Raw genomic sequence first — 55,011 nt, 5'->3', positions numbered from 1 at the left:
CGGCGCCTCCAGCATGCGCACCTGGGGCAACTCAGCCACCAAGCGGTCGCGCAGCAGGCGGTACTTCTGCATGGGAAATCGGTGGCCCTCGGGCAAGGGCAAGACAAAGTGATCTGCGTAAAAAGCCTGCATTGGCAAATTGTCGCGGATCAAGGTTTTCCACGCGCACGCAAGAATTTTGTTGCAGTGCAGCAAAAAACGCTTGCCAAGCGCCAAGCGCCGTCGCATACTTCAACCCATGCTGCACTGCAACATGACTTGATCGGTTCAGAGCAGAGACCTTGTCAGTTCACCTTTTTATTTTTAGGAGTTCCTCATGTCGCTGACCCCCGAACAAGTCCTGGCCGCCCACAAAGCCAACGTTGAAACCCTGTTTGGTCTGACCACCAAGGCTTTCGAAGGCCTGGAAAAGCTGGTTGAACTGAACGTGACCGCTTCGCGCGCCGCCCTGCAAGAAGCTGCCAGCCACACCCAAGCCGTGCTGAGCGTCAAGGACGCCCAAGAGCTGCTGGCCCTGCAAGCTGGCCTGTTCCAGCCCCTGGCCGAAAAGACTGCCGCTTACAGCCGTCACCTGTATGACATCGCTTCGGGCACCGGCGCTGAATTCGGCAAGGCCGTGGAAGGCAAGACCGCTGAAGTGCAAAAGACCGTGGCCACCCTGGTGGACAGCGCTGCCAAGAACGCACCCGCCGGTTCTGAAACCGCCGTCGCCGCCATCAAGAGCGCCGTGACCGCTGCCAACAACGCATTCGAATCGGTGCAAAAGGCTGTCAAGCAAGCCACCGATGTGGCCGAAGCCAACTTCAACGCCGTGGCTGCCAGCGCTGTGAACGCGGCCAAGACCACCACCAGCGCCGCCAAGAAGCGCTGAGCCTTTTTCAACACCCGGCAGCCTTGCGCGCCGGGTGGGTGGACCCGCCTCTAGAGGCTTGAATCACCCCGCAGTTGTCTCCTGGATCCTTTCGACGCCTCTGGCTCAGGGATCCTTTCAAGCCCAGTCTCTGACTGGGCTTTTTTTTGGCGACTTCAGTCCAGCGAGATGCGTTGGTCCTTGATGATCTTGTGCCAGCGCACCGTCTCGGTGCGGATCAAATCGGCGTACTGCTGAGGGGTGCTGGCCACGGGCTCGATGCCAAAGTCGATCAGCTTTTGCTTCACAGCCGGCTGGTTGATGGCCGCAGCGACCTGCTTTTGCAAAGCGGCCACCACCTCCGCCGGCGTGCCGGCGGGGGCAACGATGCCCACCTGGGCCGAGGCCTCAACGTTCTTGTAGCCCAGCTCGGCAAAGGTCGGCACTTCAGGCAGCTGGGGCAGGCGCTTGGCGCTGGCCACGGCCAAAGGCCGCACCTTGCCAGCCTTGATGAAAGCGCCACCGGCAGCCAAGTCCACCATCATGACGGGGATCTGACCACCGGCCAGATCGGTCAGCGCTGGAGCAGCACCACGGTAAGGGATGTGCGTCATGAAGATGCCCGCATCGACCTTGAGCAACTCCATCGCCAGGTGGTGCGGACTACCGGCGCCGGCCGATGCAAAGTTGATGCTGCCGGGTTTGGCCTTGGCCTGGGCAATCAGGTCCTTGGCGTCCTTGATGTCCGACGCGGGGCTGGCCACCAGAATCATGGGGAACTTGCCCATCAAAGTGACCGGCAGCAGGTCTTTGCTGGGGCTGTACGACAGTTTGGAATAGAGCGCCGAATTGAACACCATGGTGCCGTTGTCGGCCGACAAGATGGTGTAGCCGTCAGCGGCCGAGCGGGCGAGCTCTGTGGCGGCGATGGCGGTGTTGCCCCCGGGCTTGTTGTCCACCAACACCGGCTGGCTGATCTGGGCCGACAATGGCTGGCCGACGGTGCGGGCCAGAAAATCCGAGCCCCCACCTGCCGGATAAGGCACCAGCCAGCGGATGGGCTTGGCTGGGTAGCTTTGTGCATGGGCGGGCAAGCCCCCCAGGCATAAGACAGGCAGTGCCAGAGCCGCCAGCAGCCCACGTCGTGTTTTCAGCATGTTCTCACCTTCGCTCCAATTCGGTATATTGGCGTGATGTTAATACGCTATGCGTAAAAACAAGGATTCACGTTTTCCCTTAGAAACAGCCCCACCAACCACCGCCCATGAGTGAACCCACTTCTTCCACACGCCCCGCCGACCGCCGCCAACGGGTTCAGTCCGCCGAAATGGGGCTGAGCATCCTGAAGGCGCTGGCCCGCCTGGGGGGCGCGGCCAGCCTGACCGCCACCGCGGCCGAGGTGGATGAAAGCCCGGCCAAGGTCCACCGCTACCTGGCCAGCCTGTGCCAGCAAGGCTTTGTCGACCAGTCACCGGCCAACCAGCACTACTACCTGGCCCAGGAGGCCATCTCCATCGGCTTGGCCGCGCTGCGCCAGTGCGACCCGATCCGCTTGGGCGAGGCCTCTTTGGTGCGCTTGCGCGAATCGCTGGAGGTGACCGCCTTTTTGGCCGTGATGGGCAACAAAGGGCCCACGGTGCTGCGCATCGAAGAACCCACCTTGCCAGTGACGGTGAACATGCGTGCCGGCTCGGTGATGCCCACGCTGTGGTCGGCCGCGGGCCGGGTGTTCCTGGGCTTTTCCGATGATCGCCAGGTGCTGGCGCTGGCCGAGCAGGAGTTCGCCCAAGCCACAGCGGACCGGCGCGCCCAACTGAGCGGCCCGCGCCCCATTGAACAGCTGCGCCAGCAAGTGCGCGCCAGCGGCCATGCCGTGGTGCAAGACGCCATGCTGCGCGGCATCAGCGCCTTGGCCGCGCCGATTTTTGATGCGACGGGCAAGGTCTGCGCGACCCTGGCCACGCTGGGCGCCACCGGTGGCTTCGACCTGCACCCGGACGGCGCAATCTGCCCAGCCCTGCTGCACGAAGCCCGGGTCATCAGCCGCGCGATGGGCTACCCAGGCGCCAACACTAGGGAATAGTACGTATTTGAGATTTCTTTTTGCGTAATACATTTACGCAAAAGGAGATCGCCATGCCCCAGAAAAGCGCCGTCACCGCGACAGGCCGCTGCCCGGTCGACCACACGGCCCTGAGCCCCGCCTTGAGCCCCACCGGCTGCCCGGTGAGCGCTCGGGCGGCGGCCTTCGACCCCTTCCAGCCCGACTACCAGCAGAACCCGGCGGCAAGCCTGCGCTGGGCGCGTGACGAGGAACCGGTGTTTTACAGCCCCGAGCTGGGCTACTGGGTGGTCACGCGCTATGAAGATGTGAAGGCCGTGTTCCGCGACAACCTGTTGTTCTCGCCCTGCATTGCCCTGGAGAAAATCACGCCGGCGTCGGACGAGGTGCTGGCCATCCTGAAGCGCTACGGCTTCGCCATGAACCGCACCATGGTCAACGAAGACGAGCCCGATCACATGGCGCGGCGCCGCCTGCTGATGGACGCCTTCCTGCCCGAGCGCCTGATGAGCTATGAGCCAGCCATCCGCCAACTCGCGCGCCAGTACATGGACCGCTTCATCGACCAGGGCCGGGCTGACCTGGTGGCGGAGATGTTCTACGAAATTCCGCTCACCATCGCGCTGCATTTTCTGGGTGTGCCCGACGAAGGCGCCGAGCAGCTGCGCCAGTTTGCCGTGGCCCACACCCTGAACACCTGGGGCCGGCCCACCCCCGAGGAACAGCTCACCATCGCCCACAACGTGGGACGCTTCTGGCAAACGGCCCAGTCCATTCTGGACGGCATGCTGGCCCAGCCCGATGGCGAAGGCTGGATGTACGAGAGCATTCGCCAACACCGGCTGCACCCCGAGGTGGTGACCCTGTCTTACCTGCGCTCCATGATGATGGCCATCCTGGCGGCGGCGCACGAAACCACGTCCAACGCGACCGCCAATGCCTTCATGACCTTGCTGACCCAGCGCGACAGCTGGGAAGCCCTGTGTGCCCAACCCGCGCTGATCCCCAATGCGGTCGAGGAATGCCTGCGGGTGGCCGGCTCCATCATTGCCTGGCGCCGCCAGGCCACCCGCGCCACGCAGGTGGGCGGCGTCACCATCCCGCAAGGCGGCAAGCTGCTGTTGGTCCAAGCCTCGGCCAATTTCGACCCCAGCCACTTTGAGGACCCAGACCGGGTGGACCTGTACCGCGAGAACGCGGTCGAGCACCTGACCTTTGGCTATGGCGCCCACCAGTGCATGGGCAAAAACATTGGCCGCATGCAGATGCGGGTGTTTCTGGAAGAGTTTGTGCGCCGCCTGCCCCACCTGCGCCTGGTGCAGCCACAAAGCTTTGATTTCTTGTCCAACACCTCCTTCCGCGGCCCCTCGGCGCTGTGGGTCGAGTGGGACCCCACCCTCAACCCCGAGCGCCAAGTCCCGGTGCAGTTGGTCACGCTGGCCGAGTTCCAGGTCGGCCCGCCCCCGAAGGATGGACTGACCCGGACTGTGTGTGTGTGCGACAAGCAGACCGAGGGCGAGAACCTGTTCCGCTTTGTACTGGCTCCGGTGGGGAACAGCCGCTTACCGGCCTGGACCGCTGGCGCCCATGTGGACCTGATCGCGGGCGGCTTTCGCCGCAAGTACTCGCTGTGTGGCTCGCCCACCTCAAGCGGCTGCTACGAGGTGGTGGTGCAGCGTGAGAGCGAGGGCCGGGGCGGCTCGCGCCATTTTTGCGACACCCTGCAGGTGGGCGATACCCTGCAAATGGCCGGCCCCAAGAACCTGTTTCGCCTCGATGAAAGCGCGCGCCACCACATCCTGATCGCGGCGGGCATTGGCATCACGCCCATCCTGGCCATGGCCGATCGGCTGCGCGCCCTGGGCCACCGCTACGAACTGCATTACGCCGGCCGCTCGCGCCAGCACATGGCTTTGCTGGCCCGCGCCGAAGGTGCGCACGGCCCGCACTTGCGCCTGCACCTGAAGGACCAGGGACAGCGCATGGACCTGCCCGTTCTGCTGGCCAGCGTCGGCGCGGACTGCCGGGTCTATGCCTGCGGTCCCGACCGGCTGATTGCCGAGCTGGAGTCCCTGGCCGAGGCCTGGCCCGAAGGCACACTGCGCTTTGAGCACTTCAGTGCCGAACACGCCGCACTGGACCCCGAGAAGGAACACGCCTTCGTCGTCGAACTCCAAGACTCTGGCCTGCGCGTCGAAGTACCACGCCACCAGACCCTCCTGCAGGCCTTGCAGGCCGCAGGCGTCGACATCCCCTGTGATTGCGGTGAGGGCCTTTGCGGCACCTGCGAAGTCAGCGTGCTCAGCGGCGACATCGACCACCGCGACAAGGTGCTGACCAAGGGGGAGCGCCAATCCAACCAACGCATGATGGCCTGCTGCTCGCGGGCCTTGGGCGAGCGCATCGTGCTCGCCCTTTGACACCTTCACCATTGCCCCATGAACCAAGGAGCCTGAGATGCTGATCGAGAAAATCCACCACGTGGCCTACCGCTGCAAGGACGCGAAGCAAACCGTCGAGTGGTACACCAAGTACCTGGAAATGGACTTCCAGCTCGCCTTTGCCGAGAACCAAGTGCCCTCCACCAAGGCACCCGACCCCTACATGCACATCTTCCTGGACGCCGGTGGCGGCAATGTGCTGGCCTTCTTTGAACTGCCACAGCAAGCCCCCATGGGTCGCGATGAGAACACCCCTGACTGGGTGCAACACATCGCCTTCCAGGTCGACTCCGTCGCCACGTTGGAGCGCGTCAAGGCCCGCTTGCAGGCCGACGGCATCGAGGTGGTGGGCGTGACCGACCATACCTTGTTCAAGTCGATTTACTTCTTCGACCCCAACGGCCACCGCCTGGAACTGGCTGCCGACACCAGCACGCCCGAGCTGCTGGGCAAGGCTGCGGCGGTCAAATGGGACATGCTGGAAGAGTGGAGCCGCACCAAGCGCGCGCCCCAGCATGCGGCCTGGATGCACGCCACGGAGTTCCAAGCATGAGCACCCTTTTGAACGAAACCCACCACCCCGCACTGCGCAGCTGGCTGGCCTCAGCCCAAACGCCCGGCGGCGACTTCCCGATCCAGAACCTGCCCTTTGCCGTATTCCGTCGCCAAGGCAGCGACGAAGCCTTCCGCGGCGGTGTGGCCCTGGGCGACCAAATCGTCGACCTGGCCGCCCTGGCCCGCACCGGCCTGGTCACGGGTGAAGCGGCCGCCGCCCTGCAGGCTGGCGCGCAAGACCGGCTCAATGCCTTGATGGCCCTGGGCCCCACGGCCTGGAGCGCGCTGCGCCTGGCCTTGTCGCGCCTGCTGCGCGAAGGCGCTGCCGGTGCCGACACGGTGGCCACCTGCCTGGTGCCGCAAGCCCAAGCGGAGTTCACCGTGCCGGCGCGCATCGGTGACTACACCGACTTCTACACCTCGGTGCACCACGCCACCAACATCGGCAAGCAGTTCCGCCCGGACAACCCTTTGCTGCCCAATTACAAGTGGGTGCCCATCGGTTACCATGGCCGGGCCTCCAGCATTGGCGTGTCGGGTCAGCGCTTTCACCGCCCCGTGGGCCAGACCCTGCCGCCCGGGGCCACCGAGCCCGTGTTCGGCCCCTGCCGCCGGCTGGACATCGAACTGGAGCTGGGCGTGTTCCTGGGCCAGGGCAATGAACTGGGCGAGCCCATCGCCATGGATGACGCTGAGCAACACGTGTTCGGCCTCTGCCTGCTCAACGACTGGTCAGCGCGTGACATCCAGGCCTGGGAGTACCAACCCCTGGGCCCCTTCTTGTCCAAGAACTTCGCCACCACCATTTCGCCCTGGATCGTGACGCTGGATGCCCTGGCCCCCTACCGCACCGGCTTCGAGCGCCCCGCCGGCGACCCGCAGCCCCTGGCCTATTTGGACTCGGCCGCGAACCGCCAGGAAGGCGCTTTCGACATCCAGCTGGACGTCGGCCTGCAAACCCCAGCCATGCGCAGTGCAGGCCTGGCGCCAGCCAGCATTTGCCGCACCAGCTACCGACACGCCTACTGGACGCTGGCGCAGATGGTCACGCACCACACGGTCAATGGCTGCAACCTGCAGCCCGGCGACCTGCTGGGCAGCGGCACGCTGTCGGGCCCCACACTGGACCAGGCCGGCGCCCTGATCGAGCTGACCCAAGGCGGCAAGCAGCCCGTCACCCTGCCCCAGGGCGAGCAACGCGTCTACCTCGAAGACGGCGACAGCGTGGTGTTGCGCGGCTGGTGCGAAAAAGCCGGCGCAGCACGCATTGGTTTTGGCGCCTGCGAGGGCAGCATCCTGCCAGCCCGCACGCTCTGACCTTGCTCGCCCCTGGCACCTTTGGCGGGGGCGCAACAGGTCGCGTTCAGCGCGCAGCCAGCGCGGCTTTCAAGGTGGGCAAGGCCTGCAGCATGGCGACCCGCCCCGCTTCGATGGAGCGGCGGCGGGCGCCAAAGTCGGCGCTCTTGACACCAGGCAGCGCGGGCTTGACCACCAACTCGGCCTCTTTCAGCTCCCAGGCATTGATGCTCTTGGACATGATGGCAAAGGTCTGGAGCAGGATTTGCAGCGAGTCATTGGCGAGGTTGCCCTCGGGCGGGCTGGAGATGTCCACGGCCAACACGTAGGTGGCCCCCATCTGGCGCGCAAAGCGCACGGGCACGGGCGACACCAGGCCACCGTCCACGTAGTCGCGGCCCGCGATGTTCACAGGCTGAAACACCGAGGGCACAGCGCTTGAGGCCCGCACTGCGGTGCCCGTGTTCCCGCGTTGGAAGAGCACGCCCTGCCCGTTTTGCAGGTCAGTGGCGACCACCCCCAGGGGCAGGCGCATGTCCTCAATCAAGCGGTTGCCCACCAGGCCGTTCACATAGCGGCCCAAGGCCTCTCCCTTGAGCATGCCCCGGCTGAACAGGGGCAGGGTCCAGTCGGTGATGGCCGCCTCTTCCATGGTCTCAGCCACCTGCTGCAACTGAGCCCCGGTCTTGCCGCTGGCATACAGCGCAGCCACCACGCTGCCCGCCGAGGTGCCCACCACGAAGTCCGGCTTGATGCCCGCCTCTTCCAACACCTGGATCACACCGATGTGGGCAAAGCCGCGCGCCGCACCGCCGCCCAGGGCCAGACCGATTTTCAGCGGGGGGCGTGGCGGTGGGCTGGGCACCACCACCGGGGGCGTGGTGACCGATGCCGTGCTGGAAGAAGCGCTTGCGCCCGACGTGGCGGTCGCCCCTCCCGAACCCGGCAGCAACGGGGGCGGTGCGCTGCAGGCTTGCAGCATCAGGGCCAGGCAGAGCCCGCCCAACAGGCGCGAGCACGATGGGGCACGGGTACCCCGCAGGAATGGAAAACGCATGGACATGAAAAAGAAAAGAGAAGGCAGCCCGCTCAGGCCGCCGGGAGCCGGGCAAAGGTGACCACATGGTCCATCTCAGGCCGGATGCCCACCCACTCACCCACCGCGTGGTCATGGTGGCTGGGCACATGGGCCAGCACGGTTTCGCCCGTGCTCAGGCTCAAGGTGTAGAGGAATTCAGAGCCCCGGAAGGCCTTGCGCAGGATGCGCGCCTTCACGGTCGAAGCGTCGTCGTGCACGATGTCATCGGCCCGGAACAACACATCGCACAGGCCACCAGGGTAGGCCGTGGGCAGGGGACATTCGCTCAGGTCCTGCAAATCGCCCAAGGGGGTGTGCACCCGCAGGGCCTCCCCTTGGCCGCTCAGGCTGGCGGGCAAGAGCACGCCGTGGCCAATAAAGTCGGCGACAAACCGGGTGGAGGGTCGGTGGTAGAGCGAATAGGCGTCGTCCCATTGGTGCAGCGCCCCGTCTTGCATGACGCCAATCACGTCGCCAATGGCAAAGGCCTCGAGTTGGTCGTGGGTGACCATCAGCGCCGTGGCGCCGGCCTGCTTCAGAATGCCCCGCACCTCATGGGCCAGGCGCTCGCGCAGTTCGACATCGAGGTTGGAAAAGGGTTCATCGAGCAGCAGCAGATCAGGCTGAGGCGCCAGGGCCCGGGCCAGGGCCACACGCTGCTGCTGGCCGCCCGACAGTTCATGCGGAAAGCGCCCCTGTGCGTCCTCCAGGCCGACCAGGCCGAGCACCTCGCGCACCCGGGCTGAGCGGGCCTCGCGCGACAGTGGCGCCAAACCAAAGCCCACGTTGTCGGCAATGCTCAGGTGCGGGAACAAGGCGTAGTCCTGAAACACCATGCCCATGCGACGCTGCTCTGGCGGCACCACCCGGCCCGCCTGGCTGACCACGCGCGAAGACAGGCGAATGGCGCCGGCGGCCACCGGCTCCAGCCCGGCCACGGCCCGCAAAAGCGAGGTCTTGCCGCAGCCCGAGGGCCCCAACAGCACACCAATGTCCCCCGCGCGCAGGCCCAGCGACACCTGAGCCACCGCCGCGCGCGCGCGACCTGGGTAACGGACCTCCAGCTGGGACAGCTCTAAAAACATAGCCGCCGATTGTAGGGACCCCAGGCCGGTGCCGCAGGCAAGGCCCCTGACCGCGCAGGCCCACGAGCGGCTCCTACAATGCACCCTCCTCACGCCCTCCCCCTCATGCTGCGCACCTGGCCCCGCTCCATCTTGCTGCTCCTGATCGCTGGCCTGCTCTGCTTGCCGGTGTTGTCGGTGCTCTTGTTTGCCCTGCAAGGCAGTGCGCAAAGTACCCAGATCCTGCTGGAAATGGCCAGCACCGTGCTGCCCGACTACGCCTGGACCTCGCTGGCCCTGTGCCTGCTGGTGGGCCTGGGGGTCACCGCGGTGGGCCTGGGCACGGCCACGGCCGTGAGCTTGTTCGAGTTTCGAGGCCGGCGCTTTTTTGAATGGGCCCTGCTGCTGCCCCTGGCCATGCCGGCCTACGTGGTGGCCTATGCCTACACCGACTTCCTGCAGTTCAGCGGGCCTTTGCAAAGTGCGCTGCGCCAGCACCTGGGCTTGCAAGGGCGGGTGCTGCCTGAAGTGCGCAGCCTGGGCGGGGCCGCCGTGGTGTTCACGCTGGCGCTCTACCCCTATGTTTACCTGCTGACGCGCGCCGCCCTGAGCGAACGTGCCAGCCAGTTGATGGAGGCCGCCCGCCTGCTGGGCGCTCCGCTGTCGCGCCGCATCCGCGTCATAGCGCTGCCCATGGCCCGCCCCGCCATCGCCGCCGGCGTGGCCCTGGCCTTGATGGAGACCTTGGCCGACTATGGGGTGTCGAGCTACTTCGGCATCCAGACCTTCACCGCCGGCATCTACAAGGCCTGGCTGGCCATGGACGACCGGGTGGCCGCTGGCCAGTTGGCGGGTTGCCTGCTCTTGGTGGTGCTCAGCCTGCTGGCCCTGGAGCGCCACGCCCGGCGCCGCCTGCGCTTCAGCCAGGCCAAGCCAGACCGGGGCGATGTGAGCAGCGCCCGTCCCGCCCCGTTGGCCGGCCCGGGCTTGACCCTGGCCTGGCTGGTCTGCGGGCTGCCCGTGCTGCTGGGCTTTGTGCTGCCGGTGCTGTTCATGCTGCGCCCGCTGCTGGCCGAACCGAGCGAACTGCCCTGGACGCGCTTCATTGACTGGTCGCTCAACAGCCTGAAACTGGGCGCCATCAGCGCGCTGTTGGCCGTGGCCTTGGCGCTGACACTGGCCTTCTTGCAACGCCAGCGCCCGGACCGCCTGTCGCGTCTGGTCTGTGGCCTGGTGGGATTGGGATACGCCGTTCCAGGCGCCGTGGTGGTGGTCGGTTTGTTGCTGCCTTTTGGCTGGCTGCAACAGCACTGGCCAGCCTCGCAAGCCGGGTACTGGCTCAGCGCCACGGTGCTGGGACTGGTGCTGGCCTACCTGGTGCGCTTCTCTTCCGTGGCGCTGCAAACCGTGCAAAGTGGCTATGCGCGCATCCCGCCCAGCCTGGATGAGTCGGCCCGACTGCTCGGCGTGCGCGGGTGGGGCCTGCTGCGCCGTGTGCATGCCCCGCTGCTGCGGCGCTCCAGCGCAGCCGCCCTGCTGCTGGTGTTTGTCGACGTGATGAAAGAGCTGCCCACCACCTTGGTACTGCGGCCCTTCAATTCAGACACCCTGGCCGTGGTGGCTTACCAATTGGCCCGGGATGAACGCCTGGGCGAAGCGGCTCTGCCCAGCCTGGCCCTGGTGCTGGTGGGTTTGGGGCCGGTGCTGCTGCTCAGCCGCACCTTGCGCCGGCAAGGGGATTGAGCCGCACGGTCACCCTGGCGGATCGATCCACCGCAGTGTCCGCCCTGTGTCCATCTCCGTCGGCATACCCCTCAATTCAAGAATGATTCGCATTCATTGATATACTGAATTTTTACATTGAGACGCCTGGCGCTGCCAAAGGAATGCTGTGAAAACCGTGCTGAAGACCATTGCCCTGTCCTGTGCCATGCTGCTGAATGCGGCCCCGTCTTGGGCCCAAGAGCAAGTCCTGAACCTCTATTCGGCTCGCCATTACCCCAGCGACGAAGCGCTCTACAGCAACTTCACCAAGGCCACGGGCATCCGCATCCAGCGCGTAGATTCGGACGACGCGGGCATCCTGGCCCGCCTCAAGACCGAGGGTCAAGCCTCGCCCGCGGACGTGATCCTGCTGGTGGATGCGGCTCGGCTGTGGCGGGCCGAAGTGGACGGTCTGTTCCAGCCCATTCAGTCCAAGGTGCTCACTACGGCCATTGCGCCCCAGCTGCGCGCCAAGCCTGACGACAAAGGCGCCACGGCATGGTTCGGCCTGTCCACCCGGGCCCGCATCGTGGTGTATGACAAGCAGCGTGTGAAAGCCAGCGAGGTGGACACCTACGAAAAGCTGGCCGACCCGGTCAACAAGGGCCGCATTTGCATCCGCTCGGGCTCCCACCCCTACAACCTGAGCCTGTTTGGCGCCATGGTGGAACACCTGGGCCCGGTCAAGACCGAGGCCTGGATCAAAGGCCTGAACGACAACCTGGCGCGCAGCCCCAAGGGCGGCGACACCGACCAGATCAAGGGCGTGGCTTCGGGTGAATGCGCGGTGGCGGTGACCAACTCCTACTACCTGGCGCGCCTGATGCGCTCCACCAACGCCGACGACCGCGCGCTGGTCGACAAGCTGGGGATCATGTTCCCGAACCAGGCCGGCGAAGGCACGCACGTCAACGTGGCCGGTGGCGCGGTGGCTCGTTACGCCAAAAACCAAGCCAACGCCGTGCGCTTCCTGGAATACCTGGTGAGCCCCGAAGCGCAAAACCACTTCGCCAACGGCAACAACGAATGGCCGGTAGCCAAAGGGGTGCAGTTCGACAACCCCGCGCTCAAAGCCATGACCGGTGGCAGCTTCAAAAGCGAGCTGATTCCCGTGAGCGCCGTGGGCATGAACCAGATCAAGGTGCAGCAGATGCTGGACCGGGTCGGCTTTCGCTAAGACGTCCTACCGGCTGCTCTGCACAGGCCTCCCGCTTCTAGGCGCGAGGCCTTTTTCACGCTTGTGCCACCCCGATTTCGGATGCCATAATTGACGTTTACGTAAACGTCATACACAGGAGACACCATGCAAATCAAAGACCGCGTTTTCATCGTCACGGGCGGCGCTTCGGGCCTGGGAGAAGGCACGGCCCGCATGCTGGCAGCCAACGGCGCTACCGTCGTGATTGCCGACATGCAATCCGAAAAGGGCGAAGCCGTGGCCCGTGAACTCGGCGGCGCCTTTGTGAAGTGCGACGTCAGCCAAGAGGCGGATGGCCAAGCCGTGGTGGCCAAAGCCGTGTCGCTGGGCAAATTGGTGGGTTTGGTGAATTGCGCCGGCATCGCCCCAGCCGAGAAAACCGTGGGCAAGAACGGCCCGCACGCCCTGGCCGTCTACAGCAAGACCATCATGGTCAACCTGGTGGGCACCTTCAACATGATCCGCCTGGCTGCCGACGCCATGTGCAAGAACGAACCAGAGAGCACCGGCGAGCGCGGCGTGCTGATTTCCACGGCCTCGGTGGCTGCCTATGACGGACAAATCGGCCAGGCGGCTTACAGCGCCTCCAAGGGCGGCGTGGTCGGCATGACCCTGCCCATCGCCCGCGATTTGGCCCGCAACGGCATCCGCAACATGACGATCGCCCCCGGCATCTTTGGCACGCCCATGCTGTTCGGCATGCCCCAAGAGGTGCAAGACGCCCTGGCCGCCAGCGTGCCTTTCCCCTCGCGCCTGGGCACGCCCAACGACTACGCCCGCCTGGCCCAGCACATCATCGAAAACGACATGCTCAATGGTGAGGTGATTCGCCTGGATGGCGCCATTCGCTTGGCACCGCGCTGAGCGGCACGGCCCATGCCGGCGTCAAGGCCGGCACATCGCTGAACCAAGCCAGGCGCAGTCCTGGCTTTTTTTCGCCCCCATGCTGCGCCACATCGGCTCTGCGTCAAAAGCGACAGACAAAGAAAAACGGCCCACAGAAAACTCTGTGAGCCGTTTTAATTGGCGGAGTGGACGGGACTCGAACCCGCGACCCCCGGCGTGACAGGCCGGTATTCTAACCAACTGAACTACCACTCCTGGTAGATAGCTGTTGTGCTCTGCAATCAGAGCCAAGTGCTACAAACTTGGCGACCCTACGGGGATTCGAACCCCGGTACTCACCGTGAAAGGGTGATGTCCTAGGCCTCTAGACGATAGGGTCAAACCTTGGACTAACCGAAACTGACAAAAATTGGTGGAGGTAAACGGGATCGAACCGATGACCTCTTGCATGCCATGCAAGCGCTCTCCCAGCTGAGCTATACCCCCAATTTTTTGGCTCTCACCAAAAAACGCTTTACATGCCGATGACACACAAAGACTTCAAACTGGCGGAGTGGACGGGACTCGAACCCGCGACCCCCGGCGTGACAGGCCGGTATTCTAACCAACTGAACTACCACTCCTGGCAGGCAGCTTTTGCGCTCTGTTGCCAGAGCCAAGTGCTACAAACTTGGCGACCCTACGGGGATTCGAACCCCGGTACTCACCGTGAAAGGGTGATGTCCTAGGCCTCTAGACGATAGGGTCAAAACCTTGGACGACTCAACAAAGTGGTGGAGGTAAACGGGATCGAACCGATGACCTCTTGCATGCCATGCAAGCGCTCTCCCAGCTGAGCTATACCCCCACTTGAAATCTCGCGATTTCTGGCTAACTTCTTAAATTTCTCTAAGTCGTTAACTGCTGAGACTTGAATTATAGGCAGATTTTCAGCGGTTTTGCAAACGAATCGAAATTTTTTCTCTTCCGACCAATTCAAGCACCGCATCCACCGACGGCGTGTGGGCTGTGCCCACCGTCAGCACCCGCACCGGCATGGCCAGTTGAGGCATCTTCAGGCCGTATTGTGCCAGCACTTCCTTGAAGGCTGCGGCAATCGAGGCCTTGTCCCAAGCGCAGTCCTGCAGCTTGGCGACCAGGGTGTCCAGCGCCGGGTAGATGGCTTCGGTCACATGCTTGGCACGCTCGTCTTCCACCGGTGTCACGCTGTCTGCATAGAACACCTGAGCCCAATCCGCCAGCACCACCAGGGTGTCGCAGCGGTCCTTGAACAGGCCACAGATGCGCGGCAGGCGGCCATCATCCAAGCCCGTCAAGCCACGCGCTTGCAGCAAAGGCTGCACCAAGTCACTCAGCGCCTGGTCATCCATGGCCTTGAGGTGCTGGGCATTGACCCAACGCAGCTTGGCTTCGTCGAACTGGGCAGCGCTGCGGCCCAGGTGGTCCAGGTTGAACCACGACAGGAACTGCTCACGGCTGAAGATCTCGTCATCGCCATGCGACCAACCCAGGCGCGCCAGGTAGTTCACCATGGCTTCGGGCAGATAGCCCTCGTCACGGTACTGGGTCACGGGCTTGGCGCCGTTGCGCTTGCTCATCTTCTCGCCCTGCTCATTGAGCACGGTGGGCAGGTGGGCATAGACCGGGGGCTCTTGGCCCAGGGCCTGGAAGATGTTGATCTGGCGCGGCGTGTTGTTGACGTGGTCATCACCACGGACCACATGGGTGATGGCCATGTCGATGTCATCCACCACCACGCAGAAGTTGTAGGTGGGTGTGCCGTCCGGACGCGCAATCACGAGGTCGTCGAGTTCGTCGTTGCTGATCTCGATGCGGCCCTTGACCTTGTCATCCCAGACCACCGAACCGCCCTGCGGGTTCTTGAAGCGCAGCACCGGCTGCACGCCTTCGGGCACGGGCGGCAGGGTCTTGCCAGGGGCGGGGCGCCAGGTGCCGTCGTAGCGCGGCTTTTCCTTGGCGGCCATCTGCTTTTCACGCAGAGCGTCCAGCTCTGCCATGCTCATGTAGCAAGGGTAGACGTGGCCAGCCGCCTGCAGCTGGACCAGCACTTCCTTGTAGCGGTCCATGCGCTGCATTTGGTAGAACGGACCTTCGTCGTGGTCCAGGCCCAGCCACTTCATGCCTTCGATGATCACATCCACCGCAGCCTGCGAAGAGCGCTCCACATCGGTGTCCTCGATGCGCAGCACAAACACGCCTTGGTTGGCGCGCGCAAAAGCCCAGGGGTAAAGGGCCGAGCGGATGTTGCCCAGGTGGATGAAGCCGGTGGGCGAAGGTGCGAAGCGGGTGCGCACAGCGGTGGAAGCGGAGGTCATGACAGGTCAGGGCTTAAAGGCCACTGGCCACCGAGGTGGCCAGAGCACAGGGAACACAAAAAAGACAATGCCGGCAGCAGCGGCCAGGGCTTGCGCCCCGGGCCTCAGGCCACCTGGGCGTTCGGCAAGGCCAGGCGGGAGGTGTCGGTGTCGCCGCCCTCTTCCTGTCCCACGCGGTTCTCATTGAGGCGTGCGATGTCGTCAGAGGTGATGTCGCCAGTCACGTAGACACCGTCAAAGCACGAGGCATCGAAACCCGTGATGCTGCTGTTGAGCGAGCCAATGGCCGCCTTCATGGCATCCACATCCTGGTAAATCAGCGCGTCACAACCAATGATCTGGCGCACTTCTTCCACCGTGCGGCCGTGGGCCACCAGCTCAGTGCTGGTCGGCATGTCGATGCCATACACATTGGGGTAACGCACCGGCGGCGCAGCGCTGGCCATGTAGACCTTGTTGGCGCCGGCGTCACGGGCCATTTGCACGATTTCGCGGCTGGTCGTGCCACGCACGATGGAGTCGTCCACCAGCAGCACGTTGCGGCCCTTGAATTCGCTGGCGATCACGTTGAGCTTTTGGCGCACAGACTTCTTGCGCACGCCCTGGCCCGGCATGATGAAGGTGCGGCCCACGTAACGGTTCTTCACGAAACCTTCGCGGTACGGCAGGCCCAGCAGGTGCGCCAGCTGAGTGGCACTGGGGCGGCTGGATTCAGGAATTGGGATGACCACATCGATCTGGCTCGGCGGCACGGTCGACACCACGCGCTTGGCCAGGGTCTCGCCCAGGTTCAAACGGGCTTGGTAGACCGAGATGTTGTCCAGCACCGAGTCCGGACGGGCCAGGTACACAAACTCAAAAATACAGGGGTTGAGCTTGGGGTTCTCGGCGCACTGCTGCGAATGGACCTCGCCCTTGAGGTCGATGAACACGGCCTCGCCAGGGTTGATGTTGCGCTCGAAGACATGGCCGGTGCCTTCCAGGGCCACCGATTCGCTGCCCACCATCACCGTGCCATCGGCACTGCGGCCCATGGCCAGAGGACGGATGCCGTGCGGGTCGCGGAAGGCGAGCAGGCCGTGGCCCGCAATCAGGGCGATCACGGCGTAGGAGCCCTTGACGCGCTTGTGCACCGCGCGAACCGCGGCAAACACCTCTTCGGACTGCAGCGGCAGGCCGCGCGTGGCACGCTCAAGTTCATGCGCGAACACGTTGAGCAGCACTTCCGAGTCGCTGTCGGTGTTGGTGTGGCGGTGGTCGGTGGAGAACAGCTCCGAGCGCAGCGCCTTGGCGTTGGTCAGATTGCCGTTGTGCACCAGCACGATGCCGAAGGGCGCGTTCACGTAAAAGGGCTGCGCCTCTTCCTCGCTGTAGGCGTTGCCTGCGGTCGGGTAACGCACCTGACCCAGACCCACATTGCCTGGCAAGGCGCGCATATTGCGGGTGCGGAACACATCACGCACCATGCCTTTGGCCTTGTGCATGAAGAATTTCCGCTCCTGCTGGGTCACGATGCCGGCGGCATCCTGACCACGGTGCTGCAGCAACAGCAACGCGTCGTAAATGAGCTGATTCACAGGGGCGTTGCTGACAACGCCGACGATTCCACACATGACAAAACCCCGATCAAGGAAGATATCTTCCAAACTGCGCCGGCAACGCCGGCTTCAAACCATCCAGCACCGCCGCAAGCACCGGTGCCCCTTTTGACTCCTGCCACCACCCGCCCTCGTGCAGCGGAGTGATCTGCACCACCACCGCCACCGCGAGCAAAAACACAGCGCCACGCACCAGGCCAAACAAGGCTCCCAAAGTGCGGTCGGCGGGTCTCATGCCAATCGCCGCCACCAGCTTCTGGGCCAAAAAGGCCAGCAGGGCTGAGGCAAAAATTGCCGCAATGAACACCACCAAGAACCCCGCCGCGTAGCGAATGGGTCCATCCAATCCACCCAGAGGCAAGTAGGCGGCTGCGTCCAACGCAAACCACTGCGCCACCCAAAAGGCAGCCACCCAACCCGCCAAAGACACCATCTCGTAGACCAAGCCCCGCCAGGCGCCAATGACCAGTGAGGCGCCCAACACCAGCAGCAAAGCAATATCGACCACCGCCATCAGGCAAGCCTTTGTTCTGTGGGCACGAATTCTTACAAAGTCAGGATGGAAGCCGGCAAATCAAGGGACTTGATGCGCCCCGCCGCCTTATCCGCTTCTGCCTTGCCCGCGAAAGGCCCCACCCGCACGCGGATGCGCTTGCCATCGGCCGTGTCCACCACTTGGGTGTAAGTCTTCAAACCCGCCTTTTCCAATTTGAGCCGCGCCTCGCGGGCTTTGTTCACGTCGCTGAAGGCGCCCACTTGCACGATGAAGCGGTTCGCATCGGACGCGACCGCCTCGGGGGCCGCCTTGCCTTCGAGCAGGGCGCGGGCCCGGGCGGCGTCATCAGATTTGCCGTCGCTTTTGTCGGACTTGTCAGACTTGGCTTCCGGCTTGTTGTCCACCTTGGCTTCAACCTTGGGCTCCGGCCGGGCGGGCGCACGCGCCTCGCTCTTGGGCTCTGGTTTGGCGTCGGCCTTGTGTTCCGGCTTGGCCTCCACCTTGTGTTCTGGCTTGGGTTCAGGCTTGCGCTCTGCCTTGGCCTCCCCCTTGGGCTCTGCTTTGGCCTCGGGCTTGACCGCGTCCTTGCGGGGCTCGGCGGCGGCCACCACCGACTTGGCATCAGATCGGTTGTCTCGGCGATCCGCAGCCGGAACAACTTCCTCGTCCGCCGCAATGCCGGAGGGCGCAGGGCCCGCCGTGGGCACGGCGAGCGCGGGCACCTTGTTCTTGTCTGGGATGACGATGGGGATGTCGATCGGAATGGGACGCGGCTGGGTGTCAAACAACAACGGAAACCCCAGCACCCCGGCCAGCACCAACACGGCCGAACCAATCAAGCGGTGTCGCGCGCGGCGGCGCAAGACTTCGACGCTGTCGGCTTGCGCACCGGAAGGCGGGCGCTCGTCACGGCCCTTGGAAGCGCCCCCCAGGGGCCAGCGAAACTTGAAAAAAGCCATGAGGTGAGGTGTTCAGGCGTCCAGGTGTTTGGCGTGAAGACGGGGAATTCCGTCTTTCAGAACGCCGCCGACTGTGAAGAACGAACCAAAGACCACGATTCTATCAGCCGGGTCTGCTGACGCGACAGCCGCGTTCAACGCATCCATGGGATCGTGGTAGGTAGAGGTCGGCACCTCCCGACGCGCACCGGCCACCATTTGCAGCGCATGCCATTTGGCTTGCAGGCCCGCGGCCGTCTCAGCGCGGGGTGTGGGCAAGTCAGTGAAATACCACTTGTCCACAAGCGGGCCAATCTTGGCCAGCATGGGGCCCAGGTCTTTATCGGCCATGGCGCCCAGCACGGCATGGGTGCAGGGGGCAAAGCCCATGGCGTCGAGGTTGGCGGTCAAGGCCGCCACCGAATGCGGGTTGTGCGCCACATCCAGCACCAGGGTCGGTTGGCCCGGCACGATCTGGAAACGGCCCGGCAGCTCGACCATGGCCAGACCATTGCGCACGGCCTGAGCCGTGACAGGCAGGCGGTCACGCAAGGCCGTCAGGGCGGCCAGCACGCCCGAGGCGTTGACCAATTGGTTGGCACCGCGCAGGGCCGGGTAAGCCAAGCCGCTGTAGCGCCGGCCTCGGCCCGCCCAGCCCCACTGGAGCTTGTCGCCCGAGAAATTGAAGTCGGTGCCAAAGCGCCACAGGTCGGCGCCGATTTCCAGCGCACGGTCGAGCACGCTTTGCGGCGGCACCGGGTCACTGACCACCACAGGGCGGCCCGTGCGCATGATGCCGGCTTTCTCCAGACCGATGGTTTCGCGGTCATGGCCGAGAAACTCCATGTGGTCAAGGTCGATGCTGGTGATGACGGCGCAATCCGCGTCGATCACATTGACCGCGTCCAGGCGCCCGCCCAGGCCCACTTCCAGGATCGCCACCTCGAGCCCCGACAAGGACAAACAGCGCAGGATCGCCAGGGTGGTGAATTCGAAATAGGTCAAGGAGACCGGCTCGCCGCGCAGGCGCGCTAACTCGACCGCTTCGAAATGAGGCAGCAAAGCCTCCGGCGTGACCGTCTCGCCATGCACCCGGCAGCGCTCCTGGAAATGCACCAAATGCGGCGAGGTGTAGACCCCCGTGCGGTAGCCGGCTTGCAGAAGAACCGCCTCCAGCATGGCGCAGGTCGAGCCCTTGCCATTGGTGCCGGCCACCGTGATCACCGGCGCGTCAAAGCGCAGGTCCAAGCGGCGGGCCACGTCGCGCACGCGGTCCAGGCCCATGTCAATGTTTTTCGGGTGCAGCTGCTCGCAATGCGCCAGCCAAGCGTCCAGGGTGGAAGGCAAGGGGGTTTTCATAAGAGCGTGGATTGTCGCGCACGCCGGGCTGCGGCATCATCAGCGCCATGAATCCCCCTACCCTTTCCGTTTACGGCATCCCGAACTGCGACACCGTCAAAAAAGCCCGCACCTGGCTCACCGAGCAGGGCCGCGCCTTCACCTTCCACGACTTCAAAAAGCAGGGTGTGCCCACGCCTGAGCTCGACCACTGGCTCGACACCCTGGGCTGGGAAAAGCTGCTCAACCGCCAAGGCACGACCTGGCGCAAGCTGGATGCGGCCACCCAGGCCACCGTGCAGGACACGGCCAGCGCTCGCGCTCTGCTGCTGAGCCAACCCAGCCTCATCAAACGCCCGGTGGTGGACTGGGGCGAAGCGGCCACGCCACGGTACAGCGTGGGCTTCAAGGCCGATGACTGGGCTGCAGCGCGCAGCCCATGACGCAACAACCCATTGTTACAACTGTTTACAGCGCCGCGCACCAAGCACAGGAACCACCTCACTAGACTGCAGTCAACCTGTAGACGCCTGCGGGCGTTCAGAACTCCAGAAACGAGGTATTCCATGACTAAAACCTTTGCGACCACCCTGATCAGCTTGGCCTGCCTCGGTGCCGCCGGTGGCGCCGGCGCCCAAGAGATGGCCCGTGTGGTGTCCAGCATCCCGGTGATCCAGCAGGTGGCGGTGCCCCAACAGGTGTGCACCAACCAAGAAGTGGTCCGACCGGGTTCCACGTCGGGCGCCGGTGCGGTGATGGGGGCCGTGGCCGGTGGCGCCGTGGGCAATGCCGTGGGCGGCGGCACTGGCAAGGCCGTGGCCACGGTGCTGGGCGTTTTGGGTGGCGCCGTCCTGGGCAACTCGATTGAAGGCCCGGGGGCTTCCCAGGTCCAGAACGTGCAGAACTGCAGCACCCAAACCCGCTACGAAAACCGCACCATGGGCTACAACGTCACCTATGAGTACGCAGGCCGCCAGTACATGATGCAAACGCCCAATGACCCAGGCCAGTTCATCCCTGTACAAGTGACGCCGGTGCTCAATGGGCGCCCCATCCAAAGCACTTACGGTGGCCACCCCACGGTGCGCCCTGTCGCCGCTCCGACCTACGCGCCAGCGCCGATCTACCCCAGCCAAAACTGACGATCTGCGATCAAGACCACCACCGCCCCCCAGCCCGGCCGATGCCGGCTGGGGGTTTTTTCTGGGGGCGCCGATGCGGCCCGGCGCCCCGGCAAGACGAGCTGCAGCGGGCTGTGGCGTCAGATTCGGCCGCGCGCTGACCTAAAATCTCTGTTTGCCCAAAGTTGGCCCATCAACCCCCGGTCTGACGCAGTGCTGCGTTCAGGCCAGATCGGTTCCGGTGCCACCTGGCCCCAACCCCCAACGGATTCACCCGAATGACCACAGACACCATTCTCAACGTGGCCCTGACCACGAAGGCCAATGTTTATTTCGACGGCAAGTGCGTGAGCCACGGCTTCACCCTGGCCGACGGCACCAAAAAGAGCGTTGGCGTGGTGCTGCCGGCCACCCTGACTTTCAACACCGGTGCGCCGGAAATCATGGAATGCGTGGGCGGCGCCTGCGAGTACAAACTCGCGGGCACCGATGCCTGGGTCGCCTCCAGCGTGGGCGAATCCTTCAAGGTGCCGGGCAACTCGTCCTTCGAGATCCGCGTGACCGAGGCGTACCACTACATCTGCCATTTCGGCTGATCCACCCCACAAGGACCGAACATGGCCACCATCCTGCAACAACTGCCCATCGGGCAAAAAGTCGGCATCGCCTTTTCGGGCGGCCTGGACACCAGCGCAGCCCTGCTCTGGATGAAGCTCAAGGGCGCCGAGCCCTACGCTTACACCGCCAACCTGGGCCAGCCTGACGAACCCGACTACGACGAAATCCCGCGCAAAGCCCTGGCCTATGGCGCCAAGCTGGCCCGCCTGGTCGACTGCCGCACGCAGCTGGCCCACGAAGGCATTGCCGCGCTGCAAGCCGGCGCTTTCCACATCTCCACCGGTGGCGTGACCTACTTCAACACCACCCCGCTGGGCCGCGCTGTGACGGGCACCATGCTGGTGGCGGCGATGAAGGAAGACGACGTCAACATCTGGGGCGACGGCAGCACCTTCAAGGGCAATGACATCGAGCGCTTCTACCGCTACGGTCTGCTGACCAACCCCTCGCTGAAGATCTACAAGCCTTGGCTGGACCAGACCTTCATCGACGAGCTGGGTGGCCGCTCCGAAATGTCGGCCTTCATGACGGCCCAGGGCTTTGGCTACAAGATGTCGGCTGAAAAGGCCTACTCCACCGACTCCAACATGCTGGGTGCCACGCACGAAGCCAAGGACCTCGAGAACCTGAACAGCGGCATCCGCATCGTCAACCCCATCATGGGCGTGGCCTTCTGGCGCGACGACGTGGAAGTCAAGCGCGAGGAAGTCAGCGTGACCTTCGAAGAAGGCCAACCCGTGGCCCTCAACGGCGTGCGCTACGACGACCCCGTGGCCCTGATCCTGGAAGCCAACCGCATTGGTGGCCGCCACGGCCTGGGCATGAGCGACCAGATCGAAAACCGCATCATCGAAGCCAAGAGCCGCGGCATCTACGAAGCCCCCGGCCTGGCCCTGCTGCACATCGCTTATGAGCGCCTGGTGACCGGCATCCACAACGAAGACACCATTGAGCAGTACCGTCTCAACGGCCTCAAGCTGGGCCGCCTGCTGTACCAAGGCCGCTGGTTCGACCCGCAAGCCATCATGCTGCGCGAGACCGCTCAACGCTGGGTGGCCCGCGCCGTGACCGGCACCGTGACGCTGGAGCTGCGCCGTGGCAACGATTACTCGCTGCTCAACACCGAAAGCCCCAACCTGACCTACGCGCCCGAGCGCCTGTCGATGGAAAAGGTCGAGGACGCGCCTTTCTCGCCGGCCGACCGCATTGGTCAGCTGACCATGCGCAACCTGGACATCGTGGACACCCGCGCCAAGCTGGGCATCTACACCCAGGCCGGCCTGCTGTCGCTGGGCGGCAACTCGCCCCTGCCCTCGCTGCCAGGCAAGAGCGAATAAAGCGCGCTCCGGGGACCCTCCGTCCCCTGAACACAAAAGGCCAGCCGGTCATGCCGGGCTGGCCTTTTTTCTGGGCTTCGCCAGGCGGCTCAGATCACCACGGGTTCGGGCTCCAGGCGAATGCCAAAACGCTCATAGACACTGGTCTGGATGGCACCGGCCAAGGTCATGACCTCGCCCCCGGTCACGCTGTCCAAGCCTTGCCCCCGGTTGACCAGCACCAAGGCCTGTTTGTCATACACGCCGGCCTTGCCGACCGATTTGCCCTTCCAGCCGCACGCGTCAATCAACCAGCCTGCGGCCAGCTTGATGCTGCCATCGGGCATGGGGTAATGCACGATCTTGGGCTCGCGCGCGATGATGTCGGCGCACTGCTCGGGCGTGACCGAAGGGTTCTTGAAGAAGCTGCCGGCATTGCCGATCAGGGCGGGGTCGGGCAGCTTGCTGCGCCGGATGTCGCACACCCATTCAAAAATCTGCTGGGCGCTGGGTTGATCAATCCCGGCCTGGACGCGGCGGCGCTCCAGGTCCAGGTAGCCCAGCACCGGTTTCCAGGGCTTGGGCAAGCGCAGGCGCACGCGGGTGATCACGGCCCGCCCCGCCAAACCCAGGCCACGCGAGGCACCTTCAGCCTGGGGGTCCGCTGGGGCGGCATGTTTGAACACCGAATCCCGGTAACCAAAGCCGCATTGGGCCGCGTCCAACGTGAAGGTCTGACCCGTGAGCAAATCGAACGCGTCGAGCGACTCAAAACGATCTTGCAGCTCGACCCCGTAAGCGCCGATGTTTTGCACCGGGGAGGCCCCGACCGTGCCCGGGATCAAGGCCATGTTCTCCAGCCCCGGCAGGCCCTGGGCCAGCGTCCAGACCACGGCCTCGTGCCAGGACACGCCAGCACCGACCTCGACAATCCAGGCCCGCGGGGTTTCTTCCAACAGGCGGATGCCTGGGATTTCCATCTTCAGCACCACCGGGCGCACATCGCCGGTGAGCACGATGTTGCTGCCGCCACCCAGCACAAATTTGGGTTGAGGCCCCAGTTCAGGGTCGGCCAGGATGGCCCTCAGGTCCAGGGGATCGCGCACACGCACCAGGGTCTGGGCCCGGGCCACGATGCCAAAGGTATTGCAGGCTTGGAGCGGGGCATTTTTCTCGACTAACATCGCTCTTATTGTCTCATCTGCTCCGTCTGTACTCCCATGCCCTCTTTTGATACCGTCTGTGAAGCCAACCTGGTCGAAGTGAAGAATGCCGTTGAAAACGCGGCCAAGGAAATTGGCACACGTTTCGATTTCAAAGGCACCTCGGCCGCCCTCGAACTCAAGGACAAGGAAATCACCTTGTTCGGCGACGCCGAATTCCAACTCGACCAAGTCGAAGACATCCTGCGCAACAAGCTCACCAAGCGCAATGTGGATGTGCGTTTCCTCGACAAGGGCGCGGTCCAGAAGGTGGGCGGCGACAAGGTCAAGCAAGTGATCAAGGTGCGCAACGGCATCGAATCCGACGTGGCCAAGAAGATCCAGAAGCTGATCAAAGACAGCAAGCTCAAGGTCCAGGCCGCGATCCAGGGCGACGCCGTGCGCGTGACCGGCGCCAAGCGCGACGACCTGCAAGCCGCCATGGCTTTGGTGCGCAAGGACATCACGGACGTGCCGCTGGACTTCAACAACTTCCGCGACTGAACGCGCCAATCCATGCCCATGGGCCACTCACTGCTGCGTTCACCCGGCCTGACCCGCTGGGGCCGCTGTCTTTGGGCTGGCGCCTTGAGCACGGTGGCTTGGGCCCATGCAGGCGAGCCGGTGGCCCTGAGCGGCGTGCTGGGCGGCCGGGCCCTGCTGGTCATTGGCCAGCAGCCCCCCAAAACAGTGGCGGTGGGCGATAGCCACTTGGGTGTGCGCGTGCTCTCGGTGGGCCGAGACGAGGCCGTGGTCGAACAAGACGGCCGCCGGCTCAACCTGCGCCTGGGTGACGCCCCGGTGCAACTCAACACGGCCAACCCTGGGCTGAAATCGCCCAATGGCAAAAAAATATCCCTGACGGCCGACAGCGGTGGCCACTTCAAAAGCCAAGGCATGATCAACGGCCAGGTGATGCAGTTCATGCTCGACACCGGCGCCACCCTGGTGGCCATTGGCCGTCCCGACGCTGACCGGATGGGCCTGGCCTACCTGGCCAACCCCCAAGTGGCCATGAGCACCGCCAACGGCAGCACGGCAGCGTGGCCGCTCAAGCTGAGCACCCTGCGCGTGGGCGATGTCGAGGTGTACGACGTGGACGCCGTGGTGCTCAGCAATGCCCTGCCCTATGTCCTGCTGGGCAACAGCTACCTGAGCCGGTTTCAGATGCGTCAGGTCGGCGACCAAATGGTGCTGGATAAAAAGCCTTGAACGATACCGTCCCCATGTCCTTGGTGTCAGAGCCTGACACCACCAGCTACGAAGACCTGCTCACGCTGTGGGGGGATCTGGAGTCCAGCCTGGGCCTGCTGTTGACGGTGCCCGAAAGCGTGCCAGACTTTGCGCAAAAAATCCGCCAGTACGACCGCTGGCTGCAGGACCTGCTTGAAGAAGACGCTGACACCGGCCTGTACCTGCTGTTCCAGATGGCGGGCACCTCGATCGCTGGCTACAGCACGACCCACGCCCTGGTCTGTGCGGCCCTGTGCCACATCATCGCGCAGGAAGTCAAACTGCCGCGCGAGCAGCGCGACAGCCTGATTGCCGCCGCACTGACCATGAACATCGCCATGACGGCGCTGCAAGACGAACTGGCCGAACAGCGCGAACGCCCCAGTGTCGAGCAGCAATCCAACATCGATGCCCACTCGGTCAAAAGCTGCCTGCTGCTGGCCCGGGTCGGCATCCAAGATGAACTGTGGCTGGCCGTGGTGGCCTCGCACCACGAGAACCTGCCCCTGCCGGTGCCTGGCGGCACACCCGACCCCGGCTTGCGCCTGACCCACATCCTGCAGGTGGTGGACCGCTACGCCGCCATGATCAGCCCGCGCCGCAGCCGGGTGGGCAAAAGCGTGACCGACTCCTTGCGCGTGGTGATTGGCGCCAGCCAAGGCCGCCAAGACGACGTGGCCCAGGTGCTGGTGCGCCGGGTGGGCCTGTGTCCCCCGGGCACCTATGTGAAGCTGGACAACCAGGACTTGGCCGTGGTGCTGCGCCGCACCGAGCGCGCCAACCAGCCGCTGGTGGCCAGCCTGATCAATGCGCGCGGCGAGCCCTACCCGCAGCCACGCCTGTACAACACCACCCGGGGCGATCACCGCATCCAGGCGGCCATGCCGTCCCACGCGGTGAGCCTGATGATCAATCACACGGTGATGCTCCAGGTGGCGCGCAATCACCCGCCGGACATGCTCTGAAGCAGAGGCCGAGCTCAGCAGGACCATGACCCCGGGCCGCTGCCGCAGTCCTCAAGCCATCAAGCCTTTTTCTTCTGCCCCAGCTTGGACTCGGTGCCGGCGAACAGGCGCTGGATGTTCTCCCGATGGCGGTAAAACAGCAGCGCCGCCATCACCACCAGGGCCAAGGTAACCGGCGTTTCGGCATACCAAGCCGTGCCGCTGGCGAGCACATACAGCGCGGGCGCTGCGGCTGCCGCCACCAGGGACGACAGCGAGGAGTAGCGGAACAACACGGCCATCAGCAGCCACACCGCGCCCGCGGCCAAGCCCAAAATAGCATCAACCCCAAACAACACGCCCAGCGCCGTGGCCACGCCCTTGCCGCCCACAAAGCGGAAGAACACCGGGTACAGGTGGCCCAAGAAAGCTGCCAAGCCCACCAAGGCCATGGTGCCGTCGCCCAGCTCGAAGGCCGCGCCGTAACGACGCACCAAGAACACCGGCAGCCAGCCCTTCAGGGCGTCCAGCAAGAGGGTGACGATGGCCGCGGCCTTGCTGCCCGAGCGCAGCACATTGGTGGCACCCGGGTTCTTGCTGCCGTAGGTGCGCGGGTCGTTCAGCCCCATCAAGCGGCTGACGATGACGGCAAACGAAAGCGAGCCCAGCAGGTAGGCCAGGGCCGTGGCGGCCAGGGGGTAAAAAGTCTGCAAGGTAACGGTCCTCTCAACAAAGCATCGACATCGGGGGCCTACCAGCCACCCGGCACACACAACAAGGGGGCACAGGGCCCCGGGCGCTCATTCTGCCAGCGCGCATTGCACCGGCCGTGCACCCAGCAGCTGGACGCAGACCTGCGGATCCAAACCCACGAGAAAGCCACGTCGCCCGCCATTGATGCAGATGCACGGCAGGGCCAGGATGCTCTCCTCGATGTAGATCGGCATGGTCTTGCGGGTACCAAACGGCGAGGTGCCCCCCACCAGGTAGCCGCTGTGCCGGTTGGCCACCTCGGGGGCGCAGGGCTCCACCGACTTGGCTCCGATCTGGCGCGCCAGGTTCTTGGTCGACACCTTGCGGTTGCCATGCATCAACACCACCAGCGGTTTGGCGTCCTGGTCCTGCATGATCAAAGTCTTGACCACCGTGAAGGGGTCTTGCCCCAGCACCTCGGCGCTGTGCAAGGCACCGCCATGCTCCAGGTACTCGTAAGGGTGTTCCGTATAGGCCACGCGGTGGGCCTTGAGCCACTGGGTGGCAGGGGTTTCAGAAACGTGATCTTTTTTAGCCATGACATCCACCGGGCACAGCGGTGCCCTCCATCCGGGCCGACATGTTAGCAATGGGCGGCCGGCTCAGGCCGACACGGCGGCGCCGGGGGGCATGGCGCTCGCACTGCGCAAAGGCCTGGCGCGCACCTTGCGCTTGCCAAACTCACCCACGCCAGCCACCAGCAAGTCGGCAAAAGCCTGTACAGGCGGCAGCAGGCTGCGCCCCGCCTGGGCCAACAGGCACAAGCGGCGTTGCTGCAACTCGGGCTCGACAAAGGGCAAGGCCTTGAGTTCCCCCCGCGCCACCCAGTGCGCCACCGTGAGATAGCCCGCGGGCATGAGGTCCTGGTTGTCCATCATCGACAGCAAGGCGGGCGAGAAGTTGCTCACCACCGCCGGCACGTACTGCGCCCCTTGTTGGCTACAGGCCAGGTCAAACAAGCGTCGGCTGGTGGTACCGCTGGCCCCCAGGACGAGCGGAAAACGCACGGCGTCCTGCACCCGGATGCGGGGCTTGCCCGCCAACGGGTGGCCGACGCGCACCACCGCCATCACGGGTGCCTGCACCGTGTGCAGCACCGCCACCTCTTTTTCGGGGCTCAGGCTGTACTTCAGGCCCAGGTCGATTTCGCCCTGCCGCAGCAGCACATTGACTTGGTCTGGCGCCACCACATTCAGCTCCAACTGGGCCTCGGGGTGCCGGGCCCGAAAAGCCTGCAAGGCCCCAGCCATGAAGCCCGCCGCAAAGCCCTCGGTGCAGGCCAAGCGCACGCGCGGTCGCCCAGCCAGGCCGCGCAGCTGCTCCAGCAAAAAATGGCCCTCCTCGGTTGCGCTCAACACATGGGCCAACAGCTTTTCACCCGCCGCGGTGGGCACCATGCCGCGCGGCGCACGCTCGAACAAGGGCAGGCCCAGGCTCTCCTCCAACAAAGTGATCTGGCGGCTCACCGCCGAGGCCGCCACATGCAGCTGGCGCGCTGCCTCACTGACCGAGCGCGCACGGGCCACCACCACGAAATAGCGCAGGGGCAAGCTGAACAGGGGCAGTTTCATGGCCGTATTCCCTTCCAAATCAAGCAACGGTGCTTTGTTAATTCTCTAACGAAGGCAACGCAAGAAACAGACCTGAAGACCCTTGGCCCGTCGTCTAATCAGCTCACACAACGCCACACACCTCAACCCACACGCCCGCGTGCCCACCGACGCGCAGGCGTCTCCCACAGGATGACCCGCTCCATGCACCGCCGCACCGCCCTCTCCCTGCTGGCCCTGAGTGCCGGATCGCCCCTGGGCGCCCAGGCCGCCGACAGCGCCGCCTGGCCCACGCACAACCTGCGCCTGGTGGTGCCCTTCCCGCCCGGCGGCGGCACGGACATCGTGGCCCGGGCCGTGGGACAAGCGCTGAGCCCGCGGCTGGGCCAGGCCGTGTTGGTGGACAACAAGCCCGGGGCCTCGACCCAGATCGGCACCGAAGCCGTGGTGCGTGCCGCCCCCGACGGCTACACGCTGCTGGTGTCGGGCTCGACCAGTTTCACCGTCAACCCGGCGCTCAAGCCGCGCATTGGCTACGACCCGTTCAAAGACCTGATCCCCGTGGCCATGCTGGCGCGCGCCCCGCTGGTGCTGGTGGTGCCGGCCCAGTCGCCTTTCAAGACCCTCAACGACCTGCTGGCCGCCGCCCGCAAACAGGCGGGCGCCGTGCGCTACGCCACCTATGGCAGCGCCACCGCGCCGCACCTCGCTGGCATCTTGCTGGGCCTGGCGGCCCAGGTGTCGATGCAAGACATCCCCTACAAGGGCAGTGCCCAGGTCACCACCGCCTTGATGTCGGCAGAGGTCGAAGCCACCTTTGACACCCTGGCCAGCGCGGCGCCCCACCTCAAATCCGGCAAGCTGCGGGCCCTGGCCACGCCAAGCCGCCAACGCATCCCAAGCCTGCCCGACGTGCCCACCCTGGCCGAACTCAAGCTGGAGGACGCCAGCTTTGAGGGCTGGTATGCCCTGGCCGCCCCGGCCCACACCCCACCGGCCGTGATCGCCCGGCTGAGCCAGGAACTGAGTCGCGTGATGGCCCAGCCAGAAGTCCAGACCCAATTCCGCGCGCAGTCCATGGAAGCGGTGTTCCTGGACTCACCCAAGCTGATCAAGCAAATGGAGCTGGAGATCACCCAGTTCCGCGCTGCCGTGGCGCGCGCCAGAGTCACGCTGGAATGAACAGGCTCTGATCCCGATCACTGCCTGCAGGGTGAAAGAATGGTCTCCTACGCGGCCCGCCCCTTGCTTGCCCAGACGCCCAGGCGCCTGGACACAGCGCGCCCGGCCTCACACGGAACCCATCTGATGAACTCACCTGAATCCAAACCGCCCGCCCCCACGTCCTCAGCGCCCGCTGCACCGGCACCGCCCTCACCGGTCAGCGAGCTGACCCGCCACAGCCTGTTCGAGGACGCCTTGGCCCTGTTCTCCGCCACGCTGCTGATCGCCCTGGGCGTGGCCATCTACTCGCGCGACCACCTGCTCAGCGGCGGCATGGCGGGCCTGGCCTTCTTGCTGCACTACGCCACGGGCTACAGCTTCGGCAAGGTGTTCTTTGTGCTCAACCTGCCCTTTTACGTGCTGGCCTGGCGCAAGATGGACCGCGCCTTTGTGCTCAAGACCATGGCCGCGGTGGCCATGCTGTCGGCAATGACCGAAATCACGCCCCAGCTGGTGTCGTTTGACACCCTGCACCCCGCCTATGCCGCCGTGCTGGGTGGGCTGCTGATGGGGGTGGGCTTTTTGATGCTGTTTCGCCACCGCGCCAGCCTGGGCGGCATCGGCATCCTGGCCTTCTACCTGCAAGAAAGCAGGGGCTGGAAGGCCGGCCACATCCAAATGGCGGTCGATTGCGTGATCGTGCTGCTGGCCTTGTGGACCGCTCCGCTGAGCCATGTCGCCCTGTCGATTGGCGGCGCCGTGATGCTCAACCTGATCCTCACCATGAACCACCGCAAGGACCGCTACATCGCGTCCTGAGCGCCCCTCCACCCTTCCCAGAAAGCCTGACCAGCCCATGACCCGCACCCAACTCCTGGCCCAAGTCCACCAGTACTTCGATACCGGCGGCCTGGCCACCGACCTGAACCGCCGCCTGGGCTGGCGCACCGAGAGCGACCTAGGGCCCGACGCCCCCGCCGCCACCCAAACCGCCCTGCGCGGCTACCTGAGTGAAGAAATCCTGCCCTGGCTGAGCCGCCTGGGCTTTGAGGTGCAGATCCACGACAACCCCGTGGCCGGCGCCGGCCCCTTGCTGCTGGCGCACCGCGTCGAAGACCCGGCCTTGCCCACCGTGCTGAGCTATGGCCACGGCGATGTGGTCAATGGGCAGGACGCGCGCTGGCGCGAGGGCCTGAGCCCCTGGACGCTGACCATCGAGGGCGATCGCTGGTACGGCCGAGGCAGTGCCGACAACAAAGGCCAACACAGCATCGTGCTGGCCGCGTTGGAACACACGCTGCAGGCGCGCCAGCAGCGCCTGGGCTACAACGTGACGGTGTTGCTGGAGATGGGCGAAGAAGCGGGCTCCCCGGGCCTGGCCGCTTTTTGCGAGCAACAGCGCCGCGCCCTGAGCGCGGACCTGTTCCTGGCCAGCGATGGCCCGCGCGCCCAGGCCAGCCGACCGACCCTGTTCCTGGGCTCGCGTGGCGCCGTGAATTTTTCGCTGCGCGTGACCAGCCGCGAACGCGCCTACCACTCGGGCAACTGGGGCGGCGTGTTGAGCAACCCAGCCATCCGCCTGAGCCATGCCCTGGCCAGCCTGGTCGGGCCGCAAGGACGCGTGCTGGTGCCAGGCCTGCTGCCGCCCCCGCCACCCGAGCGCCTGCGCCAGGCGCTGCGCGAGGTGCCGGTGGGCGGGGGCATCGACGACCCCGAACTCAGCCCCGGCTGGGGTGAGCCCGGCCTGAGCCCGGCAGAGCAATTGGTCGGCTGGAACACGCTGGAGGTGCTGGCCCTGGGCGCGGGCTCCGCCACGCGCCCGGTCAACGCCATCCCGCCAAACGCCGTCGCCCATTGTCAACTGCGCTTTGTGGTGGGCACCGACTGGACCCGACTGCAAGACCATGTGCGCGCCCACCTGGACGCGCAAGGCTTTGAGGAGGTGCAGGTCGAGGTCAGCATGGCCTGCGGTGCCACCCGCCTGGACCTGGACAACCCCTGGGTGGACTGGGCCCTGAACTCCATGCAGGCCAGCGCCGGCCAACCCGCCGTGCTGATGCCCAACCTGGCGGGCTCGCTGCCCAATGATTTGTTTGCCGATGGCCTGGGCCTGCCCACGCTGTGGGTGCCCCACTCCTACCCGGCCTGCGCACAGCACGCGCCTAACGAGCACCTGCTGGGCTCGGTGGCGCGCGAGGGCCTGGCGGTCATGGCCGGGCTGTTCTGGGACTTGGGAGAGCCGGGCAGCGCGCCCTGGGTGTCAGGCCGGGTGCGCCCCAGCACCACGGCGGCCTGAAGCGGGCCGGCACCAACGGGGGTGGCGAGGCGGTGAGCGCGGGCCCCTGTGCCGGGGCCCGCGGCCACTCAGATGGCCGGGTCGCGCAGTTCCCAGCGGATGGCATCAATGGCCGCCAGCAGCTCAGGCGACAACGTGGTGCCGTAAGCCGCCACGTCTTCTTCCAGCTGAGCCACCGAGGTCACACCAATGATGGTGCTGGACACCTGCCACTTGGTGTAGCAAAAGGCCAGCGCCAGCTGGCTGGGGGTCAGGCCGTGCTCACGCGCCAGCGCGTTGTAGCGGCGCGCGGCCACCAGGGCCTCAGGGCGACCCCAGCGCTGCTTGCGCACCGACTCGTAGCGCGCAATGCGGCCGTCCTTGGGGGCGTCCGGGCCGTCGATGCCACTGGCGTCGTACTTGCCCGTCAGCAGGCCAAAACCCAACGGCGAATACGCCAGCAGCGACACGCCCAAGCGGTGGCAGCTCTCGTCCAAGGCGTTTTCGTAGCTGCGGTTGATCAGGCAGTACGGGTTTTGCACGGTGGCCACCCGCGGCAGTCCGTGCTGCTCGGCCAGGCGCACGAACTCGTGCACCCCATAAGGGGTCTCGTTGGACAGGCCGATGTAGCGCACCTTGCCGGCCTTGACCAGCTGGCCCAAGGCCTCCAGTTGCTCGTGGATGGAGGTGACCGACTTGTCCTTGGCCGGATCAAAGTACAAGGCCCCGAACGCAGGCACATGGCGCTCCGGCCAATGGATTTGGTACAGATCGATCACATCGGTCTGCAAGCGGCGCAGGCTGGCGTCGCAGGCAGCCAGGATGTCTGCAGCCGTCATGCCCGAACCCTCACGGATCCACGGCATGCCGCGCGAAGGGCCAGCCACCTTGGTCGCCAACACCACCTTCTCCCGCACACCCGGGTTCTTGGCGAACCAGTGGCCCAGGATGGTCTCGGTGGCGCCGCAGGTTTCGGCGCGGGCCGGCACGGCGTACATCTCGGCTGTGTCCAGGAAGTTCACGCCCAAGGCCAGCGAGCGGTCCAGGATGGCGTGGGCATGGGCTTCATCGACTTGCTCACCAAAGGTCATGGTGCCCAGGCACACCGGGGTGACGCGCAGGTCGCTTTGTCCGAGCTGGACTTGGTTCATGGAAACTCCGATCAAAAACAAGGGGCCCAAGGCCCCAAAAGAGGGCTATCGACGGCAATCCGAGGCCGCTGGCCGCCCAGCTGCACGCCCCTCGGAAAACACAAACCGCAGCAGTGTACGAGCGTGCCGAAAATTGTGCTGAGCCCCGCCCTGCAGGGGTTGGCCATGGGGGGTCGCCCTGTCCTGCGCTTGACTGACTGGGCACTGCGGGAGTTCGTATCATGGAAGGCATGTACGTGCCACGACGCCCCTCCCGCAGTGAATTCATCCCGATCCGGGGCCACCAATACCACGTCCGCGTCTGGGGCCAGCCCCAGCCGGGCCGGGCCCCGCTGGTGCTGGTGCATGGCTGGATGGACGTGGCCGCGTCCTACCAGTTTGTGGTCGACGCCCTGGCCGGTGATCCTTACATCATCGCCCCCGACTGGCGCGGCTTTGGCCTGACCACGGGGCCCGCCTGCGACCACTACCACTTTGCCGACTACCTGGGCGACCTGGACTTCCTGCTCGACCATTGCGCGGGCGATCTACCGGTGGACTTGGTCGGCCACAGCATGGGGGGCAATGTGGTGATGATGTACGCCGGCGCCCGGCCGCAACGCATCCGACGCCTGGTCAACCTCGAAGGCTTTGGCCTGCCGGCCTCGCGTCCCTCACAGGCACCGGGCCGCTATGCCAAGTGGATGGATGAGCTCAAGGCCTTGCAGCGCGGCGAAATGGCCCTCAAAAGCTATGACAGCCTGGAGGGTGTGGCCCAGCGCCTGATGAAGACCAACCCACGCCTGGGTGCCGACAAAGCGCAGTGGCTGGCCCAGCACTGGGCTCAAGCGCTGCCGCAAGCCGATGGCCCGGCGCGTTGGCAAATCCTGGGCGAGGCCGCGCACAAAGTGACCAGTGCCCAGATTTACCGTGCCGATGAGGCGCTGGAGCTGTACCAGCGCATCAGCGCCCCGGTCTTGGCGGTGGAGGCGGCCGACGACAGCCTGAGCCAATGGTGGAAAGGCCAGTACACCCTCGCCGAATACCACCAACGCCTGAGCCGCGTGCCCCAACACCGCATTGCCCGCGTCGAGAACGCCGGCCACATGCTGCACCACGACCAGCCCGAAGTGCTGGCGGGGCTGTTGACGGAGTTTCTGGCGTGAAAAGCCGACGTTAGATACAACTTGAGACAAAAAACGCAATCTCTGCAAAACTAGGCGCTTGAGCAGCGGCACGGCGACCAGCATCCCCTGGCGGCCGATTCCGCGGCCACTGAGTTGGTGGAGGAGAAGCGCATGCGCCTGAGTCTCAAACTGCCGCTGGCCTTCGCCAGTGCCTTGGCCGCCTTGCTGGCCGCCGCCTTGTTCGGGCTGTTCCAGCTCAACCAGTCCATCAACGTCTACCAAGAGGTCGTGCAGCGCGACCACGAGCACGCCCTGGGCGCGGTGCAACTGCTCAGTGACTTCAAGGTGCAGATCCAGGAATGGAAGAACGTGCTGCTGCGGGGCCGTGACGACAAGCAGCGCCAGCGCTACTGGAGTGCCTTCGAAAAGCAAGAAGCCGCCGTGCGTCAAAGTGCCCAGTCCCTGCAAAGCCAGGTTCATCACCCCGAAGCCCGGGCCTTGCTGCAAAAATTCTCTCAATCGCATGAGCGCATGGGCCAGGCCTACCGCCAGGGCCTCGCGGCCTACGAGGCAGCGCAATTCGACGCTTCAGCCGGCGACAGAGCAGTCACCGGCATTGACCGTGAACCGGCCCAGTTGCTGGACCAGGCCACTGCCTTGATTCGCCAGGCCAGCGAAGCCTCAGGCGCCGAAGCGGCCCGTCAGGCCCGCGCCAGCACGGGCATCAGTCTGGGCGTGATGGGCTTGGTTTGCGTGCTCAGCGGGCTGGGCGCCTGGGGGTTCAGCCGCTCGGTCACGGCCCCCTTGGGCCGTGCGGTGCGGCTGAGCCGGGCGGTGGCCGATGGCGACCTGAGCCTGCCCATGCACGCCCACGGCCGCGATGAACTGGCCGATCTGCTGCGCGCCATGGCCGACATGCAAACCCGGCTGTCCGAGGTCGTGAGCCAAGTGCGGGCCGGTGCCGAAGGCGTGGCCCACGCCAGCGCCGAGATCGCCGTCGGCAACCACGACCTGAGCCTGCGCACCGAGCAGCAGGCCTCGGCACTGGAGCAGACCTCGGCCGCCATGGAGCAGATGTCGGCCACAGTCCAGAACAACGCGGACAACGCCAGCCGGGCGGAACACGTCAGTGGCGACGCCTCCAGCACGGCCCAAAGAGCGGGCCAGGCTGTGCAATCGGTGGTGCTGTCCGTGCAGCAAATGCAGCACAGCGCTCACCGCATCGCCGACATCACCGGGGTGATCGATGGGATAGCCTTCCAGACCAACATCCTGGCCTTGAACGCCGCCGTGGAGGCCGCCCGGGCGGGCGAGCAGGGGCGCGGCTTTGCCGTGGTCGCCAGCGAGGTGCGGGTACTGGCCCAACGCAGCGCCGCGGCGGCGCGTGAAATCAAAGCCCTGATCCAAACCAGCCACAGCGAGGTCAACCAAGGCGCGGAGGTCGCCGGCCAGGCGGGTCAGACCATGACCAGGCTGGTGACCTCCATCGCCGAGGTGACCCGCCTCATGGCCGAGATCAGCGCAGCCAGCCGCGAACAAAGCACGGGGGTGAGCCAGATCGGACTGGCCATTCAACAGCTGGACCAGACAACCCAGCAAAACGCCGCCTTGGTCGAACAAAGCGCAGCGGCAGCGCAGAGCCTGCAGCAGCAAGCCGCGGAATTGGTGCGCTCCGTGGCCTTCTTCAAGACCTCATCAGCGAACACAACACAAACTCTGCCACAAGCCGTGTAAACCCTTGAAACAAAAGGATTTCTTCGCCTTTCAAGCCTCAAGTCAGCCCGCATCAAATTCCGCAATCGAGCTGTGAAATTTTTTCAGGCTCGAAGGGCCGAACCGACAGCTTCACGACAGCCATGCGCCAAATCGGCTGGCTAAAGTCCCTGTGCCCCATCAACAACACAGGAGATAACAGATGATTTGGCAACAGGTTTACAACCCGACAGGCAATATGCTTTTGTCCACCCTGCTGGCGGCCGTACCCGTGGTCGTCATGCTGGTCGGCCTTGGCTTTTTGCACCTCAAAGCGCACATCGCAGCTGGCCTGGGGTTGCTCAGCGCCATCGCGATTGCCGTGTTGGCCTTCGGCATGCCGATCGACATGGCCGGCAAAGCCGCCTTCCTGGGCGGCCTCACAGGCTTGATGCCCATTGGCTGGATCGTGCTCACCATCATCTTCTTGCACCAGCTGACCGAGCAAAACGGCAGCTTCAAGGTGCTGCAGGACTCGATTGCCGGCATCACCGAAGACCGCCGTCTGCAATTGCTGCTGATCGCCTTTGCCTTCGGTGCCTTTTTTGAAGGCGCAGCCGGCTTTGGCACCCCGGTGGCGGTGACAGCCGCCATCTTGATCGGTCTGGGTTTTTCGCCCCTGGCCGCCTCGGGCCTGTCACTGATCGCCAACACCGCCCCGGTGGCTTATGGCGCGCTGGGCACGCCGGTGATCACGCTGGCCAAGGTGCACGGCTACGACCTGGCCGAGGTGTCGGCCATGATCGGCCGCCAACTGCCCTTCTTCTCGCTGCTGGTGCCCTTCTGGCTGATCTGGGCCTTCGCTGGCTGGCGCGGCATGAAGCAGATCTGGCCCGCCATTTTGGTGACCGGCCTCAGCTTTGCCATTCCGCAGTTCCTGGTGTCCAACTACATGGGCCCGGAGCTGGTGGACGTGATCGCGGCCATGTGCTCGATGGCGGCCCTGGTCGGCTTCCTGAAGGTGTGGAAGCCTGCGGAGGTCTGGACCTCCGTGTCCCTGAAGGGCCATGAGGCCAGCGGCGGCGAAGCGCAAAAGCCCACCGTCCCCACCGTGCACCCACGCGCCGTCGTGGTCAAGGCCTGGACACCTTGGGTCATCTTGACCGTGTTTGTGTTCGTCTGGGGGCTGCCTGTCACCAAGACCTTCTTGAACAGCATCTGGGCCCCCAAGTTCGCCATCGACGGACTGCACAAGATGATCGAAAAAGTGCCGCCAGTGGTCCCCAAGGCCACGGCTGAAAGCGCTGAGTTCGTGCTCAACCTGCTGTCCATGACGGGCACCGGCATCTTGTTGGCCGCCATCGTCGGTGGTCTGGTGATGGGCTACACCGTGCCCGCCCTGGTCAAGTCCTTTGGCAAGACTGTCTGGTTGGTGCGCTACTCGCTGCTGACCATCGTGCTGATGCTGGCCCTGGGCACGCTGACCCGCTATTCCGGCCTGGACACCACCCTGGGCCTGGCTTTTGCCTCGACCGGCATGTTCTACCCCTTCTTCGGCACCTTGATGGGCTGGCTGGGCGTGGCGCTGACGGGCTCGGACACCGCCTCCAACGTGCTGTTTGGTGGCATGCAGAAGGTGGCTGCCGAGCAACTGGGCCTGTCGCCCAACCTGATGGGGGCCGCCAACAGCTCGGGCGGCGTGATGGGCAAGATGATCGACGCACAGTCCATCGTCGTGGCCTCCACCGCCACCCGCTGGTTCAACCACGAAGGCGACATCCTGCGCTATGTGTTCTTCCACTCGATCGCCTTGGCCTGCCTGGTCGGTATCTTCGTGACGCTGCAGGCCTATGTGCCGCCGTTCACCCTGATGGTGATCCCCTGAGAGCCCTTGCCAGCCCGCCTGGGCTGGCGCTGCGCCCTGCCACAGACCGCTTCGGCGGTCTTTTTTATGGGCGCCCCCGACACGCCCCCCGCCTGCCCAAGCAAGACCCGTGAGAAAATGCAGGGTTTGCACGCCACCGGCGCCGCCATCTTGCGGCGCCCGTCGCCTGCCCCCGAACACTCACAGGAAAAAATCATGGAAGCAGAACGCGTCAACCTCATCGGCACCAACCTGGCGGACCTGAGCGCCCGCACGGTCGATTTACGGAGGTATCTTTGACTACGATGCCAAAGCTGAACGCCTGAGGACCGTCAACGCCTCGCTGGAAGACCCCAGCGTCTGGAACGACCCCAAGAAAGCCCAGGAACTGGGCAAAGAGAAAAAAGCCCTCGACGACATCGTGTTGGTGATCGAGCGCCTCACCACTGAGCTGGCCGACAACACCGAGCTCTATGAAATGAGCAAGGAAGACGGCGACGAAGCCGGCCTCGAAACCATCGAGGCCGAGTGCGCGCAGCTGACGCAATCGATCGAGCAGCTCGAGTTCCGCCGCATGTTCAACCAGCCGGCCGACCCCAGCCCCTGCTTCCTGGACCTGCAAGCCGGCGCCGGTGGCACCGAAGCCTGCGACTGGGCCAGCATGCTGCTGCGCCAGTACCTGAAGTACGCCGAGCGCAAGGGCTTCAAAGCCACGGTGGAAGACGAAACCCCGGGCGATGTGGCCGGCATCAAGAGCGCCACCATCAAAGTTGAAGGCGAGTACGCTTTCGGCCTGCTGCGCACCGAAACCGGCGTCCACCGCCTGGTGCGCAAGTCGCCTTTCGACTCGTCGGGCGGTCGCCACACCAGCTTTGCCAGCGTGTTCGTCTACCCCGAAGTCGATGACTCGATCGAGATCGACATCAACCCGGCCGATGTGCGCACCGACACCTACCGCGCCAGCGGCGCCGGCGGTCAGCACATCAACAAGACCGACTCCGCCGTGCGCCTGACCCACATGCCCACCGGCATCGTGGTGCAGTGCCAGGACGGCCGCAGCCAACACAGCAACCGCGACGTGGCCTGGAAGCGCCTGCGCTCGCGCCTGTACGACTTTGAAATGCGCAAGCGCATGGAAGAGCAGCAAAAGCTCGAAGACACCAAGACCGATGTGGGCTGGGGCCACCAGATCCGCAGCTACGTGCTGGACCAGAGCCGCATCAAGGACTTGCGCACCAACGTCGAAATCTCCAACACCCAAAAGGTGCTGGACGGCGACCTGGACGCGTTCATCGAAGCCTCGCTCAAGCAAGGCGTCTGACCCCCCATCCACCCCAAGCCCGACCCGGGCCCACAGGAAAGAAAGCCAATGATGCGAGAAGGACAAGCCACGGCCATCCACCGTGCAGACTACACCGCTCCCGCGTACTGGATCGACACGGTTGAACTGGTGTTCGACCTCGACCCCGCCAAGACCCGCGTGCTCAACAAGATGCGCCTGCGTCGCAATGGCGACGTCGCGCCCCAGGCCCTGCGCCTGGACGGCGAGGAGCTCAACCTGGCCCGCGTGCTGGTCAACGGCCAAGGCACGTCCTTCAAGATGGACGGCAACCAGTTGGTGCTGGAGAACCTGCCCGAAGGCCATGACGCCTTCGACCTGGAGATCTTCACCACCTGCAACCCGGCCAAGAACACCAAGCTCATGGGCTTGTACGTGAGCAACGACTCCTTCTTCACCCAGTGTGAGGCGGAGGGCTTTCGCCGCATCACCTACTTCCTGGACCGCCCGGACGTGATGGCCAGCTACACCGTCACCCTGCGCGCCGACAAAGCCAAGTACCCGGTGCTGCTGTCCAACGGTAATTTGGTCGAGGAAGGCGCGCTGGACGATGGCCGCCACTTTGCCAAGTGGGTGGACCCGCACAAAAAGCCTTGCTACCTGTTCGCGCTGGTGGCCGGCCAACTGGTGGCCCGCGAGCAACGCATCCGATCGCGTGCCGGCAAGGACCACCTGCTGCAGGTCTTTGTGCGCCCCGGCGACTTGGACAAGACCGAGCACGCGATGAACTCGCTGATGGCCAGCGTGGCCTGGGACGAAGCCCGCTTCGGCCTGCCCTTGGACCTGGAACGCTTCATGATCGTCGCCACCAGCGACTTCAACATGGGCGCGATGGAGAACAAGGGCCTCAACATCTTCAACACCAAGTACGTGCTGGCCAACCAGGCCACCGCCACCGATGCTGACTTCAGCAACATCGAGAGCGTGGTCGGTCACGAGTACTTCCACAACTGGACCGGCAACCGCGTCACCTGCCAGGACTGGTTCCAGCTCAGCCTCAAGGAAGGCCTGACCGTCTTCCGCGACCAGGAGTTCAGCCAAGATCTGGCCGGCAGCCCCTCAGCCCGGGCGGTCAAGCGCATCGAAGACGTGCGCGTGCTGCGCACCGCGCAGTTCCCCGAGGACGCGGGCCCGATGGCCCACCCAGTGCGGCCTGACAGCTACATCGAGATCAACAACTTCTACACCGTCACCATCTACGAAAAGGGTGCCGAGGTCGTGCGCATGATGCAGACCCTGGTCGGACGCGACGGTTTTGCCCAGGGCATGAAGCTGTACTTCGAGCGCCACGACGGCCAGGCCGTGACCTGCGACGACTTCGCCCAGGCCATTGCCGACGCCAACCCGCAGTCCGACCTGGCGCGTCTGCTGCCCCAGTTCAAGCGCTGGTACAGCCAGGCTGGCACGCCACGCCTGCACGCCAGCGGCCAGTACGACGCGGCCGCCCGCAGCTACACCCTGAGCCTGACGCAAAGCTGTGCGCCGACCCCAGGCCAGGCCATCAAGGACCCGTTCGTGATCCCGGTCAACCTGGGGCTGCTGGACGCCCAGGGCCAGGCCCTGCCGCTGCAGCTGGCGCACTGGAACCAGGCCGAGTCCGGCACCCGCACCTTTGTGCTGACCGAAGCCAGCGAGACCCTGACCTTCGTCAACGTGGACAGCGCCCCCGTGCCGTCCATCCTGCGCGACTTCTCGGCCCCGGTGGTGCTGGACTATGCCTACACCGACACCGAGCTGCTGACCCTGCTGGCGCACGACAACGACCCCTTCAACCGCTGGGAAGCCGGCCAACGCCTGGCCCTGGCACGCGCGCTCAAAGCCATCACCAGTGACAGCGACCTGGCCAACAGCCCGGTGCTCGACGAGGCCTACCTGGACGCCATGCGCCAGGTGCTGGCCGACCCGGCCCTGGACGCCGCCTTCAAGGAACTGGTGCTGACCCTGCCCTCGGAAACCTACCTGGCCGAGCAGCTGGACGTGGTCGACCCGCAGCGCATCCATGCCGTGCGTGAAGCCATGCGCGGGCAACTGGCCACCGCCTTGCAGACGCAATGGCAGCAGGCCTGGGAAGACAACCGCGACACCGGCGGCTACCAGCCCGACCCGGTGTCCTCCGGTCGCCGCGCCCTGGCTGGCCTGGCCCTGACCCAGCTCTGTGTGGCGGCACGCCGCAGCGGTGACACGGTCTGGCCTGGCAAGGCCTTCCAGCGCTTCAAGGACGCGGCCAACATGACCGACCGCTTCAACGCCTTGAGTGCTTTGGTCATCAGCGGCCACGAACTGGCCGCCCCGGCCCTGAGCCGCTTCCATGCCCTGTTCAAGAACGAAGCCCTGGTGATTGACAAGTGGTTTTCGCTGCAAGCCGGCGCACCCGACCATGGCGGCCATGTGCTGCCGGCGGTGCGCCAGCTGATGAACCACCCAGACTTCAACCTGCGCAACCCCAACCGGGCACGCAGCGTGATCTTCAGCTTCTGCAGCGCCAACCCTGGCGCCTTCCACCGCAGCGACGCCGCAGGTTATGTGTTCTGGGCCGACCGCGTGATCGAGCTGGATGCCATCAACCCGCAAGTGGCCGCCCGCCTGGCGCGTGCCCTGGACCGCTGGAAGAAGCTGGCCGAGCCCTACCGCAGCGCCGCCCGCGAAGCCATTGCCCGCGTGGCCGCCAAAGCCGACCTCAGCAACGACGTGCGCGAAGTCGTGACACGCGCCCTCGCCGATTAAGGAGAAGAAAACCATGGCCCAAAAAATCAGCCTGACCCGCTACCTCGTTGAACAGCAACGCGAAGAAGGTCACATTCCCTCGCAACTGCGCCTGCTGCTCGAAGTCGTGGCACGCGCCTGCAAAAGCATCAGCCAAGCCGTCAACAAGGGCGCGCTCGGCGGCGTGCTCGGCTCGGCCGACAGTGAAAACGTGCAGGGCGAAGTGCAAAAAAAGCTCGACATCATCGCCAACGAGGTGCTGATCGAAGCCAACGAATGGGGCGGTCACCTGGCCGCCATGGCCTCGGAAGAAATGGACAGCATCTACTTGGTGCCCAACCGTTACCCGCAAGGCGAATACCTGCTGCTGTTTGACCCGCTCGACGGCTCGAGCAACATCGACGTCAACGTCAGCATCGGCACCATCTTCAGCGTGCTGAAGAAGCCTGAAGGCTCGCCCGGCGTGACCGAACAGGACTTCTTGCAGGCCGGCGCCCAACAAGTGGCTGCAGGCTACTGCGTGTACGGTCCGCAAACCACCCTGGTGCTGACCGTGGGCGACGGCGTGAGCATGTTCACGCTGGACCGCGAACAAGGCTCGTTTGTGCTGACGCAAGAGAACGTCACCATCCCGGCTGACACCAAAGAATTTGCCATCAACATGAGCAACATGCGCCACTGGGACGAGCCGGTGAAGCGCTACATCGACGAGTGCCTGCAAGGCAAGGAAGGCCCGCGCGGCAAGGACTTCAACATGCGCTGGATTGCCAGCATGGTGGCCGACGTGCACCGCATCCTGACCCGTGGCGGCGTGTTCATGTACCCCTGGGACAAGCGCGAGCCGAACAAACCCGGCAAGCTGCGCCTGATGTACGAAGCCAACCCGATGAGCTGGCTGGTCGAGCAAGCCGGCGGCGCCGCCACCAACGGCCGCCAACGCATCCTGGACATCGTTCCAGGCCAGCTGCACGAGCGTGTCAGCGTGGTGCTGGGCTCAAAAAATGAAGTCGATCGCGTGACGAGTTACCACACCGGTGTATAATCCTGGGTTCCAGCCGGTGTAGCTCAGTCGGTAGAGCAGCTCATTCGTAATGAGAAGGTCGGGTGTTCGATTCATCTCTCCGGCACCAAATGAAAGCCCCTGATTCGCAAGAGTCAGGGGCTTTTTCTTGGTGGGTCAAAAGCCCGTGGGTTACCAGGGCGTGGGCCATCAGGCCGATCACGCCATTCGGGCCTGCAGCGCTGCATCAAGCCATGATGCGGGACAACCATTTCGCCAGCGCCACCGCCCCGAGGGCAAACAAGCACCAAAGAACCCATCGCGACCAGGCCCGGGTTCGGCGTTGAGATCGGGACGGAGGGGTGGCACGGGAACCCGTGCTTTCAGGAAACAGTTGGGACGGAATGGTGTCGTCTTGCACGTCGCAGCCTTGGAGAAAGAGGAAATGCTCAAGCCTTGAATCCTAGGACGCAGCGCCCGCCGACCTGGCCCAGGGTACGGTAACGAACTCCATGCAGCAAGGCACGCTGCCCCTGCCACTTGGCGCCGCTGCGGGCGGTCCCCCTGCCGCGCTGCGTGATCGCCCATGCCTTGAGGCGAAAGCTCACGCCTGCGTGCCCCGCCACACCGACGCCCGGACGCACAACCCTCAATCTCAACCCAGTCCTCAAGCCGAGGACAAGGTTCAGACGGGGCCTCACCCGTTGGAGTGCAATCCATGATCAACAAAGACCAAGTCGCCGGCGCCACCCAAAACGCCATCGGCAAAACCCAAGAATCGACCGGCAAAATCCTGCATGACAAGGCTTTGCAAGCCAAGGGCTTGAAGAATCAGGCGGCCGGCACGCTGCAGGCCAAAAAAGGAGACGCCGTGGAGGCGCTGGACGCGGCTCGCAAGGCGGTGAAGGATGCGGCCGGTCATCCCTGAACCCCTCGGCGCTCAAACCAAGCTTAGCGGCTCTTGGGACGTCGCCTCGCGCCACTGAAGGGCGGCCTCGAAAGCCTGAAGTTCTTGCGCCAGGCTCCCTCGGCTGCGAAAGTGCCGCACGGCCAGGCCATACCAGTACTCGGCGTCCTCCAAGTCACCTTCTTGCACGTGCAGGAGGCCGTGCAGCCAGGCCGCCAGCGGCGAATCTTCATCCTGCACCCGTTGGTGAGCGGCGCTCCAACGCCCCGCTTTCAGCTCGTTGAGAACCAGTCTGAGCAGATTCATTTTGGACTCCAGTCCTGACAGATCAGCGCCTCACGCTGGAGGGACACCCCTTCTCAGGTCGGCAACAGCCGACGCAGCAAAGGCTCCAGCCCACCATAAAGCGCCTGGCCACTCACCAAGCGCGGTTCGCCCTCCCCATGAAGCACCAGGGCCGGAACCCCCGACACGCCCAGGCGGGTCATCCACCGCCGAGCCCCCTGTACACGCGAGCCATGGGCTTCCAGCAACTGAGGGGCTCCCGAGGCCAACAGCTCGGCCGCGGACACCAGCCCCCACGCTCGCAACAGGGCCTCGACCACGGTGGCGTCTGAGGTGTCCAAACCTTGCACGTAACGGGCCTCCTGCAAGGCCCGCAAGGTGTCCACCTCACGCTCAGGCGCCGTCAAAGCCACGGCGCTCAGCGCCAAGCCCAGTGCGGTCGAGTCGAACGGATGCCCTTCGCGGCCCAGCACTTGGTGGCGGTAAGCCTCGCTGAAGCGCTGGCCCGTGAGTTGCCCAATGCGTTGGTCGTTGGACCAGGCGTAGCCGGCAAACGCCGCATCCAGCACCCGACCACCACCAGCAAACAGGCCTGAAGGAGCCAAGACCAGGCGAACATCCGGGTGCTGGCTCAGCGCCTGGATCCCAGGCGAGGCGCCGTAGCACCAGCCACACAGTGGGTCGAACAAATAAGTGACGGTGACGGGGGTACTCATGGCCTCAGCACCTGCTTACCATTTCATTTCACCGGTGTTGACCTTGGCGCCGATGTCCAGCGACAGCGCGCCATCGCTCAGTTGCGGGTAACTCTTCTTCATGGCACCGATCAGGTCGGCACTGGTCTTGTGGGCTGCCAGGTTCTTTTCAAAGCTCAACAGGTAGTCTTTGGTGAAGGTGATGGCACTCGCGTCCACCGCCGTCCCCGCTTTCATGTGGCCGGGCACGACCAAGGCGGGCTGCAGACCGGTCATCTCGTCCAATTGAGCCACCCAAGCCGCACGCAACGCGGGGCTTGGGGTGTCAGCGGTCCAGACGTGCATGTTGCCGAACACGCCGATGTTGCCAACCAGGGCGCGGATCGAGGGGATCCACACATAGGGGCGGTGAGCCAACAGGCCTTGGGTGCCCCGCACCTCAATTTGTGCGCCTTCGAGCGTCAAGGTCGTGCCTTCCAAAGCGCGCGGCACCACCGGGTGGCGAGGGGCATTGGCGCCCATCTTGGGGCCCCAGAAGGCGACCTTGCCAGCCAACTTCGAGCTCAGCTTTTCCAGCACGGCGGGCGTGGTGACGACATCGGCTTGGGGAAAAATCTCTTTCAGCGTCTCAACACCGAAGTAGTAGTCGGGGTCCGCCTGGCTGACGTAGATGGTGCGCAGTTGCTTGCCGCTGTCGAGCACATTGGCGGCGATGCGCAGGGCATCGGCGCGGGTGAAGCCCGCATCAATGACCATGGCGTCCTTCTCACCATAGACCAGCGTGGAGTTGACGTTGAAGCTGTTGCCATCGGCGTTGTAGACCTTGACGGTCAGCGGCTGAGCGGCTTGGGCGGAGCTGAAGGCAATGGCCAGGGTGGCGGCGAGCAGGGTGGCGCGGATCATGAGGAAGATCTCCGTGAGGTGGGTGGAATGGTCGCGCCTTACAGCGCTGACCTGCACTTTAATTTCATATTTCATCCAAATAAATCGCATTCAATGCGCTTGACTATTGCGTAAATCGATCAGATAACCCATTGCGGGCGCCAGGTGCCAGGCCAAACCGACCTCGGCCAGCCTGGTTTTCACAGCCATCCAGACGCCCAGCCGCTGTCTGGCATACCCCTTGCGTGGGAAGGGTGACGTGCCTCCCCGCTGACTTGGCGGGCCGCACGGCACAGCGGCCCACCCAACCCACCACAAGGATTCGGCTCCCTATGCGCCACTGGATTGCCAACCTCCCCCTGCGAAGCAAGTTTCTTTTGATCGGTCTGATGGGACTGGCCATGATGCTGGTCCCGGGCTACCTCGCCTTGAAGGCAGATCTATCCGCCCTGCAAGTAGCCCAGAAGGAAGCCAGTGGCGTCGATCCAGCCCGCCAGACACTGCAGACCATTCGCACCCTGCGACAAACCAGGACCCAAAGCGTCAAGGTCTTGTCCGGCGAGCGCGACGGCGAGACCAGACTGAAGGAGCTGCAACAGGCCGTGTCCCAAGGCATCCAGGACATGAAGAAGTCGGTGGTCCCACTGCCCGACGCGGGTTTGGTGGAGCTCACCCAACAACTCGAGCAAAGCTGGAATCTGCTGCCGCCAAAGGTCAATACCCAGGCCCCGACCCCCCAGGTGGCCGCCGATGACCACACCGCCGTGATCCGCGTCGCTCTGGCGCAACTGGAGGCCATCGGTGATGCCTCTGACCTGGTGTTGGACCCCGAACCTGGCACCTACTACCTGATCATCTCGGTGCTGCAAGCCATGCCCCGCCTGTCAGAAACCTGGGGCCCCATCCGCGGCCTGGGCCAGGAAATTTTGCAGAAAGGCTATGCGCCGCCCGACAGCCGCGAACGCCTGAGCAACTACGTGGCCATGGCCGATCTGCATCTGCACACCATCCAGCGCTCCCTGCAAAAAGCCGTGGCAGCGGACCCCCACATCGCCAGCGCGCTGCAAGCCCCTGTGGAGGCCTTGGTGCGGAAAGCCCAAGCCACCCTGGCGCTGACACGCCATGAAATCACACAGTCAGAACGCATCCAACACCCGCCGGCAGAATTCGTCACCACGCTGAACGCCATGATCGAAGTCCAGGACCAGTTCACCACCCTGGCCTTGAACACGCTGTCCAAGTCCCTGAACGACCGCATCCAAGCCGCTGAACAGCGCTTGGTGTTGGTGGTCTCAGCCATTGCCTTTTTTGCCTTGCTGGCCGGGGGCCTGATGGTGCTGGTTTCGCGCACCATGAACCACGCCATGGGGCAGGCCCTGCAGGTGTCGACCTCGGTGGCCCAGGGCGACTTGCGCGTGCAGGTCCACAGCGAACAACGCGACGAGACCGGTCACCTGCTGCAAGCGCTGGGGGCGATGAGCCAACAGCTTTCGGGCATCGTGACCCAGGTGCGCGCCAGCAGCGACAGCATCGCCGTGGGCACCCGGGAGATCGCCTCGGGCAACAGCGACCTCAGCGAGCGCACCGAGAGCCAGGCACGCGACCTGCAACAGACCTCGCACGCCATGGACGAGCTGCTGCGCGCCGTGCAGCACAACGCGGCCACGGCCCAGCAAGCCAACGCCCTGTCACTCTCTGCGACCGAAGCCGCGCGCACCGGCCAGCACACGGTCAGTGAAGTGGTCGGCACCATGAATGCCATCACCCAGGCGGCCAAACGCATTGGCGACATCATTGGCGTGATCGATGGCATTGCCTTCCAAACCAACATCCTGGCGCTGAATGCTGCCGTCGAAGCAGCCCGCGCGGGCGAACATGGTCGCGGCTTCGCCGTGGTGGCCGGTGAGGTGCGCAATCTGGCCAAACACAGCGCCCAGGCGGCCAAGGAGATCAAGGAGCTGATCCAAGACAGCGTGGGCAAGACCGAGTCCGGCATGAACTTGGTGCAAGCCGCGGGCCGCGACATGGAGGGCATCGTCACCCAGGTGAACAACGTCAGCCAGTTGGTGCAAACCATCGCACAGTCCGCCAGCGTGCAAACGCAGGACATCGCCGCCGTCGGCCAAGCCTTGCAACGCCTGGACCAAGGCACGCAACAGAACGCGGCCTTGGTGGAGGAAAGTGCTGCCGCCGCGGTCGCTTTGCGCCAACAAGCCCAGCAACTGCTGGGTCTGGTGTCCAGCTTCCGGCTGGAAGGCGACCTGAACTCAGCGCCGGCCGAGGCCTTGCCAGCGGACGAGGCCCCTGCGCTGCCCAGTTCGCGGGGACTGGGTCACGCCGGTCGGCCGCGTGCCCTCAGCCTGGCTTGAGGCCAGGACGGGGTGCGGCATCCCAGTCCGCATCGGACGCCGCGGCTCCCCGGCGAGCCATGGCACATGGCCCGGTCAGAGCACCAACAAGGTCTCCACGCCATCCACCGCCCGGAGGGTGGGGGCCGCCCCTGGCCGCAGTTCGATCGGTGCACCGTGGAACTTGTCGCGCGGAAACTGGGCCGCCCCGGGGCCAAAGACCTCGCGTACCAGGGCAATCTCGTCCATCAAGGGACCGTGTTGCTCGGGCGCCAGGATGAAGGTGGGGTATTGGTTGTTGTGCTGCTGCCAGTGGGCACGCAGGGCAGCATTCATGGATTCGTACAGACTCGGCATGCCGCTATTGTGCCGCCAGCCACGCCCGCTCTGACGGGGCTGACCGGTGCCAGCGCCCGCCTGCACCCCATGCTTTACTTGAGGTTCTGCGCCGACAGCAGGAGCACCTTGCCCAGAGCAAAGTTGATGCGGATGTTTCGCTCAGCGTCCCCCCAGAGGCAGCTGCGCACGCCGAGGGCTTCATCGCAGCTCGCCGGCTCGCCCACGATCTGCTTGACCTCCTCAAAGCTCTGGCCCACCTGCAGCCGGTTGTAGTTCGCCAAGCTGAGTTGGCTGCCGCAGGCGCTCAGCACCAGCGCCGCACCCAAACCGACAAAGCCCAGGGTCATGACGCGCAGCAAACGGGGGGAATGGAACATGGCAAGGGCCTTTTGGGTGGGATGAACAAAAATCAACAGCGGGGCCAAACTTGGCACTGAGCAGGAATTCAGTATCCCATGTTGACCCTCAGTTACGCCGCGGTCGGCCATCCTGCAGGCACCCCGCCAACGACCTCGCTCAATGCACGGTGGATCAAAGCAGGCCACCAGCCCCGTACAATCGCCGCCCCGCCTTTGGCGCCCTCACCTTTTTGCTCCCCCCATGGATATCACGGTCAACGAAGAACTGCTCGCCTACATCGATCCCCTGACCCCCGACGAACACGCTGCGCTCGAACGCAGCATCCTGGCAGAAGGCTGCCGCGATGCGCTGGTGCTCTGGGGTGATGTGCTGGTCGACGGCCACAACCGCTACGGCATTTGCCAAAAACACGGTCTGCCGTTCAACACAGTGCAGAACACCCAGTTCAAGTCCATGGACGATGTGCGCCTGTGGATGATCGACCAGCACCTGGGCCGCCGCAGCCTGTCGGACTTCCAGCGCGGTGTTCTGGCCCTGCGCAAGAAGGACATCTTGTCCAGCCGCGAACCAGCGCCCAAGCCCAGCACCATCAGCGAAGCAGCGCTTGCCGCCACGACCTCATCCGACGTGGCCGGCCTGCAACCTTGGGAGGAGGCACCGGGCGTTGACGGGGTGCCCCCCGCACCAGCCCCGGTCGCTGCACCCACCGCCCCCGTCAGCCCTGAACAAGAGGCGGTGATGACGCGCGAGGACCTGGCCAAGGCCGCCCGCATCAGCAGCGCCACCATCAGCCAGATTGAGAAGATCCAAAAAGAAGCCGCCCCCGAACTGGTGGCCGCGGTGAAGTCCGGCACCATCTCCATCAATGCGGCAGCCACCGTGGCCTCCTTGCCGATGGAAGAACAAGTCGCCGCGGCCGCTGGCGGTAAAAAAGACCTGCAACAAGCAGCCCGCAAAGTGCGCGCCGCCAAGGCCGTGGAGCGCACCGAACCCGAGACGCCCGAAGGCATCATTGCGCGCTTGCGTCAGACCATTGTGGAACTCAACGCCGAGAACGCCGCGCTCAAGGCCGAGCTGGCCCAGCTCAAGTCGCTGCGCGCCTGAAGTCCACAGAGACCCAGCGGCACCCCTCAGGCCTGGGGCGGCTTGCGCCGTGTCGGCACATGACCGAAGAAAATCGGGTGCTGGCGCTGCACCAAGGGGCCGTTGAAGTCCCAGGCGGTGCAGCGGCCCAGGTGCATGGGCGGGCGCTCTGCATCGGCCTCGAAGGCGCTGGGAATGGTCTGAAACGCCGCCGTGGCCAAGTTGAACAGCAGTTCACGCAAATGCGCGCAGCCCTGGATGCCGCCCAGGTTGCGCTCGATGGCCTGGCGCCAGCCACCCGCCATGCCGCAGCCGATCATGGTGTGCATCGCGGCCTGGGCCGGTGGGCATTCAGCGTGGGGCACGCTGTCCATGGCTACCTGGATGTCGCGCACCACAAAGCCCGCATCCACCGTGACACGGATCAGCATGTGGTGAATCGCCTCGCCCGGCGCCCAGTGGCCTTCACCGGGAATGTCGAAATCCTCGCTCTTGGTGTCCTTCATCTCGCCCTCGATGTCCCACAGGCCATCCTCGCGTTGAAAGCCTCGGTACTGCACCTGGCGGGTGTGCATGGGACGTCGGGCAGCAGGGGTTGGCAATGGCAAAACAGCACCTCGGGCAAAAATCAGCACACAAAAAAGCGATCCAGGCGGACCTGGACTTGGCGTGAATTCTAGTGAGTCACCCCCTGTCACCCGCTGGGCGGGGTGTCACCGAAGCGGCTTTGCCAGGGCTTGCGCCAAGGGTTTGCCCGAGCCCTGGCCCAACTGTGGCCTAATAGGGGGTTTCAACTTTTTGTTCTGAAGGCTCCCATGGGCAACAAAATCGTCACCGAAGCAGACCGTAAACGCACTCCTGCTCCCACCCCCCTGCCCGGCATGGCCCTGGCCACCGGCGGCCGCGGCCAACGCGTCAGCCTGGAACGCGGCGTTTCGACCCGCAGCAAGAAGAACCCGGGCAAGCGCCCCAGCAAGGGCGGTTGATTCATCAACCCTGCCCCCGCTGCGGTGGTTTCGACCACCGGCGCCCCAGGCCCTCGAAAGAGGGCCTTTTTTTTCGCCTGCCCTGTCCGCAAGCACCTGCCCGTGGGGTGGTTTCCATCTACTGCCTATTTAATGTGCAGCGCAAGGCTTCTCTTTTTGAATCAAGCACTTAGGACCTCATTGAGTCCCCACCCCACGGCTTATCCACAAGTTTGTCCCAGTTTGGCGGGGACAAATCACAGGCCTCACCCGCGAAAGATCGCGGGGCTGCCAGCGCCTCAACGCCGCCCGGGAACCAGGGACAAACGGCGCTCGGCACTGTCCAGCACGGGCAGCGGGCCGGGGGGCCGGGCACCCGCGTCGGGTGGCGGCAGCTCAGGCGCCGGGCGGGCCGAGCGGTCCACCGCCACAGCCAAGGTGACGACGTACTGCTCACGCTCTTCGCGCACGGAACCCAGCAAGCTGTTGCCCACTTGCAGGGCAATGCCGTCGGTGCTGTTGAGGGTGTCGCGCAGGCGGCCCCGGCGGTAATCGTCGAGCTGGGTGTAAAGGTATTCGCTCAGTGCATCCGGCAAGAAGAACTGCGAGGTCAACACCGTGTTCTCAGCATTCCAGATCTTGAAATGCAGGTGGGTGGTGCGCCCCGGGTACCAGCCCGGGTAAATCGTGCGGAATGCGGCCACACCGTTGCGGTCCGTGGCTTGGCGCCCCCGCAGAAAACTGCGCCCGCGGGTGTCCACGTCGCCCTGGTCGCCCTGACCGGCGTAGCCTGAATACACCCCGCGCGCGTCGCAATGCCACAGGTCCACCAAGGCACCGGCAAAGGGCAAGGCCGTCTGGTCCACCACCACAAAGCGCACCTCCAGCGGCACGCCTGGCAAGCCTTCAGAGATGTCGGAGCGCACCGGGCCAGGGCCGCTGTAATAAGGGCCTTCGGTGGTGCCCGCCGTCAGACGGGGCACCAGGGCCGGCTCGCGTTGCACAATTTTGGGTGGGGCCGCCGCAGCGGCTGCGCTGGGCGCGGCCTGATGGCGCACCGGACCTCGGGCGGCTGGTTTGGGTGCGGGGGCACGGGGTTTGGGGGTAGATTTGGCTGGCGCCGCCAGCGCGGGGCCCACCACCCCAGCCAGACCCAAGGCCAGCCAGCGTCGGCGGCTGGTGCGGGGGTCGACAGAATCATCCAAAGGATTCGAGCTCAATTCGAGGTTCCTTGAGCGAGGCGCTCGATCAAAGCCGGCAAGCCTAACGGAATCCCGGGCGACTGCCTGCAATTCCGATCGTAAAGTGTCAAAAATAGCCGCTTATGCCGGGCTGTCGGCCAGGGCCAGCAGCCAGTCCCGGAAAGCGCTGAGCACGGGGGGATCCTCCTGCACCGGCGTGACCAGGTAATAAGAGCGCTCACCTTGCAGGGTGACCGGGCAGGCCACCACCAACTCGCCCCGGGCCAGTTCGGCCTCAATCAGCAAAGGGGGCATCAAGGCCACGCCCAGGCCATGGGCCGCCGCGACGGCGAGCATGGAGAACAACTCATAGCGAGGGCCCTCCATGGCCCCCGCCGGGGCCAAACCCACCGCATCAAACCACTGGCGCCAGCCATAGGGCCGCGTGCTTTGCTGCAGCAAGGGCAAACCGACCAGGTCCTGGGGGAGCAAGCCGCCTTGCTGCAAACCTCGGGCCTGCAACAAGGCGGGGCTGCAGACCGGCACCACGTCTTCGGTCAGCAAGCGCTGGGCGCGCACGCCGGGCCAGTTGGCCACCTGCTCGGGTGTTCCGGCATACAGGGCCGCATCAAACTCGGTGTCGGCAAACAAAAAGGGACGGGTGCGGGTTTCGATGTGCACCATCAGATCAGGGTGCTGTTGCGCCAACTGCGGCAGGCGAGGAATCAACCAACGCGTGGCAAAGGTGGGCACCGCCGCCAGCAGCAAGGCCCCGCCCTGCCCCTGGCGCGCCATCACGTCCAGGGTGTCACGCTCCAAACCCTGCAGGCGGCGGGCCACTTGGCGCGCGTAATTGGCCCCGCTGGGGGTCAATGCCACGCCGTGGCGGGTGCGACGGAACAGGGCCAGGCCCAGAAACTCCTCCAGCGCGGTGATCTGGCGCGACACCGCGCTTTGCGTCAACGCCAGCTCCTGGGCGGCGCGGGTGTAGCTCTCATGCCGGGCGGCGGCCTCGAAACAGGCCAGGGCCTGGGTGGACGGGATCTTTCTTCTCATGCTGATATGGAACTTGATTTGGACTTATCGCGCATTTTCGACCTATTCAACGCCTTTGACATTCCACAAGCTCATAACTCAGTGTAAAACTCTCGTTTGTCGAAGCCCTTGGCTGGGGCTACGATAGGCCCACTGTCAAAACAGTGGCCAGCGGCTGAGCAAATGCCCGCCCGGCCCTGCCAGACCGAGCCAAGACACACGCTGTCATCGATTTGCATCCTCACTCACCGGAGACCCCTCATGAGCCACGCCGCCTTCCAATGGGCTGACCCCTTCCTCCTCGACCAACAGCTCACCGATGACGAGCGCATGATCCGTGATGCCGCCGCCGCCTATTGCCAGGACAAACTGGCGCCGCGCGTGCTTGAAGCCTTCCGCCACGAGAAGACAGATCCGGCCATCTTCCGTGAAATGGGCGAACTCGGCCTGCTGGGCCCGACCATCCCCGAGCAATACGGCGGCCCGGGCCTGAACTACGTGGCCTACGGCCTGATCGCCCGCGAAATCGAGCGCGTGGACTCGGGCTACCGCTCGATGGCCAGCGTGCAAAGCTCCTTGGTGATGGTGCCCATCTATGAATTCGGCACCGAAGGCCAACGCCAGAAGTACCTGCCCAAGCTGGCCACCGGCGAATGGATCGGCTGCTTCGGCCTGACCGAACCCGACCACGGCTCCGACCCCGGCAGCATGGCCACCCGCGCCTACAAGACCGCTGGCGGCTACAAGCTCAAGGGCAGCAAGATGTGGATCTCCAACAGCCCCATCGCCGACGTGTTCGTGGTCTGGGCCAAGGAAGTGTCCGAAGGCGGCGCTGTCGGCCCGATCCGCGGCTTTGTGCTGGAAAAAGGCATGAAGGGCCTGAGCGCCCCCGCCATCCACGGCAAGGTGGGCCTGCGCGCCTCGATCACCGGCGAAATCGTCATGGACGATGTGTTCGTGCCGGAAGAAAACGCTTTCCCTGAAATCCAAGGCCTGAAAGGCCCGTTCACCTGCCTGAACAGTGCCCGCTACGGCATCGCCTGGGGCGCCTTGGGTGCGGCCGAGTTCTGCTGGCACACCGCCCGCCAATACACTTTGGACCGCAAGCAGTTTGGCCGCCCCCTGGCTGCCAACCAGCTGATCCAGAAGAAGCTGGCCGACATGCAAACCGACATCGCATTGGGCCTGCAAGGCTGCCTGCGACTGGGCCGCATGAAGGACGACGGCACGGCCGCCGTGGAAACCACCTCGATCATCAAGCGCAACTCCTGCGGCAAGGCGCTGGACATCGCCCGCCTGGCACGCGACATGATGGGTGGCAACGGCATCAGCGACGAGTTCGGCGTGGCACGCCATCTGGTCAACCTGGAAGTGGTCAACACCTACGAAGGCACGCACGATGTGCACGCGCTGATCCTGGGCCGCGCCCAGACCGGCATCGCCGCCTTCGCCAACTGAGCCCGACCCAGCGCATGACCAACCTGCCTAACGCCCAGCCGGGAGCGCTTGCCGGCCTCAAGGTGCTTGACCTGTCCCGCGTGTTGGCAGGGCCCTGGTGCACCCAGATCCTCGCCGATCTGGGCGCCGATGTGGTGAAGATCGAGCGCCCTGGTGCGGGTGACGACACCCGGCACTGGGGCCCGCCCTTCCTGAAGGACGAGCAAGGACAAGACACCACCCAGGCCAGCTACTTCACGGCCTGCAACCGCAACAAGCGCTCGGTCACCCTGGACATGGCCACGGCCGAAGGCCAGGCCCTGATCCGCGACATGGCGATGCGCGCCGACATCCTGGTCGAGAACTTCAAAGTCGGCGGCCTGAAGCAATACGGCCTGGACCATGCCAGCCTGATGGCACTGAACCCGCGCCTGATCTACTGCTCGGTCACGGGTTTTGGCCAGGACGGCCCCTATGCCGAGCGCGCCGGCTATGACCTGATGATCCAGGCCATGAGCGGCATGATGAGCATCACCGGTCGTGCCGACGACCAGCCCGGTGGGGGCCCGCTGCGCGTGGGCGTGGCGCTGACCGACCTGTTCA

At 64.8% G+C, this 55,011-nt stretch carries 53 protein-coding genes and 7 tRNA genes (2 of these 60 running past the window's edge); 32 read left to right on the top strand and 28 right to left on the bottom strand.

Annotated elements, in window-relative coordinates:
- Positions 1–132 carry the beginning of a histone deacetylase family protein gene (locus tag PSQ39_RS19240; protein ID WP_273928827.1) on the bottom strand. It extends 810 nt beyond the left edge of the window, so 132 of the gene's 942 nt are visible here — the first part of the coding sequence; it begins with the start codon at positions 130–132; its stop codon lies off the left edge, out of view.
- Positions 133–316: 184 nt separating this feature from the next.
- Between PSQ39_RS19240 and PSQ39_RS19235 the strand changes: the two genes are divergently transcribed.
- On the top strand, positions 317–871 hold the full coding sequence (locus PSQ39_RS19235) for a phasin family protein (RefSeq protein ID WP_273928825.1): 555 nt from the start codon (positions 317–319) through the stop codon (positions 869–871).
- Positions 872–1,026: 155 nt separating this feature from the next.
- On the opposite strand, the gene PSQ39_RS19230 is transcribed toward PSQ39_RS19235, so the two are convergent.
- Complete coding sequence (locus PSQ39_RS19230) at positions 1,027–2,007, bottom strand: Bug family tripartite tricarboxylate transporter substrate binding protein (RefSeq protein ID WP_273928823.1); 981 nt, start codon at positions 2,005–2,007, stop codon at positions 1,027–1,029.
- Positions 2,008–2,114: 107 nt separating this feature from the next.
- Here PSQ39_RS19230 and PSQ39_RS19225 point away from each other — a divergent pair, with 107 nt between their 5' ends.
- The 4 genes from PSQ39_RS19225 to fahA are packed head-to-tail and all read left to right on the top strand — an operon-like array spanning position 2,115 to position 7,225.
- Entirely contained in the window at positions 2,115–2,933 is an 819-nt protein-coding gene (locus tag PSQ39_RS19225) for an IclR family transcriptional regulator (RefSeq protein WP_273928821.1), read from the top strand.
- Between the two features lie 53 nt (positions 2,934–2,986).
- Positions 2,987–5,332, top strand: coding sequence for a cytochrome P450/oxidoreductase (locus PSQ39_RS19220; protein WP_273928819.1), 2,346 nt, complete (start codon positions 2,987–2,989; stop codon positions 5,330–5,332).
- Positions 5,333–5,369: 37 nt separating this feature from the next.
- Entirely contained in the window at positions 5,370–5,906 is a 537-nt protein-coding gene (locus PSQ39_RS19215; RefSeq protein WP_273928817.1) for a VOC family protein, read from the top strand.
- The gene (gene fahA, locus PSQ39_RS19210; protein WP_273928815.1) at positions 5,903–7,225 is read left to right on the top strand and encodes a fumarylacetoacetase; all 1,323 of its coding nucleotides are present in this window, start codon (positions 5,903–5,905) and stop codon (positions 7,223–7,225) included. The genes PSQ39_RS19215 and fahA overlap by 4 nt, the downstream gene beginning before the upstream one ends.
- 46 nt (positions 7,226–7,271) lie before the next feature.
- Here fahA and PSQ39_RS19205 read toward each other — a convergent pair whose 3' ends face one another.
- The gene (locus PSQ39_RS19205) at positions 7,272–8,261 is read right to left on the bottom strand and encodes a patatin-like phospholipase family protein (RefSeq protein ID WP_273928813.1); all 990 of its coding nucleotides are present in this window, start codon (positions 8,259–8,261) and stop codon (positions 7,272–7,274) included.
- A gap of 32 nt (positions 8,262–8,293) precedes the next feature.
- Positions 8,294–9,367: an ABC transporter ATP-binding protein gene (locus PSQ39_RS19200; protein ID WP_273928811.1), complete on the bottom strand. Its 1,074-nt coding sequence runs from the start codon at positions 9,365–9,367 to the stop codon at positions 8,294–8,296.
- A 105-nt stretch (positions 9,368–9,472) separates the two neighbouring features.
- On the opposite strand from PSQ39_RS19200, the gene PSQ39_RS19195 reads away from it, so the two are divergent.
- From PSQ39_RS19195 to PSQ39_RS19185, 3 genes are all read left to right on the top strand, one after another.
- The gene (locus tag PSQ39_RS19195; protein ID WP_273928809.1) at positions 9,473–11,089 is read left to right on the top strand and encodes an ABC transporter permease; all 1,617 of its coding nucleotides are present in this window, start codon (positions 9,473–9,475) and stop codon (positions 11,087–11,089) included.
- 187 nt (positions 11,090–11,276) lie between these two features.
- Positions 11,277–12,287 carry an extracellular solute-binding protein gene (locus tag PSQ39_RS19190; RefSeq protein ID WP_273928852.1) on the top strand — a complete coding sequence of 337 codons (1,011 nt, stop codon included), beginning with the start codon at positions 11,277–11,279 and terminating at the stop codon, positions 12,285–12,287.
- Between the two features lie 126 nt (positions 12,288–12,413).
- Positions 12,414–13,172, top strand: a complete 759-nt coding sequence (locus PSQ39_RS19185; RefSeq protein ID WP_273928808.1) for a 3-hydroxyacyl-CoA dehydrogenase — start codon at positions 12,414–12,416, stop codon at positions 13,170–13,172.
- Positions 13,173–13,332: 160 nt separating this feature from the next.
- On the opposite strand, the gene PSQ39_RS19180 is transcribed toward PSQ39_RS19185, so the two are convergent.
- The 11 genes from PSQ39_RS19180 to folC form a co-directional block, all read right to left on the bottom strand.
- Positions 13,333–13,409 (bottom strand) — tRNA-Asp (locus tag PSQ39_RS19180).
- Positions 13,410–13,457: 48 nt separating this feature from the next.
- A tRNA-Glu gene (locus PSQ39_RS19175) sits at positions 13,458–13,533 on the bottom strand.
- A 31-nt stretch (positions 13,534–13,564) separates the two neighbouring features.
- Positions 13,565–13,640, bottom strand: a tRNA-Ala gene (locus tag PSQ39_RS19170).
- Between the two features lie 60 nt (positions 13,641–13,700).
- A tRNA-Asp gene (locus tag PSQ39_RS19165) sits at positions 13,701–13,777 on the bottom strand.
- A gap of 48 nt (positions 13,778–13,825) precedes the next feature.
- Positions 13,826–13,901, bottom strand: a tRNA-Glu gene (locus PSQ39_RS19160).
- Positions 13,902–13,925: 24 nt separating this feature from the next.
- Positions 13,926–14,001 (bottom strand) — tRNA-Ala (locus PSQ39_RS19155).
- An 82-nt stretch (positions 14,002–14,083) separates the two neighbouring features.
- Positions 14,084–15,490 (bottom strand): glutamate--tRNA ligase, encoded by a 1,407-nt coding sequence (gene gltX / locus PSQ39_RS19150; protein WP_273928806.1) that lies wholly within the window; start codon positions 15,488–15,490, stop codon positions 14,084–14,086.
- A gap of 104 nt (positions 15,491–15,594) precedes the next feature.
- The gene (gene purF, locus PSQ39_RS19145; RefSeq protein WP_273928805.1) at positions 15,595–17,103 is read right to left on the bottom strand and encodes an amidophosphoribosyltransferase; all 1,509 of its coding nucleotides are present in this window, start codon (positions 17,101–17,103) and stop codon (positions 15,595–15,597) included.
- A gap of 13 nt (positions 17,104–17,116) precedes the next feature.
- Positions 17,117–17,602, bottom strand: a complete 486-nt coding sequence (locus tag PSQ39_RS19140) for a CvpA family protein (protein ID WP_273928803.1) — start codon at positions 17,600–17,602, stop codon at positions 17,117–17,119.
- 32 nt (positions 17,603–17,634) lie between these two features.
- Positions 17,635–18,543, bottom strand: a complete 909-nt coding sequence (locus tag PSQ39_RS19135) for an SPOR domain-containing protein (RefSeq protein WP_273928801.1) — start codon at positions 18,541–18,543, stop codon at positions 17,635–17,637.
- A gap of 12 nt (positions 18,544–18,555) precedes the next feature.
- A complete protein-coding gene (gene folC / locus PSQ39_RS19130; protein WP_273928799.1) occupies positions 18,556–19,881 on the bottom strand; it encodes a bifunctional tetrahydrofolate synthase/dihydrofolate synthase in 1,326 nt (441 codons plus the stop codon).
- 47 nt (positions 19,882–19,928) lie between these two features.
- Between folC and PSQ39_RS19125 the strand changes: the two genes are divergently transcribed.
- The 4 genes from PSQ39_RS19125 to argG all read left to right on the top strand — a co-directional run bounded on the left by PSQ39_RS19125 (position 19,929) and on the right by argG (position 22,936).
- A complete protein-coding gene (locus PSQ39_RS19125; RefSeq protein WP_273928798.1) occupies positions 19,929–20,303 on the top strand; it encodes an ArsC family reductase in 375 nt (124 codons plus the stop codon).
- 123 nt (positions 20,304–20,426) lie between these two features.
- Positions 20,427–21,002, top strand: a complete 576-nt coding sequence (locus PSQ39_RS19120) for a glycine zipper 2TM domain-containing protein (RefSeq protein ID WP_273928796.1) — start codon at positions 20,427–20,429, stop codon at positions 21,000–21,002.
- Between the two features lie 257 nt (positions 21,003–21,259).
- Positions 21,260–21,577, top strand: a complete 318-nt coding sequence (ppnP, locus tag PSQ39_RS19115) for a pyrimidine/purine nucleoside phosphorylase (protein ID WP_273928794.1) — start codon at positions 21,260–21,262, stop codon at positions 21,575–21,577.
- A gap of 21 nt (positions 21,578–21,598) precedes the next feature.
- A complete protein-coding gene (argG, locus tag PSQ39_RS19110; RefSeq protein WP_273928792.1) occupies positions 21,599–22,936 on the top strand; it encodes an argininosuccinate synthase in 1,338 nt (445 codons plus the stop codon).
- A gap of 89 nt (positions 22,937–23,025) precedes the next feature.
- Here argG and murB read toward each other — a convergent pair whose 3' ends face one another.
- Entirely contained in the window at positions 23,026–24,099 is a 1,074-nt protein-coding gene (gene murB, locus PSQ39_RS19105; RefSeq protein WP_273928791.1) for a UDP-N-acetylmuramate dehydrogenase, read from the bottom strand.
- Between the two features lie 36 nt (positions 24,100–24,135).
- Here murB and PSQ39_RS19100 point away from each other — a divergent pair, with 36 nt between their 5' ends.
- From PSQ39_RS19100 to PSQ39_RS19090, 3 genes are read left to right on the top strand one after another with little or no spacing between them, the layout of a single operon-like run.
- Positions 24,136–24,621: a YajQ family cyclic di-GMP-binding protein gene (locus PSQ39_RS19100; protein WP_273928788.1), complete on the top strand. Its 486-nt coding sequence runs from the start codon at positions 24,136–24,138 to the stop codon at positions 24,619–24,621.
- Positions 24,622–24,639: 18 nt separating this feature from the next.
- Entirely contained in the window at positions 24,640–25,329 is a 690-nt protein-coding gene (locus tag PSQ39_RS19095) for a retropepsin-like aspartic protease family protein (RefSeq protein ID WP_273928786.1), read from the top strand.
- A 14-nt stretch (positions 25,330–25,343) separates the two neighbouring features.
- Positions 25,344–26,315 carry an HD-GYP domain-containing protein gene (locus tag PSQ39_RS19090; protein WP_273928785.1) on the top strand — a complete coding sequence of 324 codons (972 nt, stop codon included), beginning with the start codon at positions 25,344–25,346 and terminating at the stop codon, positions 26,313–26,315.
- Between the two features lie 59 nt (positions 26,316–26,374).
- Here the strand turns inward: PSQ39_RS19090 and plsY are convergent, their stop codons facing one another.
- The 3 genes from plsY to PSQ39_RS19075 form a co-directional block, all read right to left on the bottom strand.
- Complete coding sequence (gene plsY, locus PSQ39_RS19085) at positions 26,375–27,007, bottom strand: glycerol-3-phosphate 1-O-acyltransferase PlsY (protein WP_273928783.1); 633 nt, start codon at positions 27,005–27,007, stop codon at positions 26,375–26,377.
- Between the two features lie 87 nt (positions 27,008–27,094).
- Positions 27,095–27,586, bottom strand: a complete 492-nt coding sequence (ybaK, locus tag PSQ39_RS19080) for a Cys-tRNA(Pro) deacylase (protein WP_273928782.1) — start codon at positions 27,584–27,586, stop codon at positions 27,095–27,097.
- Between the two features lie 63 nt (positions 27,587–27,649).
- A complete protein-coding gene (locus tag PSQ39_RS19075; RefSeq protein ID WP_273928780.1) occupies positions 27,650–28,618 on the bottom strand; it encodes a LysR family transcriptional regulator in 969 nt (322 codons plus the stop codon).
- A gap of 183 nt (positions 28,619–28,801) precedes the next feature.
- On the opposite strand from PSQ39_RS19075, the gene PSQ39_RS19070 reads away from it, so the two are divergent.
- The 3 genes from PSQ39_RS19070 (at position 28,802) to PSQ39_RS19060 (ending at position 32,057) form a co-directional block, all read left to right on the top strand.
- On the top strand, positions 28,802–29,779 hold the full coding sequence (locus tag PSQ39_RS19070; RefSeq protein WP_273928779.1) for a Bug family tripartite tricarboxylate transporter substrate binding protein: 978 nt from the start codon (positions 28,802–28,804) through the stop codon (positions 29,777–29,779).
- Between the two features lie 126 nt (positions 29,780–29,905).
- Entirely contained in the window at positions 29,906–30,580 is a 675-nt protein-coding gene (locus PSQ39_RS19065; RefSeq protein WP_273928777.1) for a YitT family protein, read from the top strand.
- A 37-nt stretch (positions 30,581–30,617) separates the two neighbouring features.
- Positions 30,618–32,057, top strand: a complete 1,440-nt coding sequence (locus PSQ39_RS19060; RefSeq protein ID WP_273928775.1) for a M20 family metallopeptidase — start codon at positions 30,618–30,620, stop codon at positions 32,055–32,057.
- 68 nt (positions 32,058–32,125) lie between these two features.
- Here the strand turns inward: PSQ39_RS19060 and PSQ39_RS19055 are convergent, their stop codons facing one another.
- Positions 32,126–33,187, bottom strand: a complete 1,062-nt coding sequence (locus PSQ39_RS19055) for an aldo/keto reductase (protein ID WP_273928773.1) — start codon at positions 33,185–33,187, stop codon at positions 32,126–32,128.
- 230 nt (positions 33,188–33,417) lie between these two features.
- On the opposite strand from PSQ39_RS19055, the gene PSQ39_RS19050 reads away from it, so the two are divergent.
- From PSQ39_RS19050 to PSQ39_RS19010, 9 genes are all read left to right on the top strand, one after another.
- On the top strand, positions 33,418–34,332 hold the full coding sequence (locus PSQ39_RS19050) for an alpha/beta fold hydrolase (protein WP_273928850.1): 915 nt from the start codon (positions 33,418–33,420) through the stop codon (positions 34,330–34,332).
- A gap of 132 nt (positions 34,333–34,464) precedes the next feature.
- Complete coding sequence (locus PSQ39_RS19045) at positions 34,465–36,027, top strand: methyl-accepting chemotaxis protein (protein WP_273928771.1); 1,563 nt, start codon at positions 34,465–34,467, stop codon at positions 36,025–36,027.
- Positions 36,028–36,208: 181 nt separating this feature from the next.
- The gene (locus PSQ39_RS19040; protein WP_273928769.1) at positions 36,209–37,870 is read left to right on the top strand and encodes an L-lactate permease; all 1,662 of its coding nucleotides are present in this window, start codon (positions 36,209–36,211) and stop codon (positions 37,868–37,870) included.
- Positions 37,871–37,936: 66 nt separating this feature from the next.
- Positions 37,937–38,149 carry a hypothetical protein gene (locus PSQ39_RS19035; protein WP_273928854.1) on the top strand — a complete coding sequence of 71 codons (213 nt, stop codon included), beginning with the start codon at positions 37,937–37,939 and terminating at the stop codon, positions 38,147–38,149.
- A protein-coding gene (gene prfB, locus PSQ39_RS19030) for a peptide chain release factor 2 (RefSeq protein WP_273928767.1) occupies positions 38,066–39,170 on the top strand; the annotation gives its coding sequence in 2 pieces (ribosomal slippage) (positions 38,066–38,146 and positions 38,148–39,170; 1,104 coding nt in all). Before PSQ39_RS19035 ends, prfB begins: the two co-directional genes overlap by 84 nt.
- Positions 39,171–39,221: 51 nt before the next feature.
- On the top strand, positions 39,222–41,912 hold the full coding sequence (gene pepN, locus PSQ39_RS19025) for an aminopeptidase N (protein WP_273928848.1): 2,691 nt from the start codon (positions 39,222–39,224) through the stop codon (positions 41,910–41,912).
- A 13-nt stretch (positions 41,913–41,925) separates the two neighbouring features.
- Positions 41,926–42,933 (top strand): class 1 fructose-bisphosphatase, encoded by a 1,008-nt coding sequence (locus tag PSQ39_RS19020; RefSeq protein ID WP_273928765.1) that lies wholly within the window; start codon positions 41,926–41,928, stop codon positions 42,931–42,933.
- 12 nt (positions 42,934–42,945) lie between these two features.
- A tRNA-Thr gene (locus PSQ39_RS19015) sits at positions 42,946–43,021 on the top strand.
- A gap of 588 nt (positions 43,022–43,609) precedes the next feature.
- Positions 43,610–43,819 carry a CsbD family protein gene (locus tag PSQ39_RS19010; RefSeq protein WP_273928763.1) on the top strand — a complete coding sequence of 70 codons (210 nt, stop codon included), beginning with the start codon at positions 43,610–43,612 and terminating at the stop codon, positions 43,817–43,819.
- Between the two features lie 12 nt (positions 43,820–43,831).
- Here PSQ39_RS19010 and PSQ39_RS19005 read toward each other — a convergent pair whose 3' ends face one another.
- The 3 genes from PSQ39_RS19005 to PSQ39_RS18995 are packed head-to-tail and all read right to left on the bottom strand — an operon-like array spanning position 43,832 to position 45,681.
- Complete coding sequence (locus PSQ39_RS19005) at positions 43,832–44,104, bottom strand: hypothetical protein (protein ID WP_273928762.1); 273 nt, start codon at positions 44,102–44,104, stop codon at positions 43,832–43,834.
- Between the two features lie 53 nt (positions 44,105–44,157).
- Positions 44,158–44,799 (bottom strand): DsbA family protein, encoded by a 642-nt coding sequence (locus PSQ39_RS19000; RefSeq protein WP_273928760.1) that lies wholly within the window; start codon positions 44,797–44,799, stop codon positions 44,158–44,160.
- 15 nt (positions 44,800–44,814) lie between these two features.
- A complete protein-coding gene (locus PSQ39_RS18995; RefSeq protein WP_273928846.1) occupies positions 44,815–45,681 on the bottom strand; it encodes an MBL fold metallo-hydrolase in 867 nt (288 codons plus the stop codon).
- A 356-nt stretch (positions 45,682–46,037) separates the two neighbouring features.
- Between PSQ39_RS18995 and PSQ39_RS18990 the strand changes: the two genes are divergently transcribed.
- Positions 46,038–48,029: a methyl-accepting chemotaxis protein gene (locus tag PSQ39_RS18990; RefSeq protein WP_273928758.1), complete on the top strand. Its 1,992-nt coding sequence runs from the start codon at positions 46,038–46,040 to the stop codon at positions 48,027–48,029.
- A gap of 75 nt (positions 48,030–48,104) precedes the next feature.
- Here PSQ39_RS18990 and PSQ39_RS18985 read toward each other — a convergent pair whose 3' ends face one another.
- Both PSQ39_RS18985 and PSQ39_RS18980 read right to left on the bottom strand, forming a co-directional pair.
- Positions 48,105–48,344, bottom strand: a complete 240-nt coding sequence (locus PSQ39_RS18985) for a hypothetical protein (RefSeq protein ID WP_273928756.1) — start codon at positions 48,342–48,344, stop codon at positions 48,105–48,107.
- Positions 48,345–48,439: 95 nt separating this feature from the next.
- Positions 48,440–48,724, bottom strand: a complete 285-nt coding sequence (locus PSQ39_RS18980) for a hypothetical protein (protein ID WP_273928754.1) — start codon at positions 48,722–48,724, stop codon at positions 48,440–48,442.
- Positions 48,725–48,947: 223 nt separating this feature from the next.
- On the opposite strand from PSQ39_RS18980, the gene PSQ39_RS18975 reads away from it, so the two are divergent.
- The gene (locus tag PSQ39_RS18975; protein WP_273928753.1) at positions 48,948–49,811 is read left to right on the top strand and encodes a ParB N-terminal domain-containing protein; all 864 of its coding nucleotides are present in this window, start codon (positions 48,948–48,950) and stop codon (positions 49,809–49,811) included.
- Positions 49,812–49,837: 26 nt separating this feature from the next.
- On the opposite strand, the gene PSQ39_RS18970 is transcribed toward PSQ39_RS18975, so the two are convergent.
- Complete coding sequence (locus PSQ39_RS18970; protein WP_337961399.1) at positions 49,838–50,365, bottom strand: DUF2889 domain-containing protein; 528 nt, start codon at positions 50,363–50,365, stop codon at positions 49,838–49,840.
- Between the two features lie 240 nt (positions 50,366–50,605).
- On the opposite strand from PSQ39_RS18970, the gene PSQ39_RS18965 reads away from it, so the two are divergent.
- Entirely contained in the window at positions 50,606–50,776 is a 171-nt protein-coding gene (locus PSQ39_RS18965; protein WP_273928751.1) for a hypothetical protein, read from the top strand.
- Between the two features lie 278 nt (positions 50,777–51,054).
- Here PSQ39_RS18965 and PSQ39_RS18960 read toward each other — a convergent pair whose 3' ends face one another.
- Both PSQ39_RS18960 and PSQ39_RS18955 read right to left on the bottom strand, forming a co-directional pair.
- Positions 51,055–51,960 carry an intradiol ring-cleavage dioxygenase gene (locus PSQ39_RS18960; RefSeq protein ID WP_273928749.1) on the bottom strand — a complete coding sequence of 302 codons (906 nt, stop codon included), beginning with the start codon at positions 51,958–51,960 and terminating at the stop codon, positions 51,055–51,057.
- Between the two features lie 117 nt (positions 51,961–52,077).
- Positions 52,078–52,992 carry a LysR substrate-binding domain-containing protein gene (locus tag PSQ39_RS18955; protein WP_273928747.1) on the bottom strand — a complete coding sequence of 305 codons (915 nt, stop codon included), beginning with the start codon at positions 52,990–52,992 and terminating at the stop codon, positions 52,078–52,080.
- Between the two features lie 240 nt (positions 52,993–53,232).
- Between PSQ39_RS18955 and PSQ39_RS18950 the strand changes: the two genes are divergently transcribed.
- On the top strand, positions 53,233–54,429 hold the full coding sequence (locus PSQ39_RS18950) for an acyl-CoA dehydrogenase (protein WP_273928745.1): 1,197 nt from the start codon (positions 53,233–53,235) through the stop codon (positions 54,427–54,429).
- A 14-nt stretch (positions 54,430–54,443) separates the two neighbouring features.
- On the top strand, positions 54,444–55,011 hold the 5' end (the start) of the coding sequence (locus tag PSQ39_RS18945; RefSeq protein ID WP_273928744.1) for a CaiB/BaiF CoA transferase family protein. The gene runs 683 nt beyond the window's last position; the window shows 568 of its 1,251 coding nt (coding positions 1–568); its start codon is at positions 54,444–54,446; its stop codon lies off the right edge, out of view.

Source organism: Curvibacter microcysteis (genome assembly GCF_028649455.1).
GTDB classification, from domain to species: Bacteria; Pseudomonadota; Gammaproteobacteria; order Burkholderiales; family Burkholderiaceae_C; genus Curvibacter; species Curvibacter microcysteis.
The sequence above is the reverse complement of the archived record's forward strand: the minus strand, read 5'-3'. Positions and strand labels throughout refer to the sequence as shown.

Excerpts from the sequence above, each read along its gene's own strand:
- PSQ39_RS19235 (WP_273928825.1), top strand. The coding sequence starts at position 317 with ATGTCGCTGACCCCCGAACAAGTCCTGGCCGCCCACAAAGCCAACGTT.
- PSQ39_RS19230 (WP_273928823.1), bottom strand. The coding sequence starts at position 2,007 with ATGCTGAAAACACGACGTGGGCTGCTGGCGGCTCTGGCACTGCCTGTC.
- PSQ39_RS19225 (WP_273928821.1), top strand. The coding sequence starts at position 2,115 with ATGAGTGAACCCACTTCTTCCACACGCCCCGCCGACCGCCGCCAACGG.
- PSQ39_RS19220 (WP_273928819.1), top strand. The coding sequence starts at position 2,987 with ATGCCCCAGAAAAGCGCCGTCACCGCGACAGGCCGCTGCCCGGTCGAC.
- PSQ39_RS19215 (WP_273928817.1), top strand. The coding sequence starts at position 5,370 with ATGCTGATCGAGAAAATCCACCACGTGGCCTACCGCTGCAAGGACGCG.
- fahA (WP_273928815.1), top strand. The coding sequence starts at position 5,903 with ATGAGCACCCTTTTGAACGAAACCCACCACCCCGCACTGCGCAGCTGG.
- PSQ39_RS19205 (WP_273928813.1), bottom strand. The coding sequence starts at position 8,261 with ATGCGTTTTCCATTCCTGCGGGGTACCCGTGCCCCATCGTGCTCGCGC.
- PSQ39_RS19200 (WP_273928811.1), bottom strand. The coding sequence starts at position 9,367 with ATGTTTTTAGAGCTGTCCCAGCTGGAGGTCCGTTACCCAGGTCGCGCG.
- PSQ39_RS19195 (WP_273928809.1), top strand. The coding sequence starts at position 9,473 with ATGCTGCGCACCTGGCCCCGCTCCATCTTGCTGCTCCTGATCGCTGGC.
- PSQ39_RS19190 (WP_273928852.1), top strand. The coding sequence starts at position 11,277 with ATGCTGCTGAATGCGGCCCCGTCTTGGGCCCAAGAGCAAGTCCTGAAC.
- PSQ39_RS19185 (WP_273928808.1), top strand. The coding sequence starts at position 12,414 with ATGCAAATCAAAGACCGCGTTTTCATCGTCACGGGCGGCGCTTCGGGC.
- gltX (WP_273928806.1), bottom strand. The coding sequence starts at position 15,490 with ATGACCTCCGCTTCCACCGCTGTGCGCACCCGCTTCGCACCTTCGCCC.
- purF (WP_273928805.1), bottom strand. The coding sequence starts at position 17,103 with ATGTGTGGAATCGTCGGCGTTGTCAGCAACGCCCCTGTGAATCAGCTC.
- PSQ39_RS19140 (WP_273928803.1), bottom strand. The coding sequence starts at position 17,602 with ATGGCGGTGGTCGATATTGCTTTGCTGCTGGTGTTGGGCGCCTCACTG.
- PSQ39_RS19135 (WP_273928801.1), bottom strand. The coding sequence starts at position 18,543 with ATGGCTTTTTTCAAGTTTCGCTGGCCCCTGGGGGGCGCTTCCAAGGGC.
- folC (WP_273928799.1), bottom strand. The coding sequence starts at position 19,881 with ATGAAAACCCCCTTGCCTTCCACCCTGGACGCTTGGCTGGCGCATTGC.
- PSQ39_RS19125 (WP_273928798.1), top strand. The coding sequence starts at position 19,929 with ATGAATCCCCCTACCCTTTCCGTTTACGGCATCCCGAACTGCGACACC.
- PSQ39_RS19120 (WP_273928796.1), top strand. The coding sequence starts at position 20,427 with ATGACTAAAACCTTTGCGACCACCCTGATCAGCTTGGCCTGCCTCGGT.
- ppnP (WP_273928794.1), top strand. The coding sequence starts at position 21,260 with ATGACCACAGACACCATTCTCAACGTGGCCCTGACCACGAAGGCCAAT.
- argG (WP_273928792.1), top strand. The coding sequence starts at position 21,599 with ATGGCCACCATCCTGCAACAACTGCCCATCGGGCAAAAAGTCGGCATC.
- murB (WP_273928791.1), bottom strand. The coding sequence starts at position 24,099 with ATGTTAGTCGAGAAAAATGCCCCGCTCCAAGCCTGCAATACCTTTGGC.
- PSQ39_RS19100 (WP_273928788.1), top strand. The coding sequence starts at position 24,136 with ATGCCCTCTTTTGATACCGTCTGTGAAGCCAACCTGGTCGAAGTGAAG.
- PSQ39_RS19095 (WP_273928786.1), top strand. The coding sequence starts at position 24,640 with ATGGGCCACTCACTGCTGCGTTCACCCGGCCTGACCCGCTGGGGCCGC.
- PSQ39_RS19090 (WP_273928785.1), top strand. The coding sequence starts at position 25,344 with ATGTCCTTGGTGTCAGAGCCTGACACCACCAGCTACGAAGACCTGCTC.
- ybaK (WP_273928782.1), bottom strand. The coding sequence starts at position 27,586 with ATGGCTAAAAAAGATCACGTTTCTGAAACCCCTGCCACCCAGTGGCTC.
- PSQ39_RS19075 (WP_273928780.1), bottom strand. The coding sequence starts at position 28,618 with ATGAAACTGCCCCTGTTCAGCTTGCCCCTGCGCTATTTCGTGGTGGTG.
- PSQ39_RS19070 (WP_273928779.1), top strand. The coding sequence starts at position 28,802 with ATGCACCGCCGCACCGCCCTCTCCCTGCTGGCCCTGAGTGCCGGATCG.
- PSQ39_RS19065 (WP_273928777.1), top strand. The coding sequence starts at position 29,906 with ATGAACTCACCTGAATCCAAACCGCCCGCCCCCACGTCCTCAGCGCCC.
- PSQ39_RS19060 (WP_273928775.1), top strand. The coding sequence starts at position 30,618 with ATGACCCGCACCCAACTCCTGGCCCAAGTCCACCAGTACTTCGATACC.
- PSQ39_RS19055 (WP_273928773.1), bottom strand. The coding sequence starts at position 33,187 with ATGAACCAAGTCCAGCTCGGACAAAGCGACCTGCGCGTCACCCCGGTG.
- PSQ39_RS19050 (WP_273928850.1), top strand. The coding sequence starts at position 33,418 with ATGTACGTGCCACGACGCCCCTCCCGCAGTGAATTCATCCCGATCCGG.
- PSQ39_RS19045 (WP_273928771.1), top strand. The coding sequence starts at position 34,465 with ATGCGCCTGAGTCTCAAACTGCCGCTGGCCTTCGCCAGTGCCTTGGCC.
- PSQ39_RS19040 (WP_273928769.1), top strand. The coding sequence starts at position 36,209 with ATGATTTGGCAACAGGTTTACAACCCGACAGGCAATATGCTTTTGTCC.
- PSQ39_RS19035 (WP_273928854.1), top strand. The coding sequence starts at position 37,937 with ATGGGCGCCCCCGACACGCCCCCCGCCTGCCCAAGCAAGACCCGTGAG.
- pepN (WP_273928848.1), top strand. The coding sequence starts at position 39,222 with ATGCGAGAAGGACAAGCCACGGCCATCCACCGTGCAGACTACACCGCT.
- PSQ39_RS19020 (WP_273928765.1), top strand. The coding sequence starts at position 41,926 with ATGGCCCAAAAAATCAGCCTGACCCGCTACCTCGTTGAACAGCAACGC.
- PSQ39_RS19010 (WP_273928763.1), top strand. The coding sequence starts at position 43,610 with ATGATCAACAAAGACCAAGTCGCCGGCGCCACCCAAAACGCCATCGGC.
- PSQ39_RS19005 (WP_273928762.1), bottom strand. The coding sequence starts at position 44,104 with ATGAATCTGCTCAGACTGGTTCTCAACGAGCTGAAAGCGGGGCGTTGG.
- PSQ39_RS19000 (WP_273928760.1), bottom strand. The coding sequence starts at position 44,799 with ATGAGTACCCCCGTCACCGTCACTTATTTGTTCGACCCACTGTGTGGC.
- PSQ39_RS18995 (WP_273928846.1), bottom strand. The coding sequence starts at position 45,681 with ATGATCCGCGCCACCCTGCTCGCCGCCACCCTGGCCATTGCCTTCAGC.
- PSQ39_RS18985 (WP_273928756.1), bottom strand. The coding sequence starts at position 48,344 with ATGAATGCTGCCCTGCGTGCCCACTGGCAGCAGCACAACAACCAATAC.
- PSQ39_RS18980 (WP_273928754.1), bottom strand. The coding sequence starts at position 48,724 with ATGTTCCATTCCCCCCGTTTGCTGCGCGTCATGACCCTGGGCTTTGTC.
- PSQ39_RS18975 (WP_273928753.1), top strand. The coding sequence starts at position 48,948 with ATGGATATCACGGTCAACGAAGAACTGCTCGCCTACATCGATCCCCTG.
- PSQ39_RS18970 (WP_337961399.1), bottom strand. The coding sequence starts at position 50,365 with ATGCACACCCGCCAGGTGCAGTACCGAGGCTTTCAACGCGAGGATGGC.
- PSQ39_RS18965 (WP_273928751.1), top strand. The coding sequence starts at position 50,606 with ATGGGCAACAAAATCGTCACCGAAGCAGACCGTAAACGCACTCCTGCT.
- PSQ39_RS18955 (WP_273928747.1), bottom strand. The coding sequence starts at position 52,992 with ATGAGAAGAAAGATCCCGTCCACCCAGGCCCTGGCCTGTTTCGAGGCC.
- PSQ39_RS18950 (WP_273928745.1), top strand. The coding sequence starts at position 53,233 with ATGAGCCACGCCGCCTTCCAATGGGCTGACCCCTTCCTCCTCGACCAA.